We start from the raw sequence: 43,172 nt of genomic DNA on the forward strand, positions 1-43,172 counted from the left end.
TGCAGTATATTTACCTACACGTTTTACTACACCACTAGTAACGAATTTTCTATCAATTGAATGACCGTTAGCTTCTAATGCTTCTACAATATTAGCGTTAGTAACAGAACCAAACAATTTATCGCCACCTGCTTTAGCAGTAATTTTGATATCTAAAGCTTTTAATGCTTCAGCTAAAGATTTAGCATCTGCAACAATTTTAGCTTCTTTGTGTGCTTTTTGCTTTAAGTTTTCAGCTAAAACTTTTTTAGCAGAAGGAGTAGCCAAAATAGCAGCACCTTGAGGAATTAAGAAGTTACGTCCGTATCCGTTTTTCACAGTTACTACATCATCTTTAAATCCTAAATTTTGAACGTCTTGTTTTAAGATAAGTTCCATGTTGTTGTCCTTTTAATTAGAAGTTAGGTTCCTTAACGGAAACCAACAACTTAGTTGATATTATTTTAATAAATCGGCCACGTATGGCATTAAAGCTAAGTGACGAGCTCTTTTAACAGCTACAGAAACTTTTCTTTGATATTTTAATGAAGTACCTGTTAAACGTCTTGGTAAAATTTTACCTTGCTCGTTAACAAATTTCAATAAAAAGTCTGCGTCTTTATAATCGATATATTTGATACCTGATTTTTTGAAACGACAATACTTTTTAGTTTTGTTTGTATCTATGTTTAAAGGCGTAAGATATCTGATATCTCCGTCTTTTTTACCTTTTGCAGATTGCTCTAATGTAGACATGATTAGTTTGATTTAGCTTTTAATTTAACTCTTCTTCTTTCTGCCCAAGAAATTGCATGTTTGTCTAAAGACACAGTTAAGAAACGCATAACGCGCTCATCACGACGGAATTCAGTTTCAAATGCAATAATAATTTCAGCTGGCGCTTTGAATTCGAATAAGTGGTAAAATCCACTTTTCTTGTGTTGAATTTCGTAAGCTAATTTTTTTAAGCCCCAATCTTCTTTCGATACCATCTCAGACCCTTTAGAAGTAAGAAAATCTTCAAACTTGCTTACTGTTTCCTTTACCTGTTGTTCAGATAAAACGGGATTCAAGATGAAAACAGTTTCATAATGATTCATAATCTTTATATTTATTGTTATAAAATTGGGTGCAAAAATAATACTTTTATTTAAAATAACAAGCATAACACATTATAATTTTTTATATAAAAAACTTGTGTAATTGTAATAATTATTCTACTTTTAACAAACTATAAAAAATATATGCCCATGAAGTTGAATTGTATCGTTGTAGATGATAGTGCTATTCAAAGAATTACCATCACAAAATTAGTTAACGAATCAACATTATTAAACTTAGTAGGAGATTTCGCCAATGCTCTTGAGGCCAAGAATTGCATTAACAATAATACTATCGACCTTATCTTTTTAGACATTGAGATGCCGTTAATTAACGGATTCGATTTATTAGATGGACTAAAAACAAAACCACAAATTATATTCATTACTTCAAAAGCGGATTACGCTGTAAAGGCTTTTGATTATGAAGCAACTGATTTCCTTCAAAAACCAATTTCTAAAGAACGTTTCAATAAAGCGGTAAAAAAAGCCACTGAACTTCACGCGTTACGCTACGAAAACCATGAAGATCATGGAGAAAGTATCGTAATTAAAAGTAATTTAAAGAAACTAAAAGTGTATGTTTCTAAAATTAAATGGATTGAAGCGTATGGCGATTACATCAAAGTGGTTACCGATGATGAAAGTCATTTAGTATTATCTACCATGAAAGGTTTTGAAAAAGAACTTCCGGAAGGAAAATTCATTCGAGTACACAAATCGTATATTATCAATTTAGACAGAGTGGAAAAATTCAATAGTAAGTTTGCTGAAATTGGAAATACAAAAATTCCTTTGAGTCGAAATAAGAAAGAAGAAATTGTAAAAGCAATCGAAAACGCTTAATAAACGTCTACATCAACTTTTACCTTAATAGAACGATATTGCGGAACTGCTTCAAAACTCATGAGCACTTTCGCAATATTTTTTTTGGTATTGCCTAAATGTTTCTGAACCGGAATTTTAACCATAATTGTTCGAATGTATTCATTACGAATTCTATTTATAGCTGGTTCTTCTGGTCCTAAAACAGGCATATCCAAATTTTGAGACAACACATTATAGAACCACATCGAACCTTCTTTCAATTTATCAAAATCGCGATGTTTTAATGTTAGTTTCACTAATCGGAAGAAAGGTGGATATTTGAAATTTTGGCGTTCGTAAATTTGTTCCTTATACATTCCAATATAATCATTACCCAAAACTTGTTGGATAGTATTGTGATACGGATTATACGTCTGAATAACTACTTTTCCTTTTTTCTCCGAACGTCCTGCCCTACCCGAAACTTGCATCATCATTTGATACGCTCTTTCGTAGGCTCTGAAGTTTGGTTGGTTTAATAAATTATCGGCATTTAAAATTCCAACTAAAGTTACATTGTCAAAATCCAAACCTTTGGCTAACATTTGAGTTCCTACCAAAACATCAATTTCTCTATTTTTGAAAGAATCGATTATTTTTTCAAATCCAAATTTTCCTCGAGTCGTATCTTGATCCATTCTTCCGATATTTTTCTCTGGAAAAAGTGTTTTCAATTCCATTTCGATTTGTTCGGTACCAAAACCTTTAGAAGTAACATCAACCGATTGACAACTATGACAATGCGTTGGATTTGCAATCGAATGACCGCAATAATGACATCGCAATTGATTTTTGAATTTGTAATACGTCAAACTTACATCGCAACTTGGACAATGCGGCACATGACCACACGTCATGCATTCCACATAAGGCGAAAATCCTCTGCGGTTTTGAAATAAAATAACTTGTTCGCCTTTTGATAATGTTTCCGTGATTTCTTCCAATAATTCATCTGAAAAATGTCCCGACATTTTCTTTCTGAAATATTTATCCTTTAAATCAACCAATTGAATTTCGGGCAACACCACATTTCCGTAACGAACTTTCAATTCGGTTAAACCGTATTTATTAGTTTGTACGTTATAATAGGTTTCCAAAGACGGAGTAGCACTTCCTAAAACCACTTTTGCTCCGTGTTGCTTTGCTAAAACTATTGCCGCATCGCGCGCATGATATCTTGGCGCTGGATCGTTTTGTTTGAAAATTTGCTCGTGTTCTTCATCCACAATAATACATCCTAAATTAGAAAAAGGAAGAAAAAGAGCGCTTCGAACCCCAATAACCACTTTCGCTTTTGGAGAATTTTCTAAGACTTGATTCCAAACTTCAATTCGTTCGTTGTTTGTATATTTTGAATGAAAAACGGCGACTTCATTTCCAAAATAAGCTGTTAATCTTTGTACCAATTGAGTTGTAAGCGCAATTTCGGGTAATAAAAACAAAACCTGCTTTCCATCCTTAATATATTGTTCTAAAAGTTTGATGTAGATTTCGGTTTTCCCTGAAGCCGTAACGCCGTGTAATAAATTCACATCATAGGTTTTGAAATTTTCTTGAATGCTATCAAAAGCTACTTGTTGGGCTTCACTTAAGGTGAATTGACTATCCTCTTCTTTATCAAATGCAACTCTATCTTGCGCAATGTAATATTCTTCGAAAATCGTTTTATTTACTAACGATTTTACTATTGCAGATGAACTTCCGGAAGTTTCGATTAATTTTTTGACAGAAATCGGTGCTTTTTCACGAGCTTGTAATTGGAAATAATGTAGAACCAATTCGCGTTGTTTCTTGGCTTTGGATAAAACTTCTAGTAATTCGGCTAATTGTTCTTGTTGCAAAAAAGAATCATGTAATTTGATATATCGAATCAACTTTGGCTTGTATTGTTCCGAAATTTCTTCTTGCAATACCAAAGCTCCTTTTGCTAACAATCGATTTATGATAGGAAAAACCGTTTTCTTACCCAAAATTTTAATCACATCTTGAACCGTAATAGAAGATTGACTTTTTAAGGCTTCTAAAATTAGATATTCATCATCTTTTAAATTATCCGAATCTAATTCCGCATTTTCTTTTGCTGAAATAATCGTTTCACTTTCCAAAATATATCCTGAAGGTAATGCACTACGAAATACTTCACCAAGCGAACACATATAATAAGAAGCAATCCATTTCCAATGCTCGATTTGATGAAGATTCACAACAGGTTTTTCATCTAAAATTTGATGAATTTCTTTGGCTTCGTATAATTGTGGTGGTGTGTTGTTCTTATCTAAAACTAATGCGGTATAAATTTTCGTTTTACCAAACGGAACCGCCACTCGCATTCCAATTTGAATGTAGTGAAATTCTGCTTCCGAAACCTGATACGTAAAGGTTTTAGAAACTGCTAATGGTAAAACGACTTCGATAAAATACAGCATAGAACAAATATAGTTTTAAAAAAGAGAATAGAAAAAAGAGAATAGAAAAAAGATAAATACTTCAATAAAAAAAGCGTCCTCGATTGAGAACGCTTCTGTTTGTATTTTATGATTAGAATTATTTCCCTAACATTCCTGATTTTAAATCATCATCTGCTGGTTTATCACATAACCAAATTCCGAATAAAGCTTTTTTGAAATCGTGTCCTTCAATTGCTCCTTTTTTGACTCCGTTTTTGTAAACTACAACTCCTTCATTAGGAACATTGATGATAGTAAAAACATCGCCTTTTTTAATTTCTTCTTTAAAGAAACCTTTGAATTTATCAATTTTAGCTTTTAAAGGTGCTGTTTTCTTACCTGTAGAATTCTCAAAACCTTCGTTAATAGCCGAAATCATTTTATCAGAAGTAATCATTCCTGAAATGATATTTAGTTTTATCGCAGCAGCATCTTTACTGTCCATAATGTCTTTTGCACTTGAACTCTTTTTTGGTAAATATAAAGAACCAACATACAAATCCATCCACATTTTTTCTCTTGTACCTGCTCCGTTTAAAACTAAAGCTTGTCCTTCTAAAGACAATTTTTCATCAACTTTAACTCCTGAAACTGTTTTTTGCGCATTAACAGTAAATGTTGTTGCAATAAGCATTAAAAATGTAATAACTTGTTTTCTCATAATTTGATTTTTTTAGTTTTGTTAAATATATAAATTTTTTCTTTTCAATTTTGAAATAGTTGCATTTAGTTCGAATCCTAATAACAAAACCATGCAATTTATCCAGATATAAAACATTAATACAAGAAGCGTACCAATTGAACCATACAACTCATTATACTTAGCAAATTTAGTTACATATATTCCAAAAATATAAGAAGAAAGCACAATTAAAATGGTGGTAAAAACCGCACCATAACTTATGAATGCAATACTTGAAGTTTCTTTTGCTCCAAACTTATATAATATAGAAGTTGTGATTAAAATCATTAAAAGTATAAATCCATACCTACTCCATTCAATCACTGAAATATCTGCAACATAACCTCGAATATTAATTTTTTGAATCATAACCTCAGCAATAACTATGGCTGCTACAGTAATTAACAAAATCAACGACAACACTAAAGAAATGGCTAAAGAAATAAAATATTGTCTAAAAAAACCTCTAGTAATAGTGATGTGAGCCGACATTTCAAATCCGCCCAAAATAGCATTAATACCATTGGTCATCAATAAAATTGACAAAATAAAACCTGACGAAAGTAAGCCTTGATGACTGGTTTCCATAATATCTCTCAAAATAGCTTCAATAGCGTCATAAGTATTAGGCGGAACACCTTCTTCTACAAACTCTAAAAAATCGGCTTGAAAATTCTCTAACGGAATAAACGGAATTAAATTCAAAATAAATAAAGCAAATGGAAATAATGCCATAAAGAAACTAAACGCAATAGCACTCGCTCTATATGAAAAAGCGCCTTTAAAAATTCCTAAAACATAAAGCTCCAAAATATCATAAAGCGACAATCCTTCTAAAGATTTTAACTTTATGGCTTTGGCAATTGCAACTAATTGCTTTACAACAGGAATTTTATTAAGTTTATTTTCTATTTCTTCGGACATAATTTATATTGCTTTTAAACTTAAATCTAAATTATAAACCGAATGGGTTAAAGCACCCGAAGAAATATAATTCACACCACACTCTGCATAATGACGAATGGTTTTTTCATTAATATTTCCAGAAGATTCAGTTAGTGATTGATTTCCAATCATGACTACCGCTTTCTTAGTCGTTTCGTAATCAAAATTATCTAATAGAATTCGATAAACGCCGCCAGCGTCTAATATTTGTTGTACTTCGTCTAAATTTCTAGCTTCAACAATGATTTTTAAATCTTTGTTATTATCGATTAAATATTGTTTTGTTTTGGCAATTGCTTGCGGAATTCCACCAGCAAAATCGTTATGATTATCTTTCAACATAATCATATCATACAAAGCAAAACGATGATTTTCACCTCCACCAATTTTCACAGACCATTTTTCGATGGCACGAATTCCTGGTGTGGTTTTTCTGGTATCTAAAATTTTGGTTTTTGTCCCTTCTAATAAATCAACAAACATTTTGGTTTTTGTTGCGATAGCACTCATACGTTGCATTGAATTCAACACCAAACGCTCTGCTTTTAAAATCGATTGTGAACTTCCAGAAACATGAAAAACAATATCTCCATATTTTACTCTTTCACCATCATTGATAAACGTTTCCACTTTCATGTCTTTATCTACATAATGAAAAATCATTTTAGCAAATTCTACTCCAGCAATAATTCCCTCATCTTTAACTAATAACTTCGCTTTTCCTTGCGCAGAAACTGGAATACAAGCTAACGAACTATGATCGCCATCTCCAACATCTTCACGAATGGCGTTGCTAATAATTAACTCTAATTCTTTTTGAAATTGCGCTTCTGAAATCATGGTATATAAATTGAATGGCTAATGTAAGAAATCCTTTGAAGTTTAAAAAATATTGAACCCGTAAAAAACAAAAAACTCCCAGATAAATCTGAGAGTTTCTTTATGATTGAATTTTAAATTCGATTAAGATAAAGCTGCTTTCACTTGGTCAGCTGCTTCTTGGAATTGAACAGCAGATAAAATTGGCATACCTGAATTATCGATTAATTCTTTAGCAATTTCTGCGTTTGTTCCTTGTAAACGAACGATGATTGGCACTGTAATAGCATCACCCATGTTTTTGTAAGCATCTACAACACCTTGAGCAACACGGTCACAACGAACGATTCCACCAAAAATGTTAATTAAAATAGCTTTTACGTTTGGATCTTTTAAGATAATACGGAAAGCTGTTTCAACACGTTTCGCGTCAGCAGTTCCACCTACGTCTAAGAAGTTTGCTGGTTCAAAACCTGCATACTTAATTAAATCCATGGTAGCCATTGCTAAACCAGCTCCGTTTACCATACAACCTACAGTTCCATCTAAATCTACGTAGTTTAATCCTACTTCTTTAGCTTCAACTTCGATTGGATTTTCTTCTCTAACGTCTCTCATTTCAGCATACTTTTGTTGTCTGAATAAAGCGTTATCGTCGATATTTACTTTAGCATCAACTGCTAAGATTTTGTTATCAGATGTTTTTAATACAGGGTTAATTTCAAACATTGAAGAATCAGAACCGATATACGCTTTGTATAAAGCATCGATAAATTTCACCATTTCTTTGAAAGCCTCACCAGATAAACCTAAATTGAAAGCAATTTTTCTAGCTTGGAAACCTTGTAATCCTACAGAAGGATCAATTTCTTCTGTAAAAATTAAATGTGGAGTATGCTCAGCAACTTCTTCGATATCCATTCCACCTTCAGTAGAATACATAATCATGTTACGACCTGTAGCTCTGTTTAATAAAACAGAAACGTAGAATTCAGAAGTTTCGCTTTCACCAGGATAATAAACGTCTTCAGCAATTAAAACTTTGTGAACTGTTTTTCCTTCTGGTGGAGTTTGTGGTGTAATTAACTGCATTCCGATGATTTGCTCAGAAATTTCAGTTACTTGGTCTAAGTTTTTAGCTAACTTAACTCCTCCACCTTTTCCTCTACCTCCAGCATGGATTTGTGCTTTTACTACGTACCAACTTGTACCTGTTTCTGTAGTTAATTGTTTTGCTGCAGCTACCGCCTCAACTGGATTGTTTGCAACAATACCACGTTGAACACGTACTCCATAACTAGCTAGGATTTCTTTACCCTGATATTCGTGTATGTTCATAATTGTTATGCGTTTATCTTGTTTAAAAAAGTGCCACAAAAATAGCAAAGTAATTTTTAATGGACTAACTTTTTTTCGTTTAATTTGGGAATTTGATATACATATTCTTATAAAAAGCGTAATTTTAAAAACATATAAAAGTTATAAATAAAACATTTTGTTATTTTTTGTTAATAATTGTTGTAAAAATTGTAATACTTAATTATTGATATACTTTTGCACTAAATAAAATAATAATGAAACCAGAAGTATTACAACAATTAGCAACAGAATTTGGGAGTCCGTTATATGTATATGATGCGGAAAAAATAGCCTTCCAATACAATCGATTACAAAATGCATTTAGCAAAGTAGAACGTTTTAAGGTACACTATGCCGTTAAAGCTTTATCGAATGTTTCTGTTTTGAAATACTTAAAAAATTTAGGTTCTGGATTAGATACAGTTTCTTTACAAGAAGTGCAATTGGGATTACATGCTGGTGTTGACCCAAAAGACATTATTTATACTCCAAATGGCGTTTCGATGGAAGAAATTGAAGAAGTAGCGCAATTAGGAGTTCAAATCAACATTGATAATTTATCGATTTTGGAGCAATTTGGCACAAAACATCCGAATGTTCCAGTTTGTATTCGAATAAATCCACATGTGATGGCGGGAGGAAATGCGAATATTTCAGTAGGACATATTGATAGTAAATTTGGGATTTCGATTCATCAATTACCTCATATTTTGAGAATTATTGAAAATACAAAAATGCATATCAACGGAATTCACATGCATACGGGTTCTGATATTTTAGATGTAGAAGTATTTTTATATGCAGCCGAAATCTTATTCGAAACGGCTAAAAATTTTCCAGCATTAGATTTTATCGATTTTGGAAGTGGATTTAAAGTTCCTTACAAAAAAGGTGATATTGAAACCAATGTAGAAGAATTTGGAAGAAAATTAACCAAACGCTTTTTAGCTTTTGAAAAAGAATACGGTCGTCCATTAACTTTAGCTTTTGAGCCTGGAAAATTCTTGGTAAGCGAAGCTGGTTATTTCTTAGCGAAAGTAAACGTTGTAAAACAAACCACTTCAACCGTTTTTGCAGGAATTGATTCGGGATTCAATCATTTGATTCGTCCAATGCTATATGGAGCGCAACATCATATTGAAAATATTTCTAATCCTAAAGGAAAAGAACGCTATTACTCGGTAGTAGGTTATATCTGTGAAACCGACACTTTTGCGAGCAACCGAAGAATTACAGAAATTCACGAAGGTGATATTTTATGTTTCCGAAATGCGGGTGCTTATTGCTTTTCAATGGCATCTAACTACAACTCACGACTAAAACCAGCTGAAGTACTTTGGAAAGACGAAAAAGGTCACTTAATCAGAGAACGCGAAACGTTTGATGATATTTTGAGAAATCAAGTTATGATTGAGGTTTAATTATTGACACAGATTTCGCAAATTAACACAGATAAAAAAAGCATCAAATTTTAGTTTGATGCTTTTTTATTATACTGACTTTCTGTAAATTTCTTTAATCTGTAGATGAACTTTTCTTCTTTTAATAAAATAGCTTTTGAATTGAGTGATTTCACCTTTTTATTATCAAAATAAACATCTGTTTTTTTCATTTTAGGATAAACAACAAAAATAGAATCATTAAATTTATGATAATCTCCATCTTTAAAACTATCCCAATCAGCTTGTACTTTTCTCAAAACTATTTTTTCAATCGAATCAGTCTTTAAATCAAAATAAACTCTTCTTTCTGAAAAACCTGCTTCTGGATTAAATCTAATTTTTAAAAATTTTAGTTTTGAATTTATAAAAAAGTTTTCTTGCGGAACTAAGCCATCGTCTAAATATTTAAATTCTTCAGCATTTGTATTAGCAATAGCTGTCCTAAACTCTTTCTCTAAATCAGAATCTAAAATGTTATTATTTGAATTTTCACATCCAATAAATAAAAATGACAAAAACGATGAAAATAGAAGTCTAATAAAATTATTCATAAATAAATTTACTTATCTAAAACCTCCGACAATACTTTACCATCTGAACTATTTGGCATAGTTATTTTTAGCATTTGAGTAACTGTTGGTGCAATTTGTGTGATTTCTTTTCTGTCATGGGTTGCTCCTTTTTTGATTTTCCAACCAAAGAAAATTAACGGAACGTGTGTGTCATAAGAAAAAGGCGAACCATGAGTGGTTCCAGTTGAAGAATATTCTACATAACCTGGTTTGAAAATCATGATAAGTTCCCCGTTTTGTGTTGGGTCATACCCTTTTGTGATGTAGTCTAAATAGTAATCACTTGGATTTCCGTTGGTGATTTCTTCTTCGGTGTAAACACGTTTGATATAATCTTGTTTGTGCAAATAATCTTTAAAGGTTTGTTTTACTTCTTGTAAATTCAAACCTTTTGATTTTACTTTTACTTTATCAAAAAACACGTTATAATTCGAATAATCTAACACTAAATTTTCTCCAAAAGTAGTTTCTGAAAATTCCTTCAACTCTTTTTGAATGTTTTTATAATTGATGTTATCTACTTTGTACTTGTTGTCTTTTAAATACGTTACGTTTTCCGCTCCAGCGTGATCTGCTGTTAAGAAAACTAAGTAATTCCCTTTTCCAACGGTTTTATCTAAGTAAGCTAAGAAATCAGCAATAGTTTCGTCCAAACGCAAATAAGTGTCTTGTAATTCAATAGAACGAGGACCTAAAACGTGTCCAATATAATCGGTTGAAGAGAAACTTACTGCTAGAAAATCGGTAATATTGTCTTTTCCTAAATTTTCGCTTTCAATTGCTTTTTTAGCAAAATCGGCTAATAAATTATTTCCATAAGGTGTTGAACGTAGAATTCCAGCATCGTTTGCATCATACATATCTTGCAAGTTGTAAGGCATAAACGGCGCTTTTTTATACAATTTTCCTTCGTATGGATTGTTATCGGTTAAGCTTTCGTTGTAAGTTTCTTTTGGTTTTAATAAATCCCAACCTTTAGTTACGTATTTCAAATAATTTTTCTCAGCATTGAATTGCGTTGCCCAATCTGGAAGTTTATCTCCGTAATACGTACTCGAAATAAAAGCTCCGGTTTTGCTGTACCAAAAAGCCCAATCGGCAAAATGTCCAGCAGGCAAAATTGCTCCTCTATCTTTAATACTCATTCCAATTACTTTTCCTTTGAAATTAGTTGAAAGCTTCAATTCGTCAGTAATGGTAGAACTTTGCAAGTTTCTTGGCGACATTTTTCCTTCTTTTTTAGAATCATCTCCAATAGTTGAAACCGTTTCGTCATCTGTACAATACATTTCTTTTCCAGTAGCTTTATTGAACCATTCGTTGCCTACAATTCCGTGAACCGCTGGTGTTGTTCCAGTATAAACTGAAGCATGACCAGGAGCTGTATATGTTGGCATAAAGTTATAGTGCATGTTATGAAACGTATAGCCTTGATTCATTAATCGTTTGAAACCATTTTCGGAAAAATCGCTTGAAAAACGGTATAAGTATTCCATTTTCATTTGGTCTACTACGATTCCTACTACTAATTTTGGTTTGTCTTGTGCTGAAAGTAGCGAAGAAACAAGTAATGCTGATACGGCTAAGGCTTTTTTCATTTTAAAACTATTTTATACAAAAGTACGTTTTTGATGTAAATGGAATGTTAATAAATAAAAAAATGACTTTCTATTGCATTCAATAAAAAGTCATTTTAATTATGATTATAATTTATTTCTTCTTTGTAGACTTATCTTCAAGTACTGTCATATTATAAGCAATAATCATATCTTCATATGTAATATACAATTGGTTTCTGCCTCCCTGTTTCTTTCTGGTGTAAATAGTTAAAACACATTCTAGTCCGTTATTATCCACACAATTAAATTTTACTACATCGTCGTCTCCAATAGTTTCTTGGTTTCCATATTTCATGATAGAAAATAACTGAAGTACTTCTGAATAAACTACAATTCGGTGACTTTCCATATCCAAAAGCACCGTCATCTCTGATTTTTGTAATTTTGACCAATCGCTCCAATTTCCTTTTTTGTCTTTCTGGCTTACCATATATCCAGAAGTTTTGAAATTAAATTTTTGAGCATAAGTAGTAACCGATGCAAAAAACAAAAACAATAGTATGTATTTTAAACTCTTCATTTCTTTGTTATATTAAAATTCAAAGGTAGTTACCTCTTTTCTAGCAGCGTTAAATTCCGTTATGATATTATCAACAATAGTTTCAACAGGTAAAATATCGTGAATTAATCCGGCAATTTGACCAATTTCTAATTCGCCTTCAACTAAATCGCCTTCAAACATACCTCTTTTTGCTCTTCTTTTTCCTAATAATGCTTCTAAATCTTCTTTTGATGGACATTTAGCATACAATTCCTGAACATCGTTATAGAATTTATTTTTGATAAGTCGAACTGGAGCCAATTCTTTTAATGTTAATTGTGTATCGCCTTCTCCTGTTTCCACAATTGTTCTTTTGAATTCATCATGTGCAGAACTTTCAGTTGAAGCAGCAAAACGACTTCCCATTTGAACGCCATCTGCACCTAAAGTCATAGCAGCTAACATTCCTCTTCCTGTTGCGATTCCTCCAGCAGCAATTAATGGAATTGAAATTTGCTCGCGCACCATTGGAATTAAGGTTAAGGTTGTGGTTTCTTCTCTTCCGTTGTGTCCACCAGCTTCAAAACCTTCAGCAACTACAGCATCTACACCAGCTTCTTGTGCTTTTAAAGCGAATTTAGAACTACTAACAACATGTACAACAGTTATGCCATTTTCTTTTAAAAACGGCGTCCAAGTTTTTGGATTTCCTGCCGAAGTAAAGACGATTTTAACGCCTTCTTCTTTCAAGATTTGCATGATTTCTTCAATGTTTGGATATAACATTGGAACATTTACTCCAAAAGGTTTATCTGTGGCCTTTTTACATTTTTGAATGTGTTCTCTTAACACTTCTGGATACATAGAACCAGCACCAATTAATCCTAATCCACCAGCGTTACTTACGGCACTTGCTAGTTTATAACCACTGTTCCAAATCATTCCACCTTGAATAATTGGGTATTTTATGTTGAAGAGTTGGGTAATTTTATTCATTTTAAAAATGCTTTATTTTATTGCAATTTACTTTTTTTGTTCGGATTTCCAATGATTAAGCAATAACACCACTTCCTAAAATTTCATCATTCAAATGCCAAGCAACAAACTGACCTTCGGTAATTGCAGACTGTGGATTTTCAAAGACCACGTACATTCCGTCTTTAAATTGATGTAAAGTTGCTTTTTGTAAAGGTTGACGGTAACGAATTCTTGCCATTACTTCCATTTTTTCACCATCTTTCAAAGCTAAATCTTCTCTTATCCAATGTACTTCACCATTTGCAATAAACAATGCTTTTTTAAATAATCCGGGATGTTGATTGCCTTGACCCGTGTATACAATATTCTTTTCTACATCGGTTTCAATAATAAAAAGAGGTTCTTTGGTTCCTCCTACATTTAAACCTTTACGTTGTCCTTTTGTGAAATAATGAGCGCCTTGGTGTTTACCCATTACTTTTCCTGGTACTTTTAGATAATCAATTCGTCTAGCTTCAAAAGCAAAAGCTTCTTCTTCCGAATTGAATTGTGGTTTTTCTTGATGATATATTTCAGCTTCAACTGGAATTTCAATAATTACACCTTCTTTTGGTTGCAATTTTTGTTGTAAAAATTCGGGCAAGCGCACTTTTCCGATAAAACAAAGTCCTTGAGAATCTTTCTTTTCGGCAGTAATTAAATCTAATTTTGAGGCAATTTCACGAACTTCTGGTTTTGTTAATTCGCCAATAGGAAATAACGCTTTCGAAAGTTGCTCTTGTGATAATTGACATAAAAAATACGATTGATCTTTATTACCATCTTTACCAGCTAATAATTGGTAAACTTCTTTTCCATCATTTTCAATAGTTCCTTTACGGCAATAATGTCCTGTTGCGACATAATCTGCACCTAAAGACATAGCAATTTTCATAAAAACATCGAATTTGATTTCTCTGTTACACAATACGTCAGGATTTGGAGTTCTTCCTTTTTCGTATTCGTTAAACATATAATCAACAATTTTCTCTTTGTATTGTTCAGATAAATCTACCGTTTGAAAAGGAATTCCTAGTTTTTCAGCTACTAGCAAAGCATCATTACTATCTTCTAACCATGGACATTCATTGGAAATAGTTACAGAATCATCGTGCCAATTCTTCATGAATAACCCGATAACTTCATATCCTTGTTCTTTTAATAAATATGCGGCAACACTCGAATCTACTCCACCCGAAAGTCCTACTACAACTCTTTTCATTTATTCTTGTCCTCCTTTTTCTTGTTTTAATTGTTCTAACGTTTTAGATGCTTCTTTGGCATTTCTTTGCTCGTATTTAATTAATTCTTGTCCAAATTTAGGAGCTTTTACTTGCTTTATAACTTTATTTTTTTCAAAAAACTTCCAGGTTCCTACACGTTTTCCGTTTACATAATTTCCTTCATACATTTTATTACCCATTCCATCATAATAAGAAGCAACACCATCATATTGTCCATTTTTGTATGTAAGAGACTCTAATAATTGACCTTTTTCAGAATATGTTTTTGAGACTCCTACTTTAATACCTAATTTGTAATTGGTTTCTTCAGCGATAGTTCCGTCTTTGTAGTATACTTTTCTAACACCATCAAGTTTTCCAGATTTATAATATTCTTGTGACATTAATTGTTTTGATTCGAAATGATAGTATTTCCATTCGCCTTCAGGAAGTTTATTTACTAATTTTCCTTCACTTACTTTATTCCCTTTTTGATCATAAAAATTAGCATAACAAGAACCATCATCTTTAGAAAAATCTCGAGTTGCAATTACAGTTCCAGCTTTTGTATCATCAAAATATTTAAAAACACCTGTTTCCTTTCCATGATTAAAAGTTCCTTCATAACGAATACGATTCGACTCTTTATGCGTACCTCTCCACAAACCATGTCGATTACCTTTGTCGTCTAATTGATTGATTTTATCTTGACTAAAGCCTAAAATTGAAATAAAAATTAAAAAAAGCACAAAAAACTGTTTCATTATATTAAATGTTGTTTAATTTATTAATTAGTAATCACACATTAAATATTGAAAAATCAAATATTAGACCAAATACTGATTAAACAAAAAATAAATGTGAGTTAAATCTGCTACATAACGCAGTAAAATAGTTTTTTATTTGTTTAATCTTTTTTAATTTTGATTAAACAAAAAATAAAACACTATGAAAAACTATGCAAAATTAATCAAATTAACATTATTAGTAGTAAGTTCTACGTTAATGTTTTCATGTTCTGATGATGATAGTACACCTCAGAACAATTCAATTACTGATATCGCATCAGGAAATCCTAACCTTTCAATTCTTGTTGATGCATTAAGTCGTGCAGATTTAGCAGAAACTCTTGACCAAGCAGGTTCGTATACCGTTTTTGCCCCAACAAATGATGCATTCTTAGATTTTTTAGATGCCAATGGATTTGAATCTTTAGATGATGTTCCGCTTCCAACATTAACACAAATCTTATTAAATCATGTGGTAAATGGAACAAATTTATCTACAGGATTAACCACTGGTTATGTTAAAACTTTAGCGACAGGTAGTGCTTCATCATCTAATACTTTAAGTATGTTTATCAACGTAGAATCAGGAGTCAGATTAAATGGAGTATCTAGTGTAACAACAGCTGATATAATTGCCAACAATGGGGTTATTCATGTTGTTGATGCTGTTATTGGTTTACCTACAATTGTAACACACGCTACTGCAAATCCAAATTTTAGCACATTGGCTACATTATTAACTGAACAAGGATTAGTTGGGACTTTAGATGGAACAGCTAGCTCTCCTTTTACTGTTTTTGCTCCATTAAATAGTGCATTTGATACCGCTACTTTAAATTTATATAGTGGATTAACATCTACACAAAAAACAGCTGTATTAACTTACCATGTTGTAACTGGTGCTAATGTTTTATCTAATGCAATTCCATCAGGTCCAATAACTACTTTTGAGACAGGAACTTTTACAATTTCTGGAACAGTAATTACTGATGAACAAAGTAGAACTACAGATATTGTTGCAACAGATGTACAAGCTTCAAATGGAGTAATACATGCTGTAAACAAAGTTTTACTACCAAATCTAAATTAATTCGTTTCTATAAATAAAATTGTTATGAACAAAAAACGCTTTCCAATGGAAAGCGTTTTTTTATGATCCTAATTCTATAGCTCTTGTATTTGCGGCTTCTATTCCTTCTATTACAATTTCTTGAAGTTCTTTTTGATTGAAAACAGACAAAGCTGCTTCTGTAGTTCCGCCTTTTGAAGCCACGCGTTGAATCCAATCTTCATTTGATAATTTACTCCTATTTTGCAATTGAACTGAACCTGAAAATGTTTGACTTACCAAAAACTCAGCTTCCGACGGAGAAAAACCTAATTTAACAGCCGATTCAATCATGGCTTGCATAAAATAAAACACATAAGCTGGTCCACTTCCTGAAACGGCTGTAGCAGCGTTTAGCATTTCTTCTCTTTCAATATAAATCGATTTTCCTGTTGTATTGATTAAATTCTGAACAATAAAAAGTTCTTTTCTATCAACAGAATTTGAAGCACAAAAAACGGTCATTCCCTCACCAATTTGTGTTGGAATATTTGGCATTGAGCGAACAATTTTAGTAACATTTAATTCCTTTTGCATAGCTTCAATTGAAATCCCCGCCATTACTGACAAAATAACGTGTTCTGGATTTAAGAAAGCTTTTATCTCAGAAGCTAATTGTTTGAAATCTTGAGGTTTTACTGCCAAAATCAAAATATCCGATTCGAAGATTTGAGAATTGGGTTCTGTATAAAAATTTGTTGCATCAATTCCGAAACTATTCTTTTCTTCAACTGCTACTTTGTTCAAAATTAAAATATCTGAAGCTCCTACAAATCCAGAGCTCATAAAACTGTTGGCATAGGTTTGCCCCATATTACCAAATCCGATAATCGCTATTTTCATTACTAGTATAAAAAAGAAACCCTGTCGTTTGCAGACAGGGTTTGTATTAAGATAAAATTATTTTTTCTTTTGTGCGGCTTTTTGAGCTTCTGCTTGCTCCATCATTTCGCGCATTTTTCTTTGGAATTTACTTTCCTTTTTCTCTTTTGTTTTATTCTCTTGAATTTGAGCGTGAATTTTATCTTCTTTCACGATGTAATTCTTAATAACCAACATAATTCCGATAGTAATTAAGTTAGAGATGAAGTAATACAAGCTCAAACCAGATGCATAATTATTAAAGAAGAATAACATCATTACTGGCGAAATATAAATCATAATTTTCATGATTTTACCCATATCTGGCATACCTTCTTGTGGTGGTGTACTCATCGCTTGGTCACCAGTTGTCATTTTCATGTAAAAGAAAATGGCAATAGAAGCTAAAATTGGGAATAAACTCACGTGATTTCCATAAAAAGGAATACTAAAACCATTTGGAAAATAGTAAATCGCATCAAATGAAGATAAATCATCTGCCCAAAGGAAAGATTTTTGTCTTAAATCGAACATCGATGGGAAGAACTGAAACAACGCATAGAAAATCGGCATTTGCATCAAGGCTGGTAAACATCCTGCCATAGGATTTACACCAGCTTTAGAATACAACTTCATAGTTTCTTGTTGTTTCTTCATAGGATTGTCCTTGAATTTTTCATTCAATTCTGTAATTTCAGGACGTAAAACCTTCATTTTTGCTTGTGACAAATAAGACTTGTATGTTACTGGCGACATTACAATACGAACTAAAATCGTAAACAATACAATCGCAATTCCGTAACCAACACCTAAAGCTGAAATTAATCCGAAAACAGGAATAAAAATATAACGGTTAATCCATCCGAAAATTCCCCAACCTAATGGTAAGATTTCGTCTAAATTTTTCTCGTAACCATTTAAGATTTCGTATTTCGCTGGACCATAATACCAATTCATATTATAGTTTAATGCACCATTTTTAAATTCTAAAGGAACTTGAGCCGTGAAATTTTTAGTAAAAACAGTATCAATTTCTTCATCATCTACTAAATTATCTGATTTGAACTTAGCTGTTTTGAATTTCGTATCAGTCAATAAAATAGAAGTAAATAAATGTTGCTTGAAAGCGATGTAAGAAACGTCATTTGCTTCGTCTTCAGAATCTTTTGCTGCATTTAAATAATCGTCTTTTCCGTCTTCATATTCAAATACTAGCTCAGTATAACGGTTTTCATAAGAAACACTATTTTCGTTTCTGTATGATTTTAATTGCCATTCTAAATCTAATGGTTTAGAAGTATTCACTACTTTTTCTAATCCTTGAGAACGAATAGCAAAATCTAACATGTATTCGTTAGGTTTTAATACATAACGATATTCTAAAAACTGATCTGGACCTGCTTTTAATTGCAACGTTAAAACTTGATTTTTACCTTCAGTAGTTAACTTAGGCTCAAAATACATGTCTTTTGTATGCAACGTTCTGTTATCAGTTGTATTTAAAGCAATGTCTAAAGAAGCGTTTTTATCTTTAATGATTTGAACCGCTTTTTTCGAATTTTTCTCAAATTGATCAAATCCTAAAACTGTTGCTTCTGTAATATAACCTCCTTTATTAGAAATTTTAAGTGATAAAACTTCATTTTTGATTTCAGTAACAGCATCTGTAGCTGATGGAAGTGTTGCAGAATATCCAAACGAACCTAATTGTGCTTGCGCTGCTTCACTTTTAGTAGAATCTACTACTGGCACTGCTGCAACCGTTGAAGTTACAGTTTTAACTTCTTTAGCTTGTTTGTCTAATTGCTCTTTTTTCTCTTTTTCCTTTTGTTCTTCTGGTGTTGGAGCATTTGAATATAACATCCAAATTAAAATTCCAGAAATCAATACAAATCCGATAATCGAATTAAGGTCTAATTTTTTTTCTTCCATCTACTTATTAGTGTTCAGTGTTCTTAATTGAACAGTTTATTTAGTTTTATGTTGTACAGCTGCAGCTACAAAACTCACAAAAAGTGGGTGTGGATTAGCGACTGTACTTTTATATTCAGGATGGTATTGAACGCCGATAAAGAACGGATGTGTAGGAATTTCAACAATTTCTACCAACTTCGTATCTGGATTTACTCCAGAAGCTACTAATCCTGCTTTTTCTAATTCGTTTAAATACGCACCATTGAATTCGTAACGGTGACGGTGGCGCTCCATAATCTCAGTTTTACCATAGATTTTTTGTGCCAACGTGTTTTCTTTTATGCTACATTTCCATGCACCTAAACGCATGGTTCCTCCTTTGTTTTCAATATTTTTTTGCTCTTCCATTAAATTAATAACAGGATGAGTTGTATTTTCATTCATTTCGGTTGAATTGGCATCGGCGTAACCTAAAACGTTACGAGAATATTCAATTACAGCCATTTGCATTCCCAAACAAATTCCGAAAAACGGAATATCATTTTCTCTTGCGTAACGAACCGTGTCGATTTTACCTTCAATTCCACGACCGCCAAAACCTGGTGCAACAAGTATACCATCTAAATCTTTCAACTGACTTTCTGCCGAATTGGCATCTAAATACTCAGAATGAATAGAAATAACATTTACTTTTGTCTCATTTGCCGCTCCAGCATGAATAAACGCTTCTAAAATCGATTTGTAAGAATCTTGCAATTCTACATATTTTCCAACCAAACCAATGTTTACTTCGTGCTTTGGATTTTTCAATCTAAATAAGAACTCGTTCCAGTTGGTTAAATCTGGTGTATTTTTTTCTGGTAAATCTAATTTTTTTAAGGCTACTTTATCCAATCCTTCTTCCAACATTAAATTTGGAACTTCATAAATAGTAGACGCATCGATAGATTGAATTACCGCTTCTTTTTTCACATTACAAAATAACGCTAATTTCTGACGTAAATCTTGCGAAATTTCATGTTCAGTTCTACACACTAAAATATCAGCTTTGATTCCGCTTTCCATTAAAGTTTTCACCGAATGTTGTGTTGGTTTCGTTTTTAATTCTCCGGCAGCAGCCAAATAAGGCACTAACGTTAAATGAATTACGATTCCGTTATTTTCACCTAATTCCCAAATCAATTGACGTACTGACTCGATGTAAGGCAATGATTCAATATCTCCAACAGTTCCACCAATCTCAGTAATTACAATATCAAAATCACCCGATTTTCCAAGCAACTGCATGCGTTCCTTGATTTCGTTTGTGATATGAGGCACTACCTGAACCGTTTTTCCTAAAAATTCTCCTCTACGCTCTTTTTCAATAACTGAAAGATACACTCTTCCTGTAGTTACGTTGTTCGCTTGAGAAGTAGGAACATTTAAAAAACGCTCATAGTGACCTAAATCTAAATCCGTTTCTGCTCCATCGTCTGTTACATAACATTCTCCGTGTTCGTAAGGATTTAATGTTCCTGGATCCACGTTGATGTATGGATCAAACTTTTGAATGGTCGTTCGGTATCCTCTGGCTTGCAATAATTTGGCTAACGAAGCTGCGATGATTCCTTTCCCTAAAGAAGAAGTCACACCTCCGGTAACAAAAATGTACTTAGTTTGGTTCATTGTATTGTTGTTGTGTTGTTGTTGCGATAAAAATCTTTTATCTATAATAAAATCGTGCAAAGATAACACTAATTAGTCAATGTGCCAATTAGTCGATGTATCAATTTTGTAATTAAATTGTAAACAATTTATTTTTGTTTTGGAAAGTTTCTGCGGATGTTTCGAACGAGTTCTTCTAAGCCGTTTAGCTTGAGTTCGTGTACCAATTTTAATTGTTCGCCTAATTGTCCTTTTGGGAAACCTTTATTAGCATACCAAACCACATAATACTCCGGAAGGTCGATTAAGTAATAGCCTTCGTATTTACCAAAAGGCATTTTTGTGTGTGCGAGTTTTACGAGAAGTTCTTGGTTGGTCATTTTTGTTATAGAGGTTAGAAAAAAGAGAAAAGAAGAAAGACTTTTTAAAACTATCTATATTCTTTTCTCTTTCATCTTTGTTCTTTTATCTATTTACTACTTCCAATTAAAAACAATCTCCTTTTTAATTTCTGGATGTAAACTATAAAAAACTGGACAAGTCATTCCCGTTCTTTCTAAGATGGTTTTTGTTTTTTCGTCGGGATTGATGGAGAAATTAAAGGTTACATGAATTTCTGTAATTCTTCTTGGTTCTGTTCCCATGATTTTGGTTACTTCTGCGGTGGAACCTGAGAAATCTACTTCTAAATCGCGTGCTTTGATTCCCATAACGGTAAACATGCAACTAGCTAATCCGTTAGCAACAGTGTCGGTTGGAGAAAAAGCTTCTCCTTTTCCGTTGTTATCAAGTGGTGCATCCGAAATAATTTCCGAACCTGATTGTAAATGTATAGAAGAGGTGCGTAAATCACCTAAATAGGTCACTTTTGAAGTTGCCATTATTGTGCTTGTTTAATCGTTAAATCGCTGTCATAGTACAATAAATATGTCGCGTTATTTGAAATTAATCCGTTACTAGAATTGTAATCAAATGCGTTTTCAATGTATTCAGTTTTAGTAGTTGCTGCTGATTTTACAAAACCTTCTGGTTGGCAAATACGCAACATCGCATCAAACGTAACATCAAAACCTTTTTTAGCTGCAGCGTTTGGATAAATATTGTTGATTTTCTTGAATTGTTTTTCAAAAATCTTTTCTTCTGGTGTTTCTGCTACTTTAGTGACCGATGGAAATAACATTTTTAAATCGGTTAGATTCTTCATCGGAATTTCCTCAAAATTCAACGCATCATACAATTCAAAAACTGCCAATTGAATATCGTATTCTTTTTGCAATCCTTTCAGAATATTGGTAATACTAATAATCGTACTTGCTTTTTCGATTTCCATAAGCACAAAATTCTTTTGTCCTTTAACCAATTGCGTTTTTAAAAGTGCCACATCTAAAACACCTTTATCATTAAACAAAGCATGTTTAACTTCAGGATGATTTGCTGTTATAAAATCTTTAGAAGTCGTTTTTTTTGCACTAATTATAGCTACCACATTTCCATTTTTCGATTTGAAATAATCAAACATAGAAGCACGTAAAAGATCTTCAGAAGGAACAGTGTAATATAAATTTGGTAATGGTAATCCACGCTCTTTAGAAAGTGGTGAAATTACCGGAGTATTATATTTTGTTAGTAATTGTGCCGTTGTTTCAACAATTGAGTTTTGAAAAGGCCCAACAACTGCATCTACATTTTCAAAATCATTTTTAGAAATAATAGACGCTACGTTAGAAGAATATTTAGAGCTCTCTACATCATAAACCTTAACATTTACAGGCAAACCTAATACTTTAGCTGAATCAATAGCCATTTGTGCTCCTGCATAAAAATCTAAAGTAAGGTTTAAGAACTTATTAGTTTTTAAGTGTTCGGCTTTGGTTTTAAGTGAATCTGTTTCAATTTTATTGATATTGAAAGGCAACAACAAAACCATGTTTCTTTGTTTCGATTTATCAACCGTAGCTAATAAATTTATTTTGTTTTTAGCTACTAAAACAGAATCTTTTGCTTTTGTAATAACAGTTCCGTTTGAAGGTACTTTTAAAAGCATTCCGATTTTTAAACCATCTTGCAAATCTGGATTTAGTGTAATTAAATCACCTTGCGCAATATCGAATTTTTTTGACAGGCTATAAAGCGTTTCTTTAGGTTGTACTTCATATTCAACCAAAGTTACATTCGAAGGTTTTTTAACCTGAACTCCTGGTTTCAAAACTAAAGTTTGCCCAACATTTAATCCGCCTACAATTTGTGGATTTAATTGTTCTAATTCGGTAACCGTTAATCCGTATCTTGTAGAAATACCATATTTTGTTTCTTTTGCTTCCACTAAGTGAGTTGTCGCATTTGAAACAGCTTTAGGTTTTGTTACAAAAGGCGTAGCTACTGATTTTAAATCAACAGCAGCAGGTTTTGAAACAAAAATTTCTTGTCCTTTCTTCAAACCATTTTGCAAAGAAACTTTGTTCCAATTTTCTAAATCAGAAACCGAAATGTTGTATTTTTTAGCAATTCCGAAAAGGGTTTCTTTTTCACCTACCACATGCGTAATGGCTTTTCCCGTGGTTCCTTTTGGAATTAATAAAGTAGTATTTTCTTGAACGCCATTTTTCGCATCTGGGTTTAATCGGTAAATATCAAAAGGCGTAACCTCATATTTTTTTGCGATTTGAAAAACGGTTTCTCCTTTGGCTACCACATGTTTAATCTGAGACTGAAGTGGTAACGCAAAAAGAAAAATTAAACTGAAAAGAAAAACAACTCTTTTTATCATAATCATAATTTAAAAACAATACTAAACAAAAATTTCAATAGCAATTTGTATCGTAAAAATAGAATAAAAATAATTGCTATTGAAATTTATATGTTGAATTTGAAAAATTTATTTTATTCCCATTCAATTGTTGCAGGCGGTTTCGAACTGATGTCATATACCACTCTATTTACACCTCTAACGTTATTTATAATTTCATTCGAAATCTTCATTAAGAATTCATAAGGTAAATGTACCCAATCTGCTGTCATTCCGTCAGTCGATTCTACTGCACGTAGCGCAACTACTTTTTCGTATGTGCGCTCATCACCCATTACTCCTACACTATTTACAGGTAACAAGATTGCTCCTGCTTGCCATACTTTATCGTATAATCCGTGTTCTTTTAATCCGTTAATGAAAACCGCATCTACTTCTTGCAAAATAGCTACTTTTTCTGGGGTAATATCTCCTAAAATACGAATTGCTAATCCTGGTCCTGGGAATGGATGACGTCCCAATAATTCTTCGTCAATTCCTAAACTTCTTCCTACTCTACGAACCTCATCTTTAAATAACATTCGTAAAGGCTCTACCACTTGCAATTTCATAAAATCAGGCAATCCGCCTACATTATGATGCGATTTAATCGTTGCTGAAGGTCCGCCTGTTGCTGAAACAGATTCGATAACATCGGGATAAATTGTACCTTGACCTAACCATTTAACATCGGTTAATTGGTGTGCTTCATCATCAAAAACTTCAATGAACGCTTTTCCAATGGCTTTACGTTTTGCTTCTGGATCATCTAACCCAGCTAACGCGTCCAAAAAGCGTGCCGAAGCATCAACTCCTTTTACGTTTAAACCCATTCCTTTGTATTGGTCTAATACATTTTGGAATTCGTTTTTACGTAATAATCCGTTGTTTACGAAAATACAATATAAGTTTTCACCAATAGCTTTGTTCAATAAAACCGCCGCTACTGTTGAATCTACACCACCCGAAAGTCCTAAAACTACTTTATCGTTTCCAATTTTAGCTTTCATTTCTGCAACCACTTCCTCTACGAAAGCGTTTGGCGTAAAGGTTTGAGGTACTTGCGCAATTTTCACTAAGAAGTTTTCCAACATTTGTTTTCCATCTGTTGAATGGTATACTTCTGGGTGAAATTGAATGGCATAAGTAGTTTCTCCTTCAATTTTATATGCTGCGTTTTCTACGTCTTTTGTGCTAGCAATCATTACCCCATTAGTTGGTAATTTTTTGATTGAATCCGAATGACTCATCCAAACTTGACTGTTTTCTGAAACACCTTCTAAAAACACTTCGTTTTCTTTGATGTATGAAAGATTAGCTCTACCGTATTCTCTTGTATTTGAAGCGGCTACTTCTCCACCTGAAAAATGGGCTAAATATTGTGCTCCGTAACAAACTGCCAATAAAGGCATTTTACCTCTAATTTGAGATAAATCTGGGTGAAGCGCTTCTTCAGAACGAACCGAACATGGACTTCCTCCTAAGATTACCGCTTTATATGATGATAAATCTGCTGGAATTTTATCGAATGGAAAAATCTCGCAGAAAATGTTTAATTCTCTTACTCTTCGGGCAATTAATTGGGTGTATTGCGAACCGAAATCTAAAATTAATACGTTGTGTTGCATTTTATTGTTGTTGTGTTGTAAATTTTAATTTCATTAAAAACAGAAAGACAAGTCATGACTTGTCTCTACAGATTAATATTCAAATTTTCCGTATTCGGATGTAATTGTTAATTTCTTGCTATCTGATTTTTCAACTCTTCCTACGATTTGTGCGTCGATGTGAAATGATTTTGAAATTTCGATAATGTCTTGTGCTACTTCGGCAGGAACGTATACTTCCATTCTGTGACCACAATTGAATACTTGGTACATTTCTTTCCAATCCGTTTTAGAATTTTCTTGAATCAGTTTAAATAATGGTGGTACAGGAAATAAATTATCTTTAATCACATGAACGTTTTCTACGAAGTGAAGCACTTTAGTTTGTGCACCACCACTGCAGTGAACCATTCCATGAATTTGATTTGAATTGTATTTTGATAATATCTTTTTGATCACTGGAGCGTATGTTCTCGTTGGAGAAAGCACTAATTTACCAGCGTCTATTGGACTATTTTCAACAGTATCTGTCAATTTGGTTTGACCTGAATACACTAGTTCATTTGGAACTGATGCATCAAAACTTTCAGGATATTTTTCAGCCAAATATTTCGCAAAAACATCATGACGAGCTGAAGTTAAACCGTTACTTCCCATTCCGCCATTGTATTCCTTTTCGTAAGTAGCTTGACCAAATGAAGCCAATCCTACAATTACATCACCTGCTTGAATGTTTGCATTATCAATTACATCAGCACGTTTCATGCGAGCTGTTACGGTTGAATCTACGATAATCGTACGAACTAAATCGCCTACATCAGCAGTTTCTCCACCAGTTGAATGAATAGTAACTCCGTGATTTTTTAAATCAGAAATTAATTCTTCTGTTCCGTTGATAATAGCTGAAATAACTTCGCCTGGAATTAGATTTTTGTTTCTTCCGATAGTTGATGAAAGTAAAATATTATCGGTTGCTCCAACACATAATAAATCATCAATATTCATGATTAAGGCATCTTGAGCAATTCCTTTCCAAACGGAAATATCACCTGTTTCTTTCCAATACATATAAGCTAAGGAAGATTTTGTTCCTGCTCCATCAGCATGCATAATGATGCAATATTGGTCGTCGTTTGTTAAATAATCTGGGATAATTTTACAAAATGCTTGTGGAAATAAGCCTTTGTCGATGTTTTTGATAGCTTGGTGCACATCTTCTTTAGAAGCGGAAACTCCTCTTAAATTGTAGCGTTTGCTCGTATCAGAACTCATGAATGTAGTGTGTTGTTGTTGTGGCGCAAAGATAGTTCTAAAATTTAGAATTTAGAAGTATGAATTTAGAATTTGTTAAATTTTTATAACATGAACAGTTTCAACAAATTCCGAATCGTTGTTTGGAAACAAAATATTTTCAATTTTAAAAGTTGTAAAACATTCACCAACAATAGATGAAACATCATAATTGACATCAATTTCATCCATTTGTAACGTTGCTTCATTATTTAATTTAATAATAAAAGAATTTACTGTTGCATTTGAAACCGGAGGAAATATCTGAATTACATTCAAATTTTCGATAAACTCATATGGAATAGAAGCTTCCTCTAAATCTTGGATAGTTATTTGTTGGGCAGTATAAGTTTCATTTTCAAAAACATTTTCACCAGTAGTTTCATCTATAATTTCAACAAAGAACGATGCTGGCGTTGCTTGATTTCCTTCATCACACTTATCATTACAACCCACAAACGAAGCTGCAATAACTATTAAAAATAAGCCAAGTATATTTCTCATTATTTTTTACTTAAAATTTCAATTTCTACCCTACGATTTGCGGCGGCTTGCTCTGGAGTTGCTTCTGGAATTGGATAAATCGGTTGTGAAACTCCAAACCCTTTAGTTTTTACACGATAATCCTGAATACCATTATAAACGAGAAAACGCTTAATTTGTTTTGCTCTATCGGTAGACAAATTTCGATAATCTTTATCAATACAACAAATGTGACCTTGAATTTCGATTATTAACTCAGGATTATTTTGCATTACAAACAACAAATCGTACAACGTTCCTTGCGATTCAGGCATGGTTGCAAAGGTGTTTTGATAGAAATTAATGTTTTTCAAAGTGATTTTCGTCCCAACTTTTGCCAATTTCACTTTTTCAGCTAACGGCGCATCATCTGGAATTATCACTTCTGACTCAACTTCTTTTATCCCTAAAACTTCATTCTCTTTTTCTAAATCTTTTTCTAATAAATAATGAATAATGGCTTTTCTGTTTTCGGCTTTGCTAGTAGAAGTTGCTCCTTTCTCACCTAATGAAATACTTTTAAAATCGGGTCTGATGTTTACCTTTCCTTTAATTTGGTTAAAAACATGACTTACTCGCTTTTGAGATAAAGTATCATTAAAACCAGTACTTCCCACTTCGTCTGTTGAACCTGTAATAGATAAAATTTTAGACGTTGTATTTTCTGAAATCCATTTTTGAAGTTTAGCTGCTTCTACTTTGTTTAATTCGAACTTATTATTGTCGAAATAAAAAACAACATGTTCTTGAGCAAAGGTTATTTGAAACAAAACAAAGAATATAAAGGAATATAGAAATTTCATGAACAGGATTTTTTAAATAAATTTAGGTCGAAAACTATGCCAAATTAATTCTCTAAGATAAGAATTTCTACTCTACGATTTTCATTTCGTTCTTTTTCGTTTCTCTCAGGTATTTTATGAAGAGGTTGTGTGCTTCCAAAACTCTTATACAACAACCTACTATCATCAATATCATTTGCAACCAAGTAATTATGTACTGAAATTGCTCTAACTAATGCAATATCTTCTGGATCTTCTCCCAGCTGACAACAAATGTGTCCTTGAATTTCAATTTTCACCTTTGGATGCGTAATCATAAATTCTAATAATTCTTCCATTACAGGCAACGATTCCGGAACGAAAATCCCAGAGCGATCATAAAAATACAGATTATTCATAACCAACTTATCGCCTACTTTTGCAGTTGCATACGGATTTTTGTAAAGTCCAACTGGGTCAATTAAATCGTCTGTATCAGGAACTTGAATTATTTCTTTCTTTTCAATTACTTCTGGTTCTTTGTTTATGACTTGGCCTGTGTACACTACTGGATCATCATAAACCACTGCTTTCACCACTGCTTTCTTAGGAAGAATAGTATAAAAAACGTCAACTCTTCTATTATAACGTCTTTCTTTTCTGGTTTGAACTCGTTCTCCAAAACCTTTAATTTTTAAATTTTCGTTAAAGAAAATGGAAGAATTTACCTTTGTTTTTAATTGTTCATGAACCGTATGAATTCTTTTATAAGCTAAAGTATCGTTATAATCAAAAGTTCCGTACCAATCGCAATACCCATTTATTACTAGAATTTCGCGGTTTTCGTTTTTGTTCAACCAAGTCATAAACAATTCGTTTTGCTTTGGATTAAACGTATCTTGATCAAAATCAAAATAAAAACTCGCCTTTTCTTGTGCTGAAAGTAAGAATCCAAACAGCAGTAATACGTATTTCATTTGGGGTATTTTAATGTAACGAATATAAAAAATAAAACGTATTAAAAAAACTTATTATCAAAAAGAACTTTTTCAATTTATATAACAAATTCATTTACAAATACTTAAAAACAAATCATTTTATCCATTAATTGGCAACAATTTGAATTTCTACTCTACGGTTATCATTTCGTTCATCTTCGTTATTTTCGGGAATAGTGTGTATTGGTTTTGAACTTCCAAAGCTTTTATAACTCAATCGGTTTTTGTTAATTCCATTGTTAATCAAATAATTATAAACCGCTAAAGCTCTTACTTTTGCCGTATCTTCCACATCGGTGCCTTTTTGACAACAAATATGACCTTGAATTTCTATTTTTAAATTAGGATTAGCCAACATGATTTTCAATAATTCCTCTAAAATAGGGCGCGATTCTGGAACAAAAATCCCAGAACGATTGTAGAAATGTAAGTTTTTCAACACTAACTTATCGCCTACTTTTGCCGTTGAAACTTGTTGAGATAAATCCTTTTTATCTTCTTTTGGAAGTGTTTTTTCTATCACCAATTCTTCATAGAAAATCTCCACTTTTCGATTCAATTTCAAATCGGAATTTTGCTCGAAATTTTCGCCTTTACTTTCGATTTCGATTTGTTTTTGGTTGGTAAGTTTTTCAATAATATGCGATACAAATTTAGCCCTACTGAACGCCAAAGTATCATTATAACCATTTGAGGCTCGATAGTCACAATACCCAATAAGTTTGGTGAATTTTAAGTCTCTGTTTTTAAAAAAATTATCTAGTCTGTTTAATTCAGAAAGTTGTAATTGATACGAATCCGTATCAAAATACACCGTAAACTTATTTTGCCCAAAAGAAATGGAAGACAGTAATAAAAACAGAAAAAGTAGTTTTCTCATTAGATATGTTTTAGTTTACCGAAAATAGTAAAAATAGCAGAATCACTGTAGTTTTTGTACACTTTTTTTCTACTTTAGAATAAGGATAAAACTGTTACTTACAGACATACCTACAAGTTATGTGTAATATAACCTAAAATTTGAGTGTGAATAAGATTTAGTTGTAAATCATGAAGAGCTATCTACCAGCTTTTTACACTTCTTTTTACATTTTTTACAGTTTTATTTACACTTTTACTTGCAGTTCTATTTGCAGTTCTATTTATTTTTACCTGAAAATATAATCATTAAAAATATGAATAAAATAATTATAATATCAATCTTACTTAATTGTTCGATTTATTCGTTTGGACAACAAAAAGAAGAAATAAACTTAATACAAGCGGATAGTACTTGGGGTAAAGAAATTATACAAATACCCTTTTGGTTTGCTCCAGAGATTAATTTTAATGGTCACGAAGACATCAGGTTTGCAAAAGGTTGGGAAAAAATTGATAGCACTGGTTTTTGGACTTATGTTTTTGCTTGGGACATAAATTTAAATACTAAGCCTACAACAAAATTTTTTGAAGACAATCTTAAGCTCTATTTTGATGGATTGATGAAAGTTGTCAATGAAGATACATTATTAATTATCCCAAAAACAAAAGCGTTATTTATAGAAAAAGAACGAAAAAAAGAAATTACAACTTTTACAGGAATATTAGAAATTTACGATGCATTTACTACTAAAAAAATCATAAAACTAAATGTGACAATAGAAAGTTATTACTGTAAAAAAACAAAAACATTCATACCTCTATTCAGATTCTCACCAAAAGATTTTAATCATGAAGCTTGGAAAATGCTTAACCAAGTAAGGCTTCTCCCTAATATTTGCAAAGACAAACTAAAAGACAACAAATGAAAAATCCGATAGCTCGGAATTGAATTTACGAACCAAAATAAAAAAATCCCAATCTTTCGATTGGGATTTCTATTTTTAATTACTTCGTAAATAACAATTCTCTGTATTTTGTTAATGTCCAAAGTTCGTCGTCTACTAACAATTCTAATTTGTCAGCGTGGTAACGAATTTCTTCGAAGTATGGTTTTACTTTATCACAATAAGCGTCTGCCATTTTTTCTGTACTCGTTAAGGCGTTTGCTTTTTTACGTTCTTCGGTCATTTTTTCAACTTTCGTGTTGATGCCTTCTATGTGTTCTGAAATTTCTTTGATTAACGAAATTTGCTCTTTGGCGATTTTTTCAAAGTCTTTTCCGAAGATTTCTTTTAATCCTTTTACGTTTTCAATTAACACATTTTGGTAACGAATAGCCGTTGGAACTACATGATTACGAGCAATATCACCTAAAACACGACCTTCAATTTGGATTTTTTTCACGTATTCTTCTAATTCAATTTCGTAACGTGATTCAACCTCAATATGATTCATTACACCCATTTCTCCAAACAATTCAATTGCTTTTTTAGAAACTTTTGCTTTTAATGCTTTTGGTGTAGTTTTGTGATTGCTTAAACCACGTTTTTTAGCTTCTTTTTCCCATGCATCGCTATAACCATCGCCTTCAAAAAGAATTGCTTTTGTTTGCTTGATATATTCTCTCAATACATTGAAAATTGCTTCGTCTTTCTTTAAATCTTTTTTCTCGATTAAAGCATCAACTTCAATTTTGAAATCTTTTAATTGTTTTGCAACGATTGTATTTAAAGTCGTCATAGAAACCGCACAGTTTGCTGAAGAACCAACTGCTCTAAACTCAAATTTGTTTCCAGTGAAAGCAAATGGCGAAGTTCTATTTCTATCCGTATTATCTAATAAAACGTCTGGTAATTTTCCTACTACGTTTAATTTTAAATCTGTTTTTTCTTCTGGAGATAATTTCCCTTGAGAAACCCCTTCTAATTCTGCTAACACCTTAGTCAATTGTTGTCCGATGAAAACCGAAATAATTGCTGGTGGCGCTTCGTTAGCTCCTAAACGGTGGTCGTTACTAGCTGATGCAATTGATGCTCTTAACAATTCTTCATAATCATGAACCGCTTTAATCGTATTGATAAAGAAAGTCAAGAATTGTAAGTTGCTCATTGGCGTTTTTCCTGGAGATAATAAGTTAATTCCAGTATCTGTTGCTAATGACCAGTTATTATGTTTTCCAGAACCGTTTACTCCTTTGAATGGTTTTTCATGGAATAATACTTTAAAATCGTGACGTTCTGCCACTTTTTGCATTACATCCATTAATAACGAGTTGTGGTCAACCGCTAAATTCGTTTCTTCGAAGATTGGTGCTAACTCAAATTGGTTAGGCGCTACTTCGTTGTGACGTGTTTTAACTGGAATTCCTAATAACATACATTGGTTTTCCAAATCACGCATATACGTTAAAACTCGTGTCGGAATCGAACCAAAATAATGATCGTCTAATTGTTGCCCTTTTGCTGCAGTGTGACCTAACAACGTTCTTCCTGTTGCTAATAAATCAGGTCTTGAATTGGCTAAAGCAGTGTCTACTAAGAAATATTCTTGTTCCCAACCTAAAGTTGGTGTTACTCTTTTTACGTTTTTATCGAAGTATTTCGCTACATCGATAGCAGCTGAATCGATAGCATGTAACGCTCTTAATAAAGGCGTTTTGTTATCTAAAGCTTCTCCCGTGTACGAAACGAAAACCGTTGGAATACATAAAGTTGTTCCAAAGATAAATGCTGGCGATGTTGGATCCCAAGCTGTATATCCTCTTGCTTCGAAAGTATTACGAATTCCTCCATTTGGAAAAGAAGAAGCATCTGGTTCTTGTTGTACTAATTGACTTCCACCAAATTTTTCTACTGGATCACTTCCATCAGGAAATGTTTCGAAGAAAGCATCGTGCTTTTCCGCAGTGGTTCCTGTTAATGGTTGGAACCAGTGCGTATAATGAGTTACTCCTTTTGATAATGCCCACTCTTTCATTCCCAAAGCAATATAATCGGCGATTTTTCTGTCGATTTTTACTCCTTCTGCTGCCGCTTTAACTGCTTTATAAGCTTCCGATGTTAAAAACTGTCGCATTGCTTTATCGCCAAAAACATTACTACCAAAAATAGCTGATTTTCTGTCCAATTCTTCTACATGAACAGGTTTTCTGTCGGTTGCTTTTCTTAAAGCTTGAAAACGAAATGTTGACATAAGTTGTGTGTGTTTAAAGTTATACCCTTGAAAAGTTATGCAAATATATATTTTTTTTTAAATATTTTTTACATACACCCCTATTTTTTTAGGGGTAAAAATATTTTTTATTATATTTACACTATGAAAACAGTGAATTTACATATGATTATGTTGGGGTGCACCCCAAAAGGACGCTTTACCGAACAACACGATATCTTTTTTGGCATTGGAATGAGTTTAAAAGAATTGGTTCCAGACATGAATGCGTTTTGGCCTGAAGCAAAAGGAAGAATTCATATTGATGCGTGGCAAAAAGTAACTTCTATTGATGGATTTGCTATCGAAGTGGTTTCCAAAGAGGAAAATTTAGAACAAGAAGAGCAATTATTCTTTTTAAACTTAGGCGGCTATAAAGAAGGAGAATTTGAAGAATATCATTATAAAGTATTAGTGGTTGCCAAAACAAAAGCAGAAGCCATCAAAAAAGCAAAGCAAACTACTTTCTATAAACATTGCGGTTTCAAAGGAGCAGAATCGCACATTGATGACAAATATGGTGTTGATGTAGATGATATTCACAATATTGAAGAAATACTTTCGGATAAATTCAAATCGGAATATCGTTTGAAAATAACAAAAACCAATGTAATTTCAGAAGATGAAAAACACATTGGTTATTTAAAGATTGATAAAATATAGGTACAAAAAAAGAGCTATCAGTTTGGATAGCTCTTTATATTTATGTTACATTTTAATCTTAGTTACTTTGGCAGTATCTAATTTATAGTATTCTTTAACAGAATTATAATCTTCAAAATCTAATTTTCCTGACGCTGATTTATTATTATTAACATAAGCTGGAATAACAACAACTCTGAACACTTGGTCTAATCTGTTTCCACTAGGCAATCCTGGTAAATCGTAACCAAATAAATTTACTTGAGCATCATAACGAGTAAAATCATTTCTATAACCAAAATCTAAAGTTCCATCGTTAAAATAATAGGTTTCTGGTAATAATTTCCAAACATCTCCATCAGCACCATAACCTACCAAACGATAAACCAAAACCATATCAGATGTATAAGTAGCATGAGGAAAAGTTAATAATGCAGAATATCCATTTCCTGAAGTTAAGTCAACATTTGAATATTCAAAAACTTCACTAATTGTATCGTAATCAACATTATCTTGTTCTTCATTAACCGTGCAACTTTGTAGTGTTATCATCCCGATAAAAACCAACAATAAAGTAATTTTCTTCATAATCTTTAAGTTTTAAATTATTTCCTATGTAAACATAACCAATTGTTGTGCCAAACTTTCATATAATATAAATGAGTATCTTTGTAATCTCTAAAAAGACCATAAAAATGGGAAGAAACAATCCAAAAAATATTAAGGCACACAATGATAAATTACACAAAGAACAATCTAAAGAAAAAGCTAAAAAGAATGCTCGTGCCGAAAAATTAAAAGAAATTCAACGAAAATTCAACGAATCTAAATCGTAATTTATGTCGGGTTGCTACTGCGGAAATTCTATTTCCTTTCAAGATTGTTGCGAACCTTATCTAAAAGGAATTAAAAATGCTCCCAATGCAGAAGCATTGATGCGCTCGCGTTATAGTGCATTTGCAGTTGGAGCTGCTGATTATTTGGTAAACACTACCCATATTTCTAAAAGAAGGTTTCATAACAAAAAAGATATTTTAGCATGGAGCCAAGCCAATAAATGGTTAAAATTAGAAGTTTTAGCTTCAACTGAAACCACAGTAACTTTCAAAGCCTATTATTTAGATGAAAATTTGAAAGCGCAAGTTCATTACGAACACTCGACTTTTAAATTAGAAAACGGAAAATGGTTTTATGTGGATGGGGAATATTAAGCCTTTCTTTTAATAGGAATCCAAATTTCTTCTTCAGAATCTGGACTATTGTTTTTATACTTCTTACCTAATATTTCAAAATGCGGACGATTATCCAATTGATATTCCGAACTAGGCAACCAAACTCCAAAAATATAACCAAAGGTTTCTCTTGCTTTTACAGCATCTCCCACATGATTGAAAACAACATACAATCCTTCTTTAACTAGTAACGATTGCATTCCATCAGGAATAGAATTAATATCTGTTACTGGAACCACAGCCCATTTAACAAATTCGGTTTGCGGATTAAAATCAAAATTATCAGGATTAATTTGAATGTTGAATAATTCTGTTCCTATTGTATTTTGAATTTCATTTCGTCGTGGCATAAAATTACCCCATAATTCTCCTATTCGATAATTCGAATAAGAAATTACACTATTCATTCCAATGAATTTTGTCTCGGGAAATGTTTTAATTATTGGCTCCATTCTTCAAAAATAAAAAAACCTTTCATTTCTGAAAGGTCTTTTTTATAAATTATTCATCTATTTCTAATTACATATTACGTCGATACTGACCTCCTACTTCGAATAATGCACTTGTAATTTGCCCTAACGAACAAACTTTGGTTGCATCCATTAATTTTTCGAAAATGTTTTGGTTCTTAATCGCTGCTTCTTGTAAAATGTTAATGTGCTCGGCTACTTTTTCTGCACTTGTTTTATGCAAATCGGTCAACATATCAATTTGATATTGTTTTTCTTCTTCTGTTGCACGAATAACCTCAGCTGGAATAACTGTTGGTGAACCTTTAGAACTCAAGAACGTATTTACACCAATAATAGGGAATTCTCCCGTATGTTTCAAGGTTTCGTAATACAATGATTCTTCTTGGATTTTGCTTCTTTGGTACATTGTTTCCATTGCACCCAAAACTCCACCACGTTCTGTGATTCTGTCGAATTCTTGTAAAACCGCATCTTCTACTAAATCAGTTAATTCTTCAATAATGAACGAACCTTGAATTGGGTTTTCGTTTTTCGCTAAACCTAATTCTTTATTAATAATCAACTGAATAGCCATTGCTCTACGCACTGATTCTTCCGTTGGAGTTGTAATCGCTTCATCATAAGCATTCGTATGCAACGAGTTACAGTTGTCGTAAATTGCATACAATGCTTGTAAAGTCGTACGAATATCATTAAAATCAATCTCTTGTGCATGTAATGAACGTCCAGAAGTTTGAATGTGATATTTTAACATTTGTGCTCTTTCGTTAGCGCCGTATTTATTTTTCAAAGCTTTCGCCCAAATTTTACGTGCTACACGACCGATTACCGCATATTCTGGATCAATTCCGTTTGAGAAGAAGAATGATAAGTTCGGACCGAAATCGTTGATGTTCATTCCTCTACTTAAATAGTATTCTACATAAGTGAAACCATTTGCCAACGTGAAGGCTAACTGCGTAATAGGATTTGCTCCTGCTTCAGCAATATGATATCCAGAAATCGAAACGGAATAGAAATTACGAACATTTTGTTTGATGAAATATTCTTGAACGTCACCCATCAAACGCAATGCGAATTCCGTAGAGAAAATACAAGTATTTTGTGCTTGATCTTCTTTTAAAATATCGGCTTGAACCGTTCCACGTACTTGTGCTAACGTTTTAATTTTAATATCTTGATATACATCAAAAGGTAAAACTTGGTCACCTGTAACTCCTAAAAGCATTAAACCTAAGCCATTATTTCCTTCTGGTAAAGTTCCTTGATATCTTGGACGCTCTACGCCTTTTTTCTTATAGATTTCGTTGATTTTAGCTTCTACTTCATCTTGTAGACCATTTTCAACGATGTATTTTTCACAGTTTTGATCGATAGCAGCATTCATAAAGAATCCTAACAACATTGGCGCAGGTCCATTAATTGTCATTGAAACCGAAGTTAACGGATGACTTAAATCGAAACCTGAATATAATTTCTTCGCATCATCTAAGCAACAAATTGAAACTCCTGCATTACCGATTTTTCCATAAATGTCAGGACGAATATGTGGATCATTTCCGTATAAAGTAACCGAGTCAAAAGCTGTAGAAAGACGTTTTGCAGGTAACCCCGCAGAAACATAATGGAAACGTTTGTTGGTACGTTCTGGTCCTCCTTCTCCTGCAAACATTCTACTTGGATCTTCACCTTCGCGTTTGAATGGATATAATCCAGATGCGAATGGGAATTCTCCTGGAACATTTTCTTGTAAATTCCATTTTAAAATGTCGCCCCAAGCTTGGTATTTTGGTAAAGCTACTTTTGGAATTTGAGAATGCGATAACGATTCAGTATGCGTAGCAATTTTGATTTCTTTATCACGAACTTTAAAACTATAAACTGGATTTTTGTATTTGTTTACTTTTTCATCCCAAGTCAAAATGATTTCCCAATTGTATGGGTCAAGGTTCATTTTTACTCGGTCAAATTCTTTAGTCAATAACGAAACGAAGTCTTTGTTATCAGCAGTAATTTTTAAAGAACTCTCAACAATTCCTGCTTTATCTAATTGCGGAACATTTCCGTTAACCGTTTCAATGGTTTTGAAAATTCCGTATAATTTTTGAGCTACTTCTACTTGAGAAAGTGCTGTTTCGTCGTATTTTCTATTGTTTTCTGCAATCTCAGATAAATAACGTGTTCTGTGTGGCGGAATTACGAAAATCTTCTCGCTCATTTCACGTGTAATTTCAAAAGTCGATTTTAAATCAGCTCCTGTTTTCTCTACAATCTTATCCATGATAGATTTGTAAAGCGTATTCATTCCTGGGTCGTTGAATTGCGAAGCGATAGTTCCAAAAATTGGCATCTTATCGGTATCTACATCCCATAAATTATGATTGCGTTGGTATTGTTTTTTTACATCACGAATGGCATCTAATGCACCACGTTTGTCGAATTTATTCAAAGCCACTAAATCAGCAAAATCTAACATATCGATTTTTTCTAACTGCGTTGCTGCTCCAAATTCTGGTGTCATTACATATAATGAAACATCAGAGTGTTCTAAAATTTCTGTATCACTTTGACCAATTCCTGAAGTTTCTAAAATAATAATATCATATTTAGCCACTTTCAATACTTCAATCGCTTCAGCCACATATTTAGATAAAGCCAAATTCGATTGACGAGTAGCTAACGAACGCATATAAACACGAGAATTATTGATGGCATTCATACGAATTCTATCCCCTAACAAAGCGCCGCCTGTTTTACGTTTTGATGGATCAACTGAAATTAATCCGATTGTTTTTTCTGGGAAATCAATTAAAAAACGACGCACTAATTCATCCACTAAGGACGATTTTCCGGCACCACCTGTTCCTGTGATTCCTAATACTGGGATTTTAGACGTTTCATTCTTTTGGTGAATTTTATCAAAAACCGATTTTGCAATTTCTGGAAAATTCTCAGCTGCTGAAATCAATCGTGCAATAGCAGTTGGGTTCTTCTCTTCGATATGCGATAATTCTCCTGTTAGTTTATCTCCAATTGGATAATCCGAACGCTGTACTAAATCGTTAATCATTCCTTGTAATCCCATCGCACGACCATCGTCTGGAGCATAAATTCTTTCGATTCCGTATTCGTGTAATTCTGAGATTTCAGAAGGTAAGATAACGCCTCCGCCTCCACCAAATATTTTGATGTGACCTGCTCCTTTTTCTTTAAGCAAATCATACATGTATTTGAAATATTCGTTATGACCTCCTTGGTAAGATGTCATCGCAATCGCATTAGCATCTTCTTGAATAGCTGTATTTACGACTTCTTCCACACTTCTATCATGTCCAAGGTGAATAACCTCAACACCCGTAGCTTGAATAATTCTACGCATGATATTAATGGCTGCATCGTGTCCATCAAAAAGTGACGCTGCGGTCACAATTCTTACTTTATTTTTAGGAATATAAGGAGTTTGTAGTTCCATGTGTAATTTTTGTTCGTTTTAAAGGGTGCAATTTACGAATTTAATAATTTTATTTCATTCAAATTTTAGAATAAATTCTGTTGAAAATTGGCACTATCTTTGTAAATTAGTTAGCAAAATATAAAAACGTGAAAAAAATAGTATTTAGTTTAGTAGCGTTTAGTTTATTTAGTTGTGCCGAAATGCAACAAGTTATGGATCAACTACCACAAGGAACAGGGATTTTGAGTCAGGCAGAAATAGGCAGTGGATTAAAAGAAGCTTTGAATAACGGAATCACTAAGCAAGTTTCAAAATTAACGGTAACTGATGGTTTTTTCAAAAATCAAGCGGTAAAAATTTTATTACCAGAAGAACTGCAAGTGGTTGATAAAAAATTGCGTCAAATAGGCATGAGCAGTTTAGCTGATGAAGGTTTAAAAGTATTAAACAGAGCTGCAGAAGATGCTGTAAAAGAAGCAACTCCAATTTTTGTGGATGCAGTAAAGCAAATGACCTTTAATGATGCAAAAAACATTTTAATGGGTAATGAAAGTTCGGCAACAACTTATTTACAAAACACAACTTCAAACGCTTTGTATGCCAAATTTAATCCTGTGATTAAAAATTCGTTTGCCAAAGTAGGCGCTGATAAAGTATGGACGAATATCATTACAAAATACAATTCCATTCCATTAGTTAAAAAAGTGAATCCAGATTTAACCGATTATACTACAAACAAAGCTATGGAAGGTGTTTTTAAAATGGTAGCTGTAGAAGAGAAAGAAATTCGTACAAATTTAAACGCTAGAAGTTCTGATTTACTGAAGAAAGTTTTTGCTTTACAAGATAAAAAATAACATTTTGTAGTTCATTTTTTACAGAAAAAAAATTTTCGTAAAATTTTAGCAATCAATAACATAAGAATAACACAACCTTAACATTACAATTCGAAAAATCATCGGATATTTGCAAAGTAATAAGAATAGAATTCTCATTTAGTTAGGGTTAGTTTAGTATAAATCACTCCGATGAAAGTCGGAGTTTTTTTATATAAAAATATTTATCTTATATTTTATTCGATTGCAAATGAGAATCTATACTAAGCATTTTTAATAACTTAAACAAGCTCAACAACATTTTATATATATTCATTCTAGTTATAGCACTTGAATAGAATTGTTTATCCTACATATAAAAAAACCCGATTTTGTAAAATCGGGTTTTTTTATTTTAATATGTTGTAAAAGGTGGTTTTGATGTTTTATCTAAATGTCGTCTTAATCTTGTTGTAGTTGAACCATCACCAGATGCGCTAGGTATTCCTTTTGGCTCTGTTTCATCCACTAAAGGAGTAGATGGATCATCTACAATTGGGTCAAATGGATAATTTAAGCTAGTTCCTTGGCCGAATAATAATGGAATTGGCTTTTTAATTTCACTTTTAGTCAAATACCCATCCCCATCATCATCAACATCTAAATAATCAGGTCTGCCATCACCATCTGTATCGATAGGATCTTTCTTAAATCTTCCACTATCCAAAGGGTCTCCATATTCATACATTGATAAAATTCCATCTCTATCGTGATCCATTCGTTTTAAATTATAAAGTTTAAAATTAAAAATTAATGGAGAATATGAAGGAATACTAGCCGATCCAGAAGCAAAATACGCCAAACCAGAAGGTATAAACATAACACCAACTCCAAAATCTTGAAAAGAAATAGTACCATCAGAATTAGAACTGTATGTTCCTATCTTGAATTGAGGAATAATTTCGGCCCATCCTCTAACCACTCCATCTAAATTAAACCAAATTGGGTTTGAATTTTCTTCAAAAACAGTTTGTGTGTAATTATCTACACCATCCACCGTTGTTTTATAAAAAGTATTTCCTTTATATCCTACAAGAGTAGAGTCAACTCGAGTTGGATTTTCACCAGTTCCTTCTCTTAACTTTAAATAGTAAACTTTATAAGTTATATCGTGAAGATTTACTTCTTCAAATTGTAATTCAGTCATATCAGAAATTGGAATTTGAGTTCCTCCATCTGGAATTTTAGTAAAAGTAGTATTGAAATCTCCATCAACAGTTAAATAATGTGTTCCAAGGAAATCTTCAATTTTTTGAATATCTTCTTCATATACTTCATCATAAGGTCTAAGTGGCTGAAGTGAAGTGCTATCATCTGGCTGACAAGAATAAACACTAATAAATAAACCTAAAACCAATACTATTTTAATCAAACTCTTCATTTTTATGCTTTTTTTGTGGGCGCAAGATACAATTTTCATTTATTTTTGTAGAAATATTAACATGGTTTTTTGATTTATATTATGCGAATAGATAAACTTTTATGGTGTTTACGGTATTATAAGACCCGAAGTATAGCTACTGAAGCTGTAAAAAAAGGACATATAACAATTAATGGCCAGGTAGCGAAGGCTTCAAGAGAGGTTTTTCCTACCGATAAAATTACGCTTCGTAAAGATCAAATCAACTACAAATTAACCATTATAGATATGCCTCAAAATCGGTTGGGAGCAAAATTGGTCGACATGTACAGAAAAGATGAAACTCCAAAAGAAGCTTTTGAACATTTGGAATTACTAAAATTATCGAAAGAACATTACAGAGCCAACGGAACTGGTCGTCCTACAAAAAAAGATCGAAGAGAAATCGACGATTATTTATGGGAAAGTGATGAAACCGATGATATCAATAAAACCGAATAAATGAATTACTGGGAAGAACGCTATCAAAAAGGAGAAACGGGTTGGGACGCAGGTCAAATTACTACTCCAATAAAAGAATACATTGACCAATTAAACAATAAGAATCTAAAAATTTTAATTCCCGGAGCTGGAAATGGTTATGAATTCGACTATTTGATTGAAAAAGGGTTTCAAAATGTATATGTCATTGATATTGCAGAAACGCCTTTAGAAAACATCAAAAAAAGAAAACCAGAATTTGCTTCAAATTTATTGCATGCCGACTTCTTTACATTAAAAACTACTTTTGATTTAATCTTAGAGCAAACTTTTTTCTGTGCTTTGCCTCCCGAAATGAGACCTCAATATGTTGAAAAAATAGCTTCAATTTTAAACCCAAGAGGAAAATTAGCAGGATTGCTTTTTGATTTTTCATTAACTAGCGAAGGTCCTCCATTTGGAGGTTCAAAAGAAGAATATATCAACCGATTTGCTCCAAAATTTGAAATTAAAAAACTAGAACGCGCATATAATTCGATAAAGCCACGAGAAAATAAAGAACTCTTTTTTATCTTTGAGGTCAAATAACAACAACACATGGAAAATATTATTTTAACGCACAAAGAAATTGCACACAAAACCAAACGAATTGCTTACCAAATTTTCGAAACTTTTGTTAATGAAGAAGAGGTTATTTTAGCAGGAATTGCGAACAACGGCTACCTATTTGCTCAAAAAATAGCAGCAGAATTGGCTTTGATTTCCGATTTAAAAGTGACGCTTTGTGAAGTTAAAATTAACAAACAAAATCCGCAATCTCTTGTAACTACCTCAATTCCATCAGCCGAATATCAAAACAAAGCATTGGTTTTAATTGATGATGTACTGAGCACTGGAACTACTTTAATTTATGGTGTAAAACACTTTTTAGAAGTACCATTAAGCAAATTTAAAACTGCGGTTTTAGTAGACAGAAACCATAAAAAATATCCAGTTAAAGCCGACTTTAAAGGAATTTCGCTTTCGACTTCCCTACAAGAACATATTCAAGTCGTTTTTGAAGAAAGTAATTCGTACGCTTATTTAAGCTAATAAAGCTTCTATTTCATTTACAATTTGCTCTACCGACTTATTATTAACTGTTACTATTTTAGTAGCTTGATGATAATAAAAGTTTCGGTCGAATAAATGTTTGTTGATAAAATCTTTCAAAGAAACTTCATCTTGATTGTGTAATAACGGACGCTTGTCTTTTTCGTTTATCAATCGATTTACTAAAGTATCCGTAGAAGCCTTCAAGTAAATTGAAAAAACGTCATCTTGTTGCAACAATTCATGATTATTAAAGTAACAAGGAGTTCCACCACCTAAACTCAAAACGAAGTTTTCTTTCTTATCTAGAAAAGTCTTCAAGACTTCATTTTCCTTTTTTCTAAAATAAATTTCCCCTTTTGTTTGAAACAATTCGGAGATAGAATTTTGAGTTACTTTTTCAATTTCTTCGTCCAAATCATAGAAAGATACTTGTAACTTTTTTGCTAAAAAATCACCAATTACTGACTTACCACAACCCATGTAACCTAACAACACTACTTTCATATATAAATAATCCTCTATAAATTAAAGGGTTAAGAAATTAATTATAAAAAAAGACAAATTTATAATAAATTCCCATTGGAAAATAAATAAATGTTTATATATTTGCACCCGCATTCAAGAAAAGAAAATGACTTGGTAGCTCAGTTGGTAGAG

The 43,172-nt window shown here is 32.5% G+C and carries 43 protein-coding genes; 11 read left to right on the forward strand and 32 right to left on the reverse strand.

The features are described 5' to 3' along the window. The 3 genes from rplI to rpsF all read right to left on the reverse strand — a co-directional run. Nucleotides 1–378: 50S ribosomal protein L9 (gene rplI / locus B2741_RS10480; protein ID WP_291138625.1), on the reverse strand; the 378-nt coding region annotated here is incomplete at its 3' end. 60 nt (nucleotides 379–438) lie between these two features. Further along, nucleotides 439–735, reverse strand: a complete 297-nt coding sequence (gene rpsR, locus B2741_RS10485) for a 30S ribosomal protein S18 (RefSeq protein WP_008253655.1) — start codon at nucleotides 733–735, stop codon at nucleotides 439–441. Nucleotides 736–737: 2 nt separating this feature from the next. Then, a complete protein-coding gene (gene rpsF, locus B2741_RS10490; RefSeq protein ID WP_008253663.1) occupies nucleotides 738–1,079 on the reverse strand; it encodes a 30S ribosomal protein S6 in 342 nt (113 codons plus the stop codon). Nucleotides 1,080–1,229: 150 nt separating this feature from the next. Between rpsF and B2741_RS10495 the strand changes: the two genes are divergently transcribed. After that, entirely contained in the window at nucleotides 1,230–1,925 is a 696-nt protein-coding gene (locus B2741_RS10495; RefSeq protein WP_026726604.1) for a LytR/AlgR family response regulator transcription factor, read from the forward strand. Here B2741_RS10495 and priA read toward each other — a convergent pair. The 5 genes from priA to sucC all read right to left on the reverse strand — a co-directional run bounded on the left by priA (nucleotide 1,922) and on the right by sucC (nucleotide 8,177). Next, on the reverse strand, nucleotides 1,922–4,372 hold the full coding sequence (gene priA, locus B2741_RS10500) for a replication restart helicase PriA (RefSeq protein WP_291138627.1): 2,451 nt from the start codon (nucleotides 4,370–4,372) through the stop codon (nucleotides 1,922–1,924). The genes B2741_RS10495 and priA overlap by 4 nt on opposite strands. A 118-nt stretch (nucleotides 4,373–4,490) precedes the next feature. Next, nucleotides 4,491–5,054, reverse strand: coding sequence for a chalcone isomerase family protein (locus B2741_RS10505; RefSeq protein WP_291138629.1), 564 nt, complete (start codon nucleotides 5,052–5,054; stop codon nucleotides 4,491–4,493). 21 nt (nucleotides 5,055–5,075) lie between these two features. Further along, nucleotides 5,076–5,999 (reverse strand): YihY/virulence factor BrkB family protein, encoded by a 924-nt coding sequence (locus B2741_RS10510; protein WP_291138631.1) that lies wholly within the window; start codon nucleotides 5,997–5,999, stop codon nucleotides 5,076–5,078. 3 nt (nucleotides 6,000–6,002) lie between these two features. Further along, nucleotides 6,003–6,860, reverse strand: coding sequence for a carboxylating nicotinate-nucleotide diphosphorylase (gene nadC / locus B2741_RS10515; protein ID WP_291138633.1), 858 nt, complete (start codon nucleotides 6,858–6,860; stop codon nucleotides 6,003–6,005). Nucleotides 6,861–6,983: 123 nt separating this feature from the next. Beyond that, a complete protein-coding gene (sucC, locus tag B2741_RS10520) occupies nucleotides 6,984–8,177 on the reverse strand; it encodes an ADP-forming succinate--CoA ligase subunit beta (RefSeq protein ID WP_291138635.1) in 1,194 nt (397 codons plus the stop codon). A gap of 236 nt (nucleotides 8,178–8,413) precedes the next feature. Between sucC and lysA the strand changes: the two genes are divergently transcribed. Beyond that, nucleotides 8,414–9,619, forward strand: coding sequence for a diaminopimelate decarboxylase (gene lysA, locus B2741_RS10525; protein ID WP_291138637.1), 1,206 nt, complete (start codon nucleotides 8,414–8,416; stop codon nucleotides 9,617–9,619). A 50-nt stretch (nucleotides 9,620–9,669) separates the two neighbouring features. Here the strand turns inward: lysA and B2741_RS10530 are convergent, their stop codons facing one another. The 6 genes from B2741_RS10530 to B2741_RS10555 form a co-directional block, all read right to left on the reverse strand. Continuing rightward, nucleotides 9,670–10,191 carry a hypothetical protein gene (locus B2741_RS10530; protein WP_291138639.1) on the reverse strand — a complete coding sequence of 174 codons (522 nt, stop codon included), beginning with the start codon at nucleotides 10,189–10,191 and terminating at the stop codon, nucleotides 9,670–9,672. Between the two features lie 8 nt (nucleotides 10,192–10,199). Beyond that, on the reverse strand, nucleotides 10,200–11,810 hold the full coding sequence (gene pafA / locus B2741_RS10535) for an alkaline phosphatase PafA (protein ID WP_291138641.1): 1,611 nt from the start codon (nucleotides 11,808–11,810) through the stop codon (nucleotides 10,200–10,202). A 112-nt stretch (nucleotides 11,811–11,922) separates the two neighbouring features. After that, nucleotides 11,923–12,351, reverse strand: coding sequence for a hypothetical protein (locus tag B2741_RS10540; protein WP_291138644.1), 429 nt, complete (start codon nucleotides 12,349–12,351; stop codon nucleotides 11,923–11,925). A 12-nt stretch (nucleotides 12,352–12,363) separates the two neighbouring features. Then, nucleotides 12,364–13,308, reverse strand: a complete 945-nt coding sequence (locus B2741_RS10545; protein WP_133607596.1) for an NAD(P)H-dependent flavin oxidoreductase — start codon at nucleotides 13,306–13,308, stop codon at nucleotides 12,364–12,366. Between the two features lie 55 nt (nucleotides 13,309–13,363). Beyond that, nucleotides 13,364–14,551, reverse strand: coding sequence for a tRNA 2-thiouridine(34) synthase MnmA (mnmA, locus tag B2741_RS10550; RefSeq protein WP_291138646.1), 1,188 nt, complete (start codon nucleotides 14,549–14,551; stop codon nucleotides 13,364–13,366). After that, on the reverse strand, nucleotides 14,552–15,316 hold the full coding sequence (locus B2741_RS10555) for a toxin-antitoxin system YwqK family antitoxin (protein WP_291138648.1): 765 nt from the start codon (nucleotides 15,314–15,316) through the stop codon (nucleotides 14,552–14,554). It abuts the gene before it with no gap. 184 nt (nucleotides 15,317–15,500) lie between these two features. Here B2741_RS10555 and B2741_RS10560 point away from each other — a divergent pair, with 184 nt between their 5' ends. Next, the gene (locus B2741_RS10560; RefSeq protein WP_291138650.1) at nucleotides 15,501–16,430 is read left to right on the forward strand and encodes a fasciclin domain-containing protein; all 930 of its coding nucleotides are present in this window, start codon (nucleotides 15,501–15,503) and stop codon (nucleotides 16,428–16,430) included. Nucleotides 16,431–16,490: 60 nt separating this feature from the next. Here the strand turns inward: B2741_RS10560 and proC are convergent, their stop codons facing one another. From proC to B2741_RS10620, 12 genes are all read right to left on the reverse strand, one after another. Then, nucleotides 16,491–17,291: a pyrroline-5-carboxylate reductase gene (proC, locus tag B2741_RS10565; RefSeq protein ID WP_291138652.1), complete on the reverse strand. Its 801-nt coding sequence runs from the start codon at nucleotides 17,289–17,291 to the stop codon at nucleotides 16,491–16,493. Between the two features lie 57 nt (nucleotides 17,292–17,348). Then, nucleotides 17,349–19,241, reverse strand: coding sequence for a membrane protein insertase YidC (yidC, locus tag B2741_RS10570; RefSeq protein WP_291138654.1), 1,893 nt, complete (start codon nucleotides 19,239–19,241; stop codon nucleotides 17,349–17,351). Nucleotides 19,242–19,277: 36 nt separating this feature from the next. Next, on the reverse strand, nucleotides 19,278–20,891 hold the full coding sequence (locus B2741_RS10575; protein WP_291138656.1) for a CTP synthase: 1,614 nt from the start codon (nucleotides 20,889–20,891) through the stop codon (nucleotides 19,278–19,280). A gap of 128 nt (nucleotides 20,892–21,019) precedes the next feature. Continuing rightward, nucleotides 21,020–21,250 (reverse strand): DUF3820 family protein, encoded by a 231-nt coding sequence (locus B2741_RS10580; RefSeq protein WP_133607617.1) that lies wholly within the window; start codon nucleotides 21,248–21,250, stop codon nucleotides 21,020–21,022. A gap of 96 nt (nucleotides 21,251–21,346) precedes the next feature. Next, the gene (locus B2741_RS10585; RefSeq protein WP_291138658.1) at nucleotides 21,347–21,751 is read right to left on the reverse strand and encodes an OsmC family protein; all 405 of its coding nucleotides are present in this window, start codon (nucleotides 21,749–21,751) and stop codon (nucleotides 21,347–21,349) included. Further along, complete coding sequence (locus B2741_RS10590; protein WP_291138660.1) at nucleotides 21,751–23,637, reverse strand: LysM peptidoglycan-binding domain-containing protein; 1,887 nt, start codon at nucleotides 23,635–23,637, stop codon at nucleotides 21,751–21,753. Before B2741_RS10590 ends, B2741_RS10585 begins: the two co-directional genes overlap by 1 nt. A 113-nt stretch (nucleotides 23,638–23,750) precedes the next feature. After that, entirely contained in the window at nucleotides 23,751–25,283 is a 1,533-nt protein-coding gene (guaA, locus tag B2741_RS10595; protein ID WP_291138663.1) for a glutamine-hydrolyzing GMP synthase, read from the reverse strand. A 72-nt stretch (nucleotides 25,284–25,355) separates the two neighbouring features. Beyond that, on the reverse strand, nucleotides 25,356–26,534 hold the full coding sequence (locus B2741_RS10600; RefSeq protein ID WP_291138665.1) for an AIR synthase related protein: 1,179 nt from the start codon (nucleotides 26,532–26,534) through the stop codon (nucleotides 25,356–25,358). Nucleotides 26,535–26,609: 75 nt separating this feature from the next. After that, the gene (locus B2741_RS10605) at nucleotides 26,610–27,056 is read right to left on the reverse strand and encodes a hypothetical protein (protein ID WP_291138667.1); all 447 of its coding nucleotides are present in this window, start codon (nucleotides 27,054–27,056) and stop codon (nucleotides 26,610–26,612) included. After that, nucleotides 27,056–27,877, reverse strand: a complete 822-nt coding sequence (locus B2741_RS10610) for an OmpA family protein (protein WP_291138669.1) — start codon at nucleotides 27,875–27,877, stop codon at nucleotides 27,056–27,058. Before B2741_RS10610 ends, B2741_RS10605 begins: the two co-directional genes overlap by 1 nt. 44 nt (nucleotides 27,878–27,921) lie before the next feature. Then, nucleotides 27,922–28,812 carry an OmpA family protein gene (locus B2741_RS10615; RefSeq protein ID WP_291138671.1) on the reverse strand — a complete coding sequence of 297 codons (891 nt, stop codon included), beginning with the start codon at nucleotides 28,810–28,812 and terminating at the stop codon, nucleotides 27,922–27,924. Nucleotides 28,813–28,939: 127 nt separating this feature from the next. After that, nucleotides 28,940–29,713 carry an OmpA family protein gene (locus B2741_RS10620; RefSeq protein WP_291138673.1) on the reverse strand — a complete coding sequence of 258 codons (774 nt, stop codon included), beginning with the start codon at nucleotides 29,711–29,713 and terminating at the stop codon, nucleotides 28,940–28,942. A 295-nt stretch (nucleotides 29,714–30,008) separates the two neighbouring features. Between B2741_RS10620 and B2741_RS10625 the strand changes: the two genes are divergently transcribed. Beyond that, nucleotides 30,009–30,620: a hypothetical protein gene (locus tag B2741_RS10625; RefSeq protein ID WP_291138675.1), complete on the forward strand. Its 612-nt coding sequence runs from the start codon at nucleotides 30,009–30,011 to the stop codon at nucleotides 30,618–30,620. A gap of 79 nt (nucleotides 30,621–30,699) precedes the next feature. Here B2741_RS10625 and B2741_RS10630 read toward each other — a convergent pair whose 3' ends face one another. Further along, complete coding sequence (locus tag B2741_RS10630) at nucleotides 30,700–32,886, reverse strand: glutamine synthetase III (RefSeq protein WP_291138677.1); 2,187 nt, start codon at nucleotides 32,884–32,886, stop codon at nucleotides 30,700–30,702. 123 nt (nucleotides 32,887–33,009) lie between these two features. On the opposite strand from B2741_RS10630, the gene B2741_RS10635 reads away from it, so the two are divergent. Further along, a complete protein-coding gene (locus B2741_RS10635) occupies nucleotides 33,010–33,567 on the forward strand; it encodes a DUF1543 domain-containing protein (RefSeq protein WP_291138679.1) in 558 nt (185 codons plus the stop codon). A gap of 45 nt (nucleotides 33,568–33,612) precedes the next feature. Here the strand turns inward: B2741_RS10635 and B2741_RS10640 are convergent, their stop codons facing one another. Further along, on the reverse strand, nucleotides 33,613–34,134 hold the full coding sequence (locus tag B2741_RS10640; protein WP_291138681.1) for a hypothetical protein: 522 nt from the start codon (nucleotides 34,132–34,134) through the stop codon (nucleotides 33,613–33,615). A gap of 71 nt (nucleotides 34,135–34,205) precedes the next feature. Between B2741_RS10640 and B2741_RS10645 the strand changes: the two genes are divergently transcribed. Then, nucleotides 34,206–34,382 (forward strand): hypothetical protein, encoded by a 177-nt coding sequence (locus tag B2741_RS10645; RefSeq protein WP_291138909.1) that lies wholly within the window; start codon nucleotides 34,206–34,208, stop codon nucleotides 34,380–34,382. A gap of 3 nt (nucleotides 34,383–34,385) precedes the next feature. Further along, nucleotides 34,386–34,757, forward strand: a complete 372-nt coding sequence (locus B2741_RS10650; protein ID WP_291138683.1) for a YchJ family protein — start codon at nucleotides 34,386–34,388, stop codon at nucleotides 34,755–34,757. On the opposite strand, the gene B2741_RS10655 is transcribed toward B2741_RS10650, so the two are convergent. After that, nucleotides 34,754–35,230 carry a GyrI-like domain-containing protein gene (locus B2741_RS10655; RefSeq protein ID WP_291138685.1) on the reverse strand — a complete coding sequence of 159 codons (477 nt, stop codon included), beginning with the start codon at nucleotides 35,228–35,230 and terminating at the stop codon, nucleotides 34,754–34,756. The genes B2741_RS10650 and B2741_RS10655 overlap by 4 nt on opposite strands. A gap of 67 nt (nucleotides 35,231–35,297) precedes the next feature. Beyond that, complete coding sequence (locus tag B2741_RS10660) at nucleotides 35,298–38,723, reverse strand: methylmalonyl-CoA mutase family protein (protein WP_291138687.1); 3,426 nt, start codon at nucleotides 38,721–38,723, stop codon at nucleotides 35,298–35,300. Between the two features lie 128 nt (nucleotides 38,724–38,851). Between B2741_RS10660 and B2741_RS10665 the strand changes: the two genes are divergently transcribed. Beyond that, nucleotides 38,852–39,562, forward strand: a complete 711-nt coding sequence (locus B2741_RS10665) for a DUF4197 domain-containing protein (protein ID WP_291138689.1) — start codon at nucleotides 38,852–38,854, stop codon at nucleotides 39,560–39,562. Between the two features lie 373 nt (nucleotides 39,563–39,935). Here the strand turns inward: B2741_RS10665 and B2741_RS10670 are convergent, their stop codons facing one another. Beyond that, on the reverse strand, nucleotides 39,936–40,952 hold the full coding sequence (locus B2741_RS10670) for an FKBP-type peptidyl-prolyl cis-trans isomerase (protein ID WP_291138691.1): 1,017 nt from the start codon (nucleotides 40,950–40,952) through the stop codon (nucleotides 39,936–39,938). Nucleotides 40,953–41,042: 90 nt separating this feature from the next. Here B2741_RS10670 and B2741_RS10675 point away from each other — a divergent pair, with 90 nt between their 5' ends. The 3 genes from B2741_RS10675 to B2741_RS10685 are packed head-to-tail and all read left to right on the forward strand — an operon-like array spanning nucleotide 41,043 to nucleotide 42,512. Then, the gene (locus tag B2741_RS10675) at nucleotides 41,043–41,441 is read left to right on the forward strand and encodes an RNA-binding S4 domain-containing protein (RefSeq protein WP_291138693.1); all 399 of its coding nucleotides are present in this window, start codon (nucleotides 41,043–41,045) and stop codon (nucleotides 41,439–41,441) included. Then, nucleotides 41,442–42,008: a methyltransferase domain-containing protein gene (locus B2741_RS10680; protein WP_291138695.1), complete on the forward strand. Its 567-nt coding sequence runs from the start codon at nucleotides 41,442–41,444 to the stop codon at nucleotides 42,006–42,008. A gap of 9 nt (nucleotides 42,009–42,017) precedes the next feature. Continuing rightward, a complete protein-coding gene (locus B2741_RS10685; protein WP_291138697.1) occupies nucleotides 42,018–42,512 on the forward strand; it encodes a phosphoribosyltransferase family protein in 495 nt (164 codons plus the stop codon). Here B2741_RS10685 and B2741_RS10690 read toward each other — a convergent pair. Further along, the gene (locus tag B2741_RS10690; RefSeq protein ID WP_291138699.1) at nucleotides 42,504–43,019 is read right to left on the reverse strand and encodes a shikimate kinase; all 516 of its coding nucleotides are present in this window, start codon (nucleotides 43,017–43,019) and stop codon (nucleotides 42,504–42,506) included. The genes B2741_RS10685 and B2741_RS10690 overlap by 9 nt on opposite strands. Nucleotides 43,020–43,172: the final 153 nt, after the last annotated feature.

Source organism: Flavobacterium sp. UBA7663, assembly GCF_002483315.1.
Classification (GTDB): domain Bacteria; phylum Bacteroidota; class Bacteroidia; order Flavobacteriales; family Flavobacteriaceae; genus Flavobacterium.

What these genes read in the sequence shown, in the direction of transcription:
- B2741_RS10495 (WP_026726604.1), top strand. Translation starts at nt 1,230, where the DNA reads ATGAAGTTGAATTGTATCGTTGTAGATGATAGTGCTATTCAAAGAATT.
- pafA (WP_291138641.1), bottom strand. Translation starts at nt 11,810, where the DNA reads ATGAAAAAAGCCTTAGCCGTATCAGCATTACTTGTTTCTTCGCTACTT.
- B2741_RS10650 (WP_291138683.1), top strand. Translation starts at nt 34,386, where the DNA reads ATGTCGGGTTGCTACTGCGGAAATTCTATTTCCTTTCAAGATTGTTGC.
- priA (WP_291138627.1), bottom strand. Translation starts at nt 4,372, where the DNA reads ATGCTGTATTTTATCGAAGTCGTTTTACCATTAGCAGTTTCTAAAACC.
- B2741_RS10605 (WP_291138667.1), bottom strand. Translation starts at nt 27,056, where the DNA reads ATGAGAAATATACTTGGCTTATTTTTAATAGTTATTGCAGCTTCGTTT.
- B2741_RS10580 (WP_133607617.1), bottom strand. Translation starts at nt 21,250, where the DNA reads ATGACCAACCAAGAACTTCTCGTAAAACTCGCACACACAAAAATGCCT.
- mnmA (WP_291138646.1), bottom strand. Translation starts at nt 14,551, where the DNA reads ATGAAAAGAGTTGTAGTAGGACTTTCGGGTGGAGTAGATTCGAGTGTT.
- B2741_RS10575 (WP_291138656.1), bottom strand. Translation starts at nt 20,891, where the DNA reads ATGAACCAAACTAAGTACATTTTTGTTACCGGAGGTGTGACTTCTTCT.
- rpsF (WP_008253663.1), bottom strand. Translation starts at nt 1,079, where the DNA reads ATGAATCATTATGAAACTGTTTTCATCTTGAATCCCGTTTTATCTGAA.
- B2741_RS10510 (WP_291138631.1), bottom strand. Translation starts at nt 5,999, where the DNA reads ATGTCCGAAGAAATAGAAAATAAACTTAATAAAATTCCTGTTGTAAAG.
- B2741_RS10600 (WP_291138665.1), bottom strand. Translation starts at nt 26,534, where the DNA reads ATGAGTTCTGATACGAGCAAACGCTACAATTTAAGAGGAGTTTCCGCT.
- B2741_RS10615 (WP_291138671.1), bottom strand. Translation starts at nt 28,812, where the DNA reads ATGAAATACGTATTACTGCTGTTTGGATTCTTACTTTCAGCACAAGAA.
- B2741_RS10660 (WP_291138687.1), bottom strand. Translation starts at nt 38,723, where the DNA reads ATGGAACTACAAACTCCTTATATTCCTAAAAATAAAGTAAGAATTGTG.
- B2741_RS10560 (WP_291138650.1), top strand. Translation starts at nt 15,501, where the DNA reads ATGAAAAACTATGCAAAATTAATCAAATTAACATTATTAGTAGTAAGT.
- B2741_RS10655 (WP_291138685.1), bottom strand. Translation starts at nt 35,230, where the DNA reads ATGGAGCCAATAATTAAAACATTTCCCGAGACAAAATTCATTGGAATG.
- B2741_RS10610 (WP_291138669.1), bottom strand. Translation starts at nt 27,877, where the DNA reads ATGAAATTTCTATATTCCTTTATATTCTTTGTTTTGTTTCAAATAACC.
- B2741_RS10675 (WP_291138693.1), top strand. Translation starts at nt 41,043, where the DNA reads ATGCGAATAGATAAACTTTTATGGTGTTTACGGTATTATAAGACCCGA.
- B2741_RS10540 (WP_291138644.1), bottom strand. Translation starts at nt 12,351, where the DNA reads ATGAAGAGTTTAAAATACATACTATTGTTTTTGTTTTTTGCATCGGTT.
- B2741_RS10545 (WP_133607596.1), bottom strand. Translation starts at nt 13,308, where the DNA reads ATGAATAAAATTACCCAACTCTTCAACATAAAATACCCAATTATTCAA.
- B2741_RS10505 (WP_291138629.1), bottom strand. Translation starts at nt 5,054, where the DNA reads ATGAGAAAACAAGTTATTACATTTTTAATGCTTATTGCAACAACATTT.
- sucC (WP_291138635.1), bottom strand. Translation starts at nt 8,177, where the DNA reads ATGAACATACACGAATATCAGGGTAAAGAAATCCTAGCTAGTTATGGA.
- B2741_RS10630 (WP_291138677.1), bottom strand. Translation starts at nt 32,886, where the DNA reads ATGTCAACATTTCGTTTTCAAGCTTTAAGAAAAGCAACCGACAGAAAA.
- rpsR (WP_008253655.1), bottom strand. Translation starts at nt 735, where the DNA reads ATGTCTACATTAGAGCAATCTGCAAAAGGTAAAAAAGACGGAGATATC.
- B2741_RS10555 (WP_291138648.1), bottom strand. Translation starts at nt 15,316, where the DNA reads ATGAAACAGTTTTTTGTGCTTTTTTTAATTTTTATTTCAATTTTAGGC.
- B2741_RS10685 (WP_291138697.1), top strand. Translation starts at nt 42,018, where the DNA reads ATGGAAAATATTATTTTAACGCACAAAGAAATTGCACACAAAACCAAA.
- B2741_RS10640 (WP_291138681.1), bottom strand. Translation starts at nt 34,134, where the DNA reads ATGAAGAAAATTACTTTATTGTTGGTTTTTATCGGGATGATAACACTA.
- lysA (WP_291138637.1), top strand. Translation starts at nt 8,414, where the DNA reads ATGAAACCAGAAGTATTACAACAATTAGCAACAGAATTTGGGAGTCCG.
- guaA (WP_291138663.1), bottom strand. Translation starts at nt 25,283, where the DNA reads ATGCAACACAACGTATTAATTTTAGATTTCGGTTCGCAATACACCCAA.
- B2741_RS10620 (WP_291138673.1), bottom strand. Translation starts at nt 29,713, where the DNA reads ATGAGAAAACTACTTTTTCTGTTTTTATTACTGTCTTCCATTTCTTTT.
- nadC (WP_291138633.1), bottom strand. Translation starts at nt 6,860, where the DNA reads ATGATTTCAGAAGCGCAATTTCAAAAAGAATTAGAGTTAATTATTAGC.
- proC (WP_291138652.1), bottom strand. Translation starts at nt 17,291, where the DNA reads ATGAAAATAGCGATTATCGGATTTGGTAATATGGGGCAAACCTATGCC.
- B2741_RS10530 (WP_291138639.1), bottom strand. Translation starts at nt 10,191, where the DNA reads ATGAATAATTTTATTAGACTTCTATTTTCATCGTTTTTGTCATTTTTA.
- B2741_RS10585 (WP_291138658.1), bottom strand. Translation starts at nt 21,751, where the DNA reads ATGGCAACTTCAAAAGTGACCTATTTAGGTGATTTACGCACCTCTTCT.
- B2741_RS10645 (WP_291138909.1), top strand. Translation starts at nt 34,206, where the DNA reads ATGAGTATCTTTGTAATCTCTAAAAAGACCATAAAAATGGGAAGAAAC.
- yidC (WP_291138654.1), bottom strand. Translation starts at nt 19,241, where the DNA reads ATGGAAGAAAAAAAATTAGACCTTAATTCGATTATCGGATTTGTATTG.
- B2741_RS10690 (WP_291138699.1), bottom strand. Translation starts at nt 43,019, where the DNA reads ATGAAAGTAGTGTTGTTAGGTTACATGGGTTGTGGTAAGTCAGTAATT.
- B2741_RS10680 (WP_291138695.1), top strand. Translation starts at nt 41,442, where the DNA reads ATGAATTACTGGGAAGAACGCTATCAAAAAGGAGAAACGGGTTGGGAC.
- B2741_RS10635 (WP_291138679.1), top strand. Translation starts at nt 33,010, where the DNA reads ATGAAAACAGTGAATTTACATATGATTATGTTGGGGTGCACCCCAAAA.
- B2741_RS10625 (WP_291138675.1), top strand. Translation starts at nt 30,009, where the DNA reads ATGAATAAAATAATTATAATATCAATCTTACTTAATTGTTCGATTTAT.
- B2741_RS10590 (WP_291138660.1), bottom strand. Translation starts at nt 23,637, where the DNA reads ATGATAAAAAGAGTTGTTTTTCTTTTCAGTTTAATTTTTCTTTTTGCG.